Here is a 52,881-nt window from a genome sequence, read left to right on the forward strand (position 1 = left end):
ATTCCTACAAAACCACACCGGATTAACGATTGTTTGGGAACATTAAAGAGAATTCCAAATGCTGCTGATGCGATAAAACTAGTAAAAAGCTGTGCGATCATTTTTTACCTCGCTCATAATTAAAATGAAAAAACTACGGCAATTCCGGTTCCGATAGCAAAAGCAGTAAGAAAAGCTTCCGCTCCTTTTGATATTCCTGACACAAGATGTCCTGCTATTAAATCACGGACTGCGTTCGTAATTAAAAGACCTGGTACAAGAGGCATGACTGAACCGATTATAATTTTATCTATTTCATGTCCTAACCCCGTATTAACAAATACCATAGCAAATATACCTATAAGCAATGAAGAAATAAATTCTGCAAAAAACTTTATTTCTAGCAGCTCATGCAAGTAAAGGAGACAAGCAAAACCGATTCCACCCGCGACACAGGCCGGAATAAAGTCATGCCAGTGTCCCTCGAACATGATTAAGAAACAGCCACTTGCGATGAACGCTGCAAAAATCTGCAGCCAAACCGGATAAGCGAGTGATTCTTTCTCGATCTTCCTTAATTCAAGAAGAGCTTGTTTCACTGTTAATTCACCACTGCTTATTTTTCGCGAGATACTATTTACATCCGTTACTTTTTTCAGATCTGTCGACCGTTTTGAGATCCGATATAATTTACTAGGGTCATCCCCATCAATCGAAAAGATGATTCCAGTGGGGGTAACAAAGCTATGGGAGTTATGAATCCCAAAGGAAGAAGCGATACGGGACATCGTATCTTCTACCCGGTATGTTTCCGCTCCGCTTTCCATCATAATTTTACCCGCTAGCATACAAACCTCTATCACTTCATAGGTTTTCGTTGCATTCTCCATCTCTATCTCTCCATAGGCGAAATAATGAGCCATTAAAAAAGAAATTAACTAGATTGCGAATTCCTTTTATGATTAGATTATTATTATTTCTCTTATGTGTCCACTGCAGTATGAAGTACATGTTGTAATCCATGTCCTTTTTAAGATAGTCATTCCGACAAACTACATAATTGATTTCAAAACTGAACCGGTCCCCTTTATAATCAATAAAACATTCTGTTCCACATGAAACAATAAGTGCTTCCAATTCTTTCAACAGATTTTATCTCATTAACTTCCTTATAAAGACTACTTTTAAATAGTTGGCTTCAGGGAAATCCTTACTGAATTTGAAGTCCTTAGGGAGTGAATATTCTTCTAAAATCTTGTATTTTGCACCACTTTCTTTGAAGGCAGCATCGATGAAACCTTTGAATTTTTTCATATCAAAAGCACTACTATTGGTTGAAGCTACTATGACGCCATTGTCCTCCGTAATTGCAATACTGTCTATCAATAGATTTTTATAATCCTTTGCCGCACTGAACGTAAATTTCTTTGACTTCGCAAAGCTCGGAGGGTCGAGTATCACCAAATCGTAGGTTAATTGTTTCTTCACTGCATATTTGAAGTATTTAAACACATCCTCAACAATAATATTCTGAGCTTCGGGTTCTAATCTATTAATACGGAATTGCTCCTCCGTTTTGGGCCGGCTTCGATTGGCAAGATCGACACTTGTCGTTTTCCTAGCCCCTCCTAAAGCAGCAAAGACTGAAAATGCCCCGGTGTATGAAAACATATTTAAAACGCTCTTTCCTTTTGCATATCTATCGCGTATCGCCTTCCGAACCTCCCGCTGGTCTAGAAACACTCCAACCATTGCCCCATCATTCAAATACACAGCGAAATTTACGCCATTCTCTTTGACAATCAGAGGAAAGGAGGGCTCTTGTCCCATCACAAAATCATCTTCCTCTATGTATTGTCCCTTCGTATCAAACCGTTTTTTTTGGTAAACGGCTTTCACCTCTACAGTGTTCAGCAATGCAGCTATTATATATTTCTTGAATTCATATAAGCCTTTACTGTACCAGCTAATCACATAATATCCGTCATAATAGTCAATAATCAGGCCGCCGATCCCGTCCCCTTCCCCATTAAAGAAACGGAAAGCAGTGGTATCCTGATCATGGAAAAAGTTCTGCCTATGAGTATATGCGCTCTTCATTTTCCGATTAAAAAATTCCTGGTCGATTCCTTCGTTCTCTTTACGCGTCAACACCCAGCCGAAGCCTTTGTTTTGCCTTCCATAATAGCCTTTTGCAATAAAACGGTTCTTCTCGTCTAAAAGCTTGATGATGGTACCTTCCTTCAGGAATTGGTTTTCATTCAGCAAGATTTCCCTGCTGATGAGCGGAAAACCCTTACTTATTTTACCGGCATGTTTTTGTTTTATTTTTACTATTGCTTCGTTATCCATGATTTCATCCTATCTTCCAGATACTATCTGCCTCTGGTTAGTTTTTCGTGCTATTTCCCATTATAACCATGTTCAGCAGCTACATAAAAGTTAACAGCCAAGGTATAAAAAAAGAGCACAGCCGCTAGGGTGTGCTCTTCTCTCTATTCTATTATCATTGGACTTCCATGTGCAGGTCGCCTGTTTTAGCCCAACCGACCATCTTAATAACCTGGTAAAGCCCTAATGTTATGGCAATCGGAAGAATGACCCCAACCGCGATATAAATCAAGAATCCGATTATGCCTTGATTCGCTAAGATGCTAAGCGGGGCAATGAAGGAATTAAGGCCAAGCCCTGCCAGTTCATATGACGACTGGAAGTCAAACCCGACTGTCGCAATCGGGGCACAGACGATCGCCGCCACAAAAGGAGGGATAACCAGCCTTGGATTTTTAACCAGGTTCGGAAACTGTACTTTTGGTGTAATGGCAACCTGGGCCAGGAAACCGCCCAGATCATTCTGGCGAAGCGACATAGCAGTAAATCCGACAAATTGGACTGTACAGCCGATTAGCGCAGCTCCACTTGAAACAGGGTCCATTTGTAAAGCAATGGCAATCGCTGCAGATGATGCGGGACTCATCAAAAGGATGCTCCATACCAATGCAATAACCATGGAAGCAATTACAGGAGAACCTTGTACGGAAGAAGTGATTTGCCCGCTCAACCATTGAAGTAAAGGTGTCGTTACAGCCGCTAAACCAATTCCTGCAACTCCCCCTGCCAAAATGGCACCGAAGGGAATCGCCATCATATCTAGAATTGTCTTTCCAGTTATCCGTTTTCCTACATATGTTGCAACAGCGGCGGCGAGCACTGCACTTATTGGCTGGCCAGGTACAATCGTAAACAATCCCTCGGCTGTCGGATGAATTGCTGCTCCTCCAACTGCCGCGGAAGCCATTGCACTAAAGATGACCAAGGTATTGCCGCCCAGCTGATAGGCAATACCTGCCCCAATTGCTGGAGCCAGCAAAACCTTTGCTGCAGATCCAATTCCAATAAAAGCTTCCCATCCGATAAATTTCCCAATGGTTTCAAACAAAATCCCGAGTCCCAGTGTAACCAAAACGGCATTTGCAATTCCAGTTGATGCTTTATGCATTCGATCGACTACATATTCTTTCCTCATGTTCATTTACACCTCTCTGTATGTCATAAGTTGTGGTTTCTACAAATAAAAAACCCTTCCTAATGGATGGGCGCTGTACTTGTTTGAGCGCCTTTTTCGTAGAAGCATTACGAATTGGACTCAAACATTCCCTATCAAAAATGATGGCATGTTCCAGTCCGTTACGTGTTTATGATAATAATATCTGTTTGTACCCCCAGTGTTTTTGCCATTTCCTGTTGCTCCATTCTTCTTTTTTGATATCCTATCACAAGTTTTCTGAATATGTAAACAACTTTTTCTATTCTGAAAAAATAAAAACGCTTACATACTAAATAACTATCATCTGATTGGCAATGTTCAGCGGTGTAATAATATTATTTTTCAATACTACTGGGTCATTTCAAAAATGGATTCATTCAAAAGCCAACATTATATAATAGACGGTCCACTTTTACTTTGCCAGTGCTTTTGAGGTATCAAGATAGATGTTATATAGTTTAGTCAAACATTAATAAACCAAATATGGAAGGACTAATGTCAAGAAGCTAGTTTAAAGATTGCGACCAGCCCGTACTTATCCTGAATGCGCCTAAAGCCTACGACGAAGTAATTGCTTCTTTCAGTGGAGAAGTATATGCAGAGCAAATAAACGAAGCGTACGATTTTGCTCAGGTTTTTTGGCACCTCGAATGCGGAGCTGCAATATTTCGCTCGTGTAGGCCTAACAGTGTTAGGAGATAATGATTGCTCTGGCCTTGCTATCCAAAGAAATCTTCCGGAGGCTTTTAAAGGTTCAGACTGCAGCCGCGATACAGTGGCTGGACTGAGGATGGTTATTGAGCCGGTGAGACAGGTCGGCATGGATGAAGACTGGTCTGCTTTAAGCTTGGCGTAAACCTGAAAAAATCAAAAAGATGGTGCACGACTTCGCTGTGACGGAGGCTGGAAAAGAACGAATCCAGCAAAAGTAAGCTAAATTAGTGTATGTAATAGAACCGTACAAAACAAAGGAGCGGTATAAGTGGAACAAAAATTAGCCTTAGTCATCGGAGCAAGCGGCCTGGTAGGTTCGGCGCTCCTTCAAATTTTGCTGAATGAAGGGGCATATCAGAAAGTAACTGCCCTCGTGCGAAAGCCGCTTGGCATCCAGCATCCTAAACTGGAGGAAAAAATTGTCGAATTTGATCATCTTGATTATTATCGTGATTATCTTATCGCCGATGATGTATTTTGTTGTTTAGGCACTACGATTAAGAAAGCTGGCAGTAGAGACGAAATGACGAAGGTTGACGTTGGCTATCCATTGGCGGCTGCTAAGCTGTCCCTTGAACATGGAGCGAAGCAGTTCCTGGTAATAAGTTCAATGGGTGCTGACGCACAATCATCCATTGCTTATTCAAAGATGAAAGGCAGATTGGAGGAAGAATTAAGCCATATCGGCTTTCCAGCCTTGCATATTTTTAGGCCGTCCCTTTTATTGGGAAGCAGAAAAGAATTTCGCCTTGGAGAAGCCCTGGCAAGCCTTCTTGTTCCTCCCCTTTCATTTTTGCTTGTTGGGCCATTAAAAAAATATCGACCCATTAAAGCCAGTTCAGTGGCATTGACGATGTATCGTGCTGCACAGAGAGGAAAGCAAGGAAAGACGGTCTATATGTCAGATGAGATTCTGGATATGGCACACTAAAATTCAAAGATGGCCCTTTCTATATACGGGGCCATCTAATAGTTCTTCTATAAAATCTCTAATTCCACAATAACTTTAAACAAATCACCATCTACCTCAACCTCCATGCTACCGTCATGAAGGTCGACAATGGATTTGGCAATCGCAAGGCCGAGCCCCGAACCTTCCGTATGCCGAGAAGTATCCCCGCGTTTAAAGCGTTCCATCAGTTCGTCAATATTTCCTCCCAGCTCGTATTTCGTGACGTTTTTAAACGTGATTTTTACGTGGCTGTTCTCTTGCTCCAGCTGAATATATACCCTTGTATGTTCTAATGAATACTTCAAGATATTGCCTATCAGGTTATCAAAGACCCTCCATAGTTTTTGTCCATCCACAAATGCATGCACAGGCTTTTCTGGAGTGGAAACCCTGAATAAAAGTGTTGATTCTTGGATCCGTTCATCATGTTCGGCCAGTGCTTGCTGCAAAAGCTGGACGATATCCACCCTCTCCTTGGAGAGTTCTATATTACCGCTCGCCATCTTGGAAGCCTCGAACAAATCTTCAATTAGAACCTTCAGCCGCTTCGATTTGCGGTCGATAATCTGGATATAGGCATCCCGATCTTCTGATGTCAAATCAGGTGTTTTTAAGAGTTCTGTGTATGATATGATGGACGTTAACGGAGTTCTAAGGTCATGGCTGACATTTGTAATCAGTTCGGTCTTCAGCCGCTCGCTTTTGGCTTGGGCTTTTTGCGAAGATTTCACACCATGTTTAATCATGTTGATATTCCCTGCCAGCCTGGCAAATACAGAACGTCCTTTTACAGGCAGGTCTGGCTCGAAATTCCCCATTGCCAGCTCATCGGAATTATGGAAGATCATATTGAAATAAGCCAGGCGTTTAACAAGAAGCAGAAGGCTAGGGATGGTGACCAAAATGAATAGAATCATATACACTAAGATTAAATTTGAATTGTAAACGAGAAACCCGACACCAAAGCCGGAAGCAAAGATCACAATTAACAGCAGGAGCATTTGCACGGCAACACTTTTATTTAAAAATAATTGGGTAAAGATGCGGTACCCTTTATAAACAAGGCTTCCCCTCCATTGTTCTTTCGATATGCCATTTCTTTGGAAGTCCGGAATCAATAAGCATGCCTGCAGGATCGTGATAGCCATTAAGGCACTTGCCATTAATAAGGAGTAACCCAAATCAATGAAAGAATTATAGAAGTCATAATAATAAATATTGGTAAAAAACCCTACTGGTAGTGTCGTGAATAATAAACTCATTAAGAACACGATAATTCTGATATCTATGGGAATCCGCTTATAATGATCTCGCCAATTTAAGGAGGAAACCAGACGAAGCGGCTTCGTTTTTCTATACATAAATACACTTATCAGCAAAGCAACAATTCCAACGCTTGAGAATACATAGAAAAATATTTTTCTTGTTTCATAATCCTGAAATCGAATCATCATCTGGTTGTCACGGGACAAAGATTTCGGCACAGCGATAGCTCCTTCAAACGTTTGTCCATTCCCAGCGATCAGCTGTTGCAACTCATCCACAGCAAGCCCCATAAAAGTGGAACGCCCTTCTATTGACAGGTAACCTTCAGATTGGGAGTAATGCTGGATAAACAACATTTCCTTATTATTCATGACCTTATTTATTGATTCCTCGTCCACAGCATTAAGGTTTGTATATTCCTTCCCTGTTTTTGTATTTTGCAGATAATATTTAAATGACGATTTATATCCCTCAAACTCTGCATTGTATTGATTCCTGTCCCGGAAAAATTCATCAATTTTCTTTTGCTTTTCTTCTAGCACTTTTTTGCGCACATGTTCATCATCTTTGAAATTGTTGGTGATGTCTTGAATTTTTTTATCTCTTTCGGCTATATACAGATTGGCCACATTTTTATTGCCTGCCGTCACTGCGTCCTGGATCATTGGATCATATTGTCCGTTAATGCTCGCAACTTGTTCAGGTAGACTGCCGTAACGGCTACGGTGCTCCTCGATTTCTTCCTGGGATATAGTTATTCCTTGTCTTAATTCTTCCTTTGTCATATCATGAAGCTCAAAAAGGCTTAGAAGATCAATGAATTGGTTTAATTCCGCATCAAATTGATCCGATTGGAAAAAGTCCTTCCCAATAAATTGGCTCCCTTTCGAAAAGACCATCCATAAACCACTGATTCCAACTGTGAGTAAAAACACCCAGACAGCACTGATTATTCTATTTTTCCATTTTGTATCCAATTCCCCATACCACCTTTAAATGCCTTGGATTTTTTGGATCAATTTCGATTTTCTCCCGGATCTTCCGAATATGGACAGCCACCGTATTCTCGGCGTTATAACAAGGCTCCCTCCACACCCGTTCATAAATCTCACTGATTGAGAAGACTCTTCCAGCATGAGACATGAGCAGCTCCACTATTTTGTATTCAATCGGGGTTAACTTAACTGCCTCTCCATGGATCGCCACTTCTTTGGCTTCTTTATCAAGGGTCAGGCCGTTTAGGTCAATCTTAGTATCTTTCCCCTCGTATGTACCAAGCGTCACATAACGTCTGAGCTGTGATTTTACCCGGGCAATCAATTCTAAGGGGTTGAATGGCTTTGTAACATAATCATCAGCGCCGACCTGCAGGCCAAGAATCTTGTCTGTATCTTCACTTTTAGCGCTTAAAATAATAATCGGAATATTTTTTTGTTCTCGAATTTTAAATGTGGTCGAAATTCCATCCAAGCGGGGCATCATGACATCCAGGATAATTAGATGCACCGTATTTTCTTCTAGTTTTTCCAAAGCTTCGATACCATCATGCGCTTTCATTACGGTTATGCCTTCATTCTTTAGGTATATCTCAATGGCGTCCCGGATCTCTTTTTCATCATCCACAACCAGCACATTAAATTGACTCATATTCTCACTCTCCTTTCGAAATTATATCATGTTCCTTAATTTGGAATTATCTTTATTCTAGCCTGCAAATCTTAACATTCCCTTAGTGAATTTCTTAATAGTTTCTTAAGAAAACCGTTCAAATTTTTGAACAAAAAAACCGCCCTATGATATGAGCGGCAGCTTGACGTGGTTTACTACGCAAACATTGGTAAAGAATGTTACATGAAATGCGTCATCAAGTTAAAAAGAATCTGTCCTTACAACATTTTTCATTCCTTCATGAATTGCTAACCTTTTACCAGTTTGATATATTGGTTGAATATAACATATTGAAATTATTTTCAGATAATTAGAAAGAGGCGCAGGTTAAATGAAAAAACATTATGTCCTCACATTCCTTATTCTTGCGAATCTGTTTTGGGCAGGCAACTATGTATTTGGCCAATATGTGGTGACGGAATTGTCCCCGCTTCAAATGACGTTTTTACGTTGGCTGATCGCCTTCTGTCTTTTGTTCCCTATCGCGCATGTTATCGAGCGCCCAAATTGGAGGATGGTATGGAAACAGTGGAAGATTCTTATTGTCATGGCTCTATTGGGAATAGTCGGATATAACTTCTTGCTTTATGAAGCCCTTCGTTTTACAACGGCTATGAATGCTTCGCTTGTGAATTCAATCAATCCAGCTATCATTGTCCTTTTTTCTTCTTTGCTTCTGAAAGAGAGGATTTCCCTAATCAATGGAATTGGCCTGATGGTTTCCCTGTTCGGTGTCCTTCTTGTTTTAACTAACGGGCACCTTGAACAAATCTTTCATCTCCATTTTAATAGGGGTGACCTCCTAATGCTGGTAGCAATATTGGTATGGACGTTTTATTCCATTATAGGGAGAACCATTAAAGAGGTTCCTCCGATTTCTGCAACGGCGGCTTCTGTATTGATTGGGCTATTATTCCTGTTGCCCTTTATCAGCTCTTCAGGTTTTCAATTTCCAGAAAGCAAGAAAGCCATCTTGGGGATGCTCTATATCGGGATTTTCCCTTCAGTTGGATCCTTTGTATTCTGGAATGTGGCCGTTCGCCAGATTGGGCCGAGTCGTGCGGGAATATTCTTAAATTTAATTGCGGTGTTTACAGCAATCTTAAGTCTGCTATTAGGAAAAAACATCACTTTCGTCCAGATTCTTGGAGGCATTTTTGTCTTCATTGGCGTATATCTAACGAGCCAGATTAAAAAAGCAGAAACGACCGTTCATTCAGAAGTAAAGGCTGCAAATCACTAAAGGGTATTCTGGTACTTTTTAACAAGTAAAAAAATAAAACCTTCTTAATTTAAATAAAGAAGTAGAACAGACTAGGTCCGCTACATCCAGGTGGCAATCCCTTTGGGACCTTCATTCTGCCAACCCAAGTTACACCAAGGCTCGCCAAACGGTTTCGGAAATGAAATCGCCTATATACTGAAAAACATTTTACTTCTACCATTATTTTTGTTACATTCTAAATATTTAAGAAAACAAGAGGAGAATTCATTATGGAGAAAACCATCGATTCATTGCAACGCAAAACAGCTCCCTTTCGAGCCGACCAGGTTGGCAGTCTATTAAGGACGGACCGAATTAAACAAGCACGCTTGCAAAAAGCTTCCGGAGAGATTACAGCAGAACAGCTTAGAAATATTGAAGATGAAGAAATCACTCGAATTGTAGGTAAACAAAAAGAAACAGGTCTCGAGGTCGTAACGGATGGAGAATTCCGCCGTGGCTGGTGGCATTTCGATTTTCTGGAAGACCTTGATGGCGTGGAACGTTTTGAAGCAGACCAAGGGATTCAATTCCATCAGAAGCAAACGAAATCCCGCGGCATTAAGGTAACAGGCAAGCTGGATTTCACTGACCACCCTATGCTTGCGGATTATAAATTCCTTCATAGCATCGCAGGGGACCACACCGCTAAAATGACGATTCCAAGCCCAAGCATGCTGCATTTCAGAGGCGACATTGAGAAGAGTGCTTACAGCAATCAAGAGGAGTTTTTCCATGACTTGGGACAGACATATAAAAAGGCCATTCAAGCCTTCTATGACGCTGGATGCCGCTATCTGCAAATGGATGATACTTCCTGGGCCTACCTTTGCTCTGAAGAACAAAAGGAGCAAATTAGAGCAAAGGGATGGAATCCGGAAGAATTGAGCAGTTTATATGCTAAAACTATTAACGAAGCGGTGGCAGGCCGTCCAGATGACATGAAAATTACCATGCATATCTGCCGTGGAAATTTCCGTTCAACCTGGATTTCATCCGGAGGGTACGAGCCAGTTGCGGAAGTGCTTTTTGATAACCTTAACATCGATGGATTTTTCCTCGAATATGACAGTGAACGTGCAGGAGGATTCGAACCTCTTCGATTCGTAAAAAGGCCTGACCTGCAAATTGTACTCGGATTGATCACATCCAAATTCGGTGAACTGGAGAATCCTGATGATATCAAACGCCGCATCGATGAAGCATCCCGTTTTGTGGATCTAAGCCAACTATGCCTTAGCCCTCAGTGCGGCTTTGCCTCAACGGAAGAAGGGAACCTACTAACCGAAGAACAGCAATGGGCGAAACTTGCACATGTAGTCAATATTGCAAACGACGTATGGAAATAATGGGGTAATCCCCCTCTACTTTACCACATCACCGCGCCGGGGGTCTGACCCCCGGCGCTTTAAATTAACAAAGCCTCATGATTTTCATTCTTTCGTCTGGTTTTGATATGATAGAACTAAGATGGAAAAAGGAGATGAATGGAAAATGGTTGAAAAGAAGCGTCTCGGAAAAACTGATTTATTTGTGAATCCTATTGGGCTTGGTACAAATGCTGTTGGCGGGCATAATATTTACCCGAACCTGAGTGATGAAACAGGGAAAGATATTGTCCGCACAGCGATTGAAAGTGGTATAAATTTCTTTGACACTGCTTATTTCTATGGCCCAGAACGCTCAGAGGAGCTAATTGGGGAGGTTATCAAAGAAAGAGGCAATCGTTCAGAAGCCGTGATTGCTACGAAGGGTGCGCATAAATTTGTCAATGGTGCGATTGTCTTTGATAATTCACCTTCATTTTTAAGGGAAGCAGTTGAGAGCAGCTTAAAGAGGCTCCAAACCGATTACCTCGATTTGTTCTACATTCATTTCCCTGATGAAGAGACACCAAAGGATGAAGCTGTAGGAGCTTTACAAGAATTAAAAGATGCCGGAAAAATTAGAGCGATTGGTGTATCGAATTTCTCTATCGAACAGCTAAAAGAAGCAAACAAAGACGGCTATGTAGATGTTTTGCAATCAGAATATAATCTTTTTAACCGCGAAGTGGAGAAGGAAATATTGCCATATACGACTGAACATAAGATTTCTTTTGTTCCTTATTTTCCTCTTGCCGCCGGATTATTAGGCGGAAAGTACACGAAGGAAACGACATTTGATGATGGGCGTGCCAAGAACCCGCTTTTTCAGGGAGAGGCGTTTATCCGTAACCTGGAAAAGGTGGAACAGGTGCGTGAAATAGCCAACGCGAAAAATGCAGAAGTAGCACATGTGGTTCTCGCGTGGTACTTGACTCGCGACTCAATCGATGCGTTAATTCCAGGTGCAAAACGCCCAGAACAGGTAGCAAATAATCTTAAAACGCTAGATGTCCAATTAACGGATGAAGAGATTAAAAAAATCAGTGATATTTTTCAGGCTTAACATCCATCAAAGATAAAAGTTGGGGTCAGTCCCCCGTCGCTGTACTGCGGTACAGTACTGGGGGACTGACCCCAGATACATCAAGGTTTTTTCACTCTGAATACCCGGTATCCTAGTTTTTCTCCATACGTCATGAGCAGATGATGGTGGGTTTCGATTATAGCTTCTATCTGTGGGTCAATATTGTTTATCAAAAGCATTTCCGGGGGCGGTTCATTCTCCTCAACTATATATTCTTCCAGTTCTTCCATAATCGAGTTGGCCTTAAGGATGTCAACTTCTTCAAATCCAGCATGATCAAAAGCATCTAACCACTCATCCTCAGTCAATATATCCTTCATTTCATAAAAACCCATAATTTCTGATTTTTCTTGGCTTTTCAAGCTTTGTTCCGCAGTCATATCCACGTTGATCAATATACCGCCAGATTTCAGCACGTGAAAATATTCGGCCAATGTTGTCTCAATATCGGTAAAAGCCGTCGAAGACTCCGCAATAATATAGTCAAAACTATTTTCAGGAAAAGGAAGTTCTTCCAAACTGCCCTCCGAAAGGGTTACCAGAAGCTTTTCTTTCGTAAACCTTCCTGTTGCCGCCTTGATCATTTCAGAATGGGCATCGATGGCAAAGACGTTGCAACCAAAGGTTTTTACCAAGTATGCCGATGTTTGGCCAGTCCCGCATCCTGCATCCAGGATTTGTGTCTGACAACCGATATCCTCCCTTTCGAGAATCAGTTTTGTAAGAGCAAATCCCCCTGGGTGCGCACCCTCTATTTGATAAAAAGCCAAAGCATCTTGGTATGAATATTTCACAGTATCTACTCCTCCAGATTAGTTTCAAATTTGGTCTATTTTATGAAAGGCCGCCGCTAATTGATATTGGTGGGGCTTGTATTCTATCTATTTTTCCACGTTCGCCTTGTGTGTATATCTAGTCCAAATTGATACATTGAACATAACCTATTTATGAATATAAAAATTGGAGGTGTAGAATTTTGTCTAGAAATGATATTTATCATCAGTGCAATCGGGGTATTGGCAGATGTGTACAGTTAACTATGAAAGATGGCAGTGTTCATAGGGGAATCATTGACCGAGTCACACGGAACAGAGTATATCTCCGGCCTATTGGCGGGCGACGAAACTTTGGCGGGTTTGGTTCCGGCTGGGGTGGCTACGGTGGATATGGTGGATATGGTGGATATGACGGCTGGGGCTGGGGCTTAGGAGCAGCAGCACTCGGATTTTCTATCGGGGCGATTGCAGCGTTAGCGTTCATTCCGTTTTTCTGGTAAAAAAATAGCTGGCTGCCGGGCACTCACGGCAGCCTATTTCCTATTAAATCAAATTATCAGGATCTTCATCCATATAAAATCCTCCTGGATTAAATTGATATAAAACTAAATCTATGTGACCTGCTTTAATTTCGATTCCCTCTTTCTCCAACAAAAATTTTTGCAAGGCATTTGATTCATTATCCTTTATGGCCACCTGCCCTTTTGAATTAACAATTCTATGCCACGGCAGACTATATTTATCGCTCATGGAATGAAGGATCCGAACGATCTGCCTTGCACCGCGGGGACTGCCAGCAAGCCTCGCAACCTGGCCATATGTCATAACTTTTCCTTCCGGGACCGACTGTATAATTTCTATTGCTCTCATTGTAAATGGTATTGCCATGCTGCCTCTCACTCACTCCTCCATGAAGATCCATACTTTATTATCCGACAAGAAATAAAAGATTAAAACATTTATACACAAAAAGGGACAGCCTAAGCTATCCCATATTGATACACATTCTATTGATTTATTGTGGCTGTGCAACTGGTTGGTCAACTGCGGGAGCTGTCGGTTGTTCGACAGCAGGCAATATTTCAAAGTTTATTTCTTTGATAGAATTTGTTTGCTTTGAAAGCTTGTGTCTGGCTTCGACCCTGATGGTATATTTTCCAACGGTTGTCGGTGTCCAAGTGATTTGAGAACTGGACTTATTATATCCGTTTATTACTGTCCATGTTTTCCGATCGGTCGTTATGGAAAATTGAAATAAATTATCACTATTTTGATTAGATACAGCAGTCAGTATTATGTCGGTATTCACAGGCTGTGGACCCTGTTTATTCGTCTTAACAGAATTTAGTACTGCAGGTTCATAAATCGCATACGAAATGGTTTTTACAGAAGATGCTGTTTTCGCCCATTTGTGTTTTGCCTCTACCTTAATTGTGTATTGGCCTGGTTTAACAGGCTTCCAGTTGATCCATGTTGTCGGTGAATATTTTTTAATGGTTGACCATTTTTTTGTAGTTCCATCATAAACAGAGTATTGGAAATGGTTGTTTGCATTATGGTTGGAAGCCGCAGTGATCCGCACCGTAGTTCCCTTTGGCTGCGGTCCTGTCTTATCGCCAGTTACTGACTTTAATGTTGCCGGTTCATAAATATTATAGGTGACAACTCTTTCATCATCCGCTTGTTTCTTTGAATTCTTGCTCTTTACTGAAAACTTGATTTTATAAGATCCTGGTTTCGCCGGTTTCCAGCTCGCAGTTTTATTGGCTGAATAATCCCTGACCGTTGTCCATTTTGCACCGTCATAAATGGAGAATTTGTAAAGCGGCGAAGCACCTTGTGATACGCTTGTTGTTAAAGTAACCGCAGTATTTTTCGGTTGTGGGCTGTTCTTGCTGACAGTTACTTTACTAATCTTGGTTTCTAGCACATAGCCATCTGAAGCAGCTATCTCCTCGAAGCTTTTTGTTGTATAAGTAATGATTACCATGGTATGTAATTTGACCTGATCATACAGCCAGCGAACATCATTATCATACATTCTGACGCAGCCTGAACTTGCATAGGTTCCTATTGAACTAGGCTTATTATTACCATGTATGGCGTAAGTTGTCCCGTACGTTCCCCTTGCATTCAGGCCCAGCCATCTATCACCTAAAGGGTTATTTGGATGGCCACCGGGAATTCCGCCGTTATAGTAAGGTCGATTTTTTATTTTTTTAACGATTGGAAACTTTCCTTCCGGAGTGTACGATCTTTCTCTGCCTGTTGCCACTTTAAAGGTTTTGACCAGCTTGCCATTATTAAAAAAGGCTAGTTGATTGGTCTTTTTATTGATGATAATTAACTGTCCGGTACTTGTTGCTTGTGCTTCCGGAATTGTAAAAAATATAAAACTAACCAAAATAATAAGTACTGCAGTGAATTTTTTCATAGAAATCTCCCCAAACTTTGTATCTATTATTACAATATCATTACAATAACATAAAAATATTGGGTATATTGTAAAAACATGGAGTTTTTCTATAAAAATAGTTCGACTTTTCTCAAAATAATAGATTCAATTAGAATCAGCCTATATTTTAAACAAAAAAAAATCCCCCCTGCATTTGCAGGAGAGACACCTAATCCTTCAAAAAAGATTATTTTTGAGATTCTGTCCTATGCTCTGTAATGTAGTCAATCATAGCAGTAATTCCTTTCTTATCTTCAGCACTCATCAGTTGTTTCGGATAGTGCTTAATTCGGTCACTCAGCTTCTCAAGATTTTTATATACTATATCTTCCGAATCGTTTTGTTTCTTTTCAAGCGTGCGGCCGGCAGTTTGTAAATGGCCAATGATCGACTTCTTGATTCCTGCTACTGCATCTGCAGCGAGTACCATCTTTTCCGTATTTTTCAGGGTTGCAGATTTCACGTTCACTTCAACTGCTTTGGTTTCAGACACGTTATGGACTTTGTCAACAGCCCGGTATATGATCTTTCTGTTACCGTCTTGATTTATGGTGATTCCATCTGTATACCGTGTCCAGGTTGCACCGTTATCAACGGCTATACTCAATACGAGATACAGAATATTAATAGTTTGTAAATAACAGTAAAATAATCACATTCACCTAGCCGCAGATGAGGAAAAAGACTCAAAAAGGGTCAGTCCCCCACCGCTTTAATGCAGTGGGGGACTGACCCTTTTTCATTATTGAACTTTTTGTATACGTCCTTCAGACTTATATTCAAATGGTTTATTTGAAGATTTTACATAATCAACGGTTGCATGCAGGTCTTCAGGGCCAACCTCTAGATCGGTTGAAAGCTCCCCAATTCCATACTTTGCATTTCCATACATGTAGTTATTTACAACAACTGTATATTCCTTCGTTTTATCAATCTTGCTTCCATCCGGCAATAAAATGTCTACAACTTTACCGGTTTTAGCTGCGCTATCATAAGTGTACGTGTACTATGAAGCCAGCAGCATGGAAATCGAGTACGCCTGCAGTAATTTGATTGTTTAAAACTTGTTCCAATCATATAAATTATATTAATATATTAAAAAATATGGTAAAGCAATAAAAAAGAGAGGATTTTCATCCCCTCTTAAAAAATAATATTTTATACAATTTGACGGTCCCAATGCCGATGGGTGGCAATCGCTTGAACAAATGTTTGTATGAAATCCTGAATCTCTTCTCCTAACACTATACCTGGACTGCCTGCCATACCGCCCTTTTCCAAAAGATTCATTCCCATATGAGATGCTCCTATTGGCTTAAAGTGCGAGAAAGCTTCTTTAATAAAGTACATTGTATGATTATCGAACTGTTTGCTTTCCCCGCTTCCCCCAACGACGTATAACGCATCAAACAGGACCGGGTCAGCCGTCAAAAAGGTGTGGTCGATTGCAAGCTCAGTACCATCGGACCCAGTAACTGTCCCTAGCTTCTCACTGACCACTTCAGGCTGAATGCCCTCCGCTTGCAATCCTGTTAATATAGACATTACTTCTGCACTGTTAAATCCATTGTCTATAATTACACCGACTTTGCGTGTCATTGGAGTTTTCTTAGTGTTTTCCTGGCTCAGTGCAGGTGAAGATTTAGTTATATTTGAGCCTCCCGCTTGTGGAGGGGTAGCTCCAATTTGTACAGCAAAGGCAGCTGCCAGCTCTAAGTTAACATTTGCAAACATATCGACTATCTGTTGCCGGATTGATTGGTTCTTCACTTTTCCTAGTTCAAAACTGAATGCCTGGATTATATGTTCTTTTTCAACCTGGCTCATGCTGTTCCAAAACAAGGCGGCTTGCGAAAAATGGTCTTTAAAGCTTTCGCTTCGGCTGCGTACTTTTCGGCCTTCCACCTTTTCCTGGTAATGCACGTATCCTCCCTCTGCCTCGCTTGCAGGAGAAGGTGTATTACCAGCCAAAGAATTCTTATGATAACTTACCTGCCCTACATTAATGGTTTGGCGGCCATATCCATCACGTTGGTTGTTATGGAACGGGCACACAGGCCGGTTGATCGGCAGCTCATGGAAATTTGGACCGCCAAGTCGGATTAATTGGGTGTCTGTGTAGGAAAATAAGCGTCCCTGCAGCAGCGGATCATTTGAAAAATCAATTCCAGGCACAACATGGCCCGGGTGGAAGGCTACCTGTTCTGTTTCCGCAAACACATTATCTACATTGCGGTTCAACGTCATTTTTCCGATAATTTTTACCGGTATATCCTCTTCAGGCCATATTTTTGTAGGGTCAAGAATATCAAAATCGAATTTAAATTCGTCTTCTTCTTTAAGCAGCTGGACCCCTAATTCGTATTCAGGGAAGTTCCCCATTTCAATCGATTCCCATAAATCACGGCGAAGGAAGTCAGGATCCTTTCCAGAAATTTTTTGCGCTTCATCCCATACAAGGGAATGGACACCCAGTACAGGCTTCCAGTGGAACTTCACAAAATGCGCTTTTCCTTGGTCGTTGACAAACCGGAATGTATGGACACCGAACCCTTCCATCATACGGAAGCTGCGGGGAATCGCCCTGTCCGATAAATGCCACATGATCATATGGGCTGATTCCTGGTTGTTCGCTATGAAATCCCAAAATGTATCATGGGCGGATGCTGCCTGAGGCATTTCATTATGTGGTTCCGGTTTTACCGCATGAATTAAATCTGGAAATTTGATAGCATCTTGAATAAAAAACACCGGAATATTATTGCCGACTAAATCATAGTTTCCTTCTTCGGTGTAAAATTTTGTGGCAAAACCCCGGACATCCCGGACCGTCTCTGCAGATCCACGCGATCCAGCGACAGTGGAGAATCGCACAAAAACAGGCGTTTTCACTGATGGATCCTGTAAAAATTTTGCTTTTGTATATTCTTTCATAGATTCATAGACTTGAAATTCGCCATGCGCCGCGAAACCTCGGGCATGCACAACCCGCTCGGGAATTCGCTCATGGTCAAAATGAGTCATTTTTTCCCGAAAGTGAAAATCCTCCATAAGTGTCGGGCCGCGTTCACCTGCTTTTAGGGAAAATTCATCCTCGGAAACCTTTAAGCCCTGATTGGTTGTCATTTTCTGTCCTGTATCATTGCTGCGAAACTGCTCTAGCTGTTGGTTCTTGCTATTTTCATTTACTCTTTGCTCTTTGCCCATTTCGCTTATTCCTCCTTAAGGATATGTAAAACATTCCATTGTTTTGTACCCATGTCATAGCACAAACAAACACTGCTTGTTTCATTTCCCCTCCAATCCAGGGGTTAACTTTGAAGGACCAAGGAATCGCGATGAATCTTTCGTTGCATTTCCTTTGTTAGTATCAACTCCTAAAAAGGTTTTCAGAAAGTTTTCACAGGACTTTTGAACCATTTTTACCACTTCACCAAAAACTAATAAAACCTAAACAAACTCTTTATTTTCGTCTGTTACCGTATTGGTAGATAAACTTCGATGATTCCCATCCTTAAAAAACATTTAGGAGGACTCTCTTTTGGATATGATGAATCGGCGCAATTTTTTAAAGGTTGGCGGAATGGGCACAATGGCGTTGGCGTTAAGTGCTGCTTGACGGGGCTACGAACGCATTGGCGGCTTCAAATAACACCAAAAGCAGCCGGCCCACCTTCTCAACGGATGGACATACATTCTTTGTAAATATACAAAGTCCCGGACTTACCTTTGCGATTTGGGGGCCATTCGCCCGAAAGAATGCAGCCCTCCAAAGACAAATGGGCCATGCCGCCCCTCCGAAGTATTTTGCACCGCTTGTTTCCGACAAGCTGATTGCGTTTTCGAAAAAAACAGGGAATCTCCCAGCTAGAAGCAGCCGTTTATCACCGGCATGGGTTGCCAATTGTATAATTAAGGGGTCAGTCCCTCGGCACGCTACCGCGTTAAAGCTCCGGGGGACTGACCCCTTTTTCTCCATGATATAAGGGGAAATCAGGTTTCCATCAATTTGCTGCCAGCAGAACAATAATAAATATTATGATAATGCCATAACCGATCCGGAAATATTTTGTGTTCGGCAATTGGTCACCTCTTTTTTAGAACGTTGTAGAAGGAAACGAACCTTCTTAACTCCTTCCCAGCAAAAATCATACCTACCAAACCAAAATCAGCGATATTAACACTTTTAGTAAGCAACCATTTAAATATGGATTAAAAAAACAGAAAAAACCAACTAACGTGTGATGCGTAGTTAGTTGGTTCGCAATCGAATCTTATACTTTTTTTGATAGAGAATATTACACCATCACTTTACAAATATCATTCGTAAACTCAACCGGATCGTTGATTGGCAGTCCTTCGATCAGAAGTGCCTGATTATATAGCAGGTTTGTATATAAATTCAATTTTTCTTTATCTTTTTCGAACGCATCTTTTAATGATTGGAAAACCTCATGATTTGTATTGATTTCCAGCACTTTTTCCGCTTCCACGTTTTGGTTATTCGGCATTGCTCTCAGGATTTTTTCCATTTCAATCGTGACTTCTCCGTCAGTAGAAAAACAAACTGGATGGCTCCTTAAGCGTTTTGATGCTCTTACGTCCTTTACCTTACCTGCTAAAGTCTCTTTCATGTATTCAAATAGTTCTTTGTTTTCACTGTCTGCCGAGTCCGTCTTATTTTCGCTTTCTTCTGCTTCAATACCTAAATCAGCACTGGATACAGATTTAAATTCTTTCTCTTTGTAGGTCATCAGCATTTTGATGGCAAACTCATCGACCTCATCGGTGAAGTATAAAATCTCATACCCTTTTTCCGAAACTAATTCAGTCTGAGGAAGCTTATCAATTCGTTCAATGGATTCTCCGGATGCATAATAGATATATTTTTGATCCTCCGGCATTCTTTCTATATATTCATCCATGGTTACCAACTTCTTCTCTTTGGAAGAATAGAACATCAGTAGGTCCTGCAATACATCTTTATTAGCCCCGAAATCATTATAAACTCCAAATTTTAGCTGGCGCCCAAAGGATTTATAAAATTCTTCATACTTTTCTCTTTCATTTTTTAATAGGCTTTGCAGTTCACTTTTGATTTTTTTATTAATGTTCTTCGCAATTAGCTTTAATTGGCGGTCGTGCTGTAGAATTTCTCTCGAAATGTTAAGGGATAAATCTTCGGAATCAACCATCCCTTTCACGAAACTGAAATAGTCAGGAAGCAGGTCTGCGCATTTATCCATAATCAAAACGCCATTCGAATAGAGCTCAAGGCCCTTTTCATATTCCTTGGAATAATAGTCAAAAGGAATGTTCTCCGGAATAAATAAAATAGCATTATATCGTATCGTTCCATCAACGCTGATATGGATATGTTTAAGCGGCTTATCAAATCCGTAATGCTTTTCCTTATAAAAATTCTCATAGTCCAGAGGAGTCAGCTCGCTTTTATTCTTCCTCCAAATCGGAACCATGCTATTGATGATTTGTTCTTCCTGGTGGTCCTCGTATTCGTTTTCGCTGCCTTCCTTAAGCCTTCTTGATGTCACATCCATTTTGATCGGATAGCGGATAAAGTCAGAGTATTTTTTAATGATTGCTTTTAACCGGTACTCTTCTAAATACTCATCATAATTTTCCTCTTCGGTATTTTCTTTGATTTTCAGAAAAATTTCTGTACCGACAGCATCTTTTTCAAATGGCTCAATGGTATATCCATCTGTACCGGTAGATTCCCATTTATAAGCAGTCTCGCTTCCCAAAGCCTTAGTGATAACCGTGACCACATCAGCCACCATAAAAGCAGAGTAAAACCCGACACCAAATTGCCCGATGATATCATGCCCATCCTTCAGTTCATTTTCATTTTTAAATGCCAAAGAACCGCTTTTCGCAATGATGCCAAGATTGTTTTCAAGCTCTTCTTTCGTCATTCCAATCCCGGTATCGGTGATGTTCAATGTCCTGTTTTCCTTATCAGCAGCCACTTTTATGTAATAACTATCTTTGTCAAAGCTTAAAGCCTCATCCGTTAATGCTTTGTAATAGATTTTATCAATCGCATCACTGGCATTGGAAATTAACTCCCTTAAAAAGATCTCTTTTTGAGAATAGATGGAGTTAATCATCATTTCCAAAAGCCGTTTGGATTCTGCTTGAAATTGCTTTTTATCCATATAAAATCTCCTCCCGTCAAAATTAAATGAAAATATACGAAGCGATTCTGCAATTCAATGTATGTTAAGTTTTTTTAGCACTCTAACGTCACGAGTGCTAATCACTAATTAAATAACATATATCGAAAGGACGTGTCAATAGTAATATGGTGACCTTTATTCAAGGTTGAACATATGTTATAATTATAGTTACCTTAACTAACTATTACCCAAGGTAACTTTTTTGATTAAAAAAGAGGTGTTTCATATAAAGACGTTTCAAAAATTCTTTCATCAATTTCTAATGCTGTACCGGCCGTTTGAAAACAGGCTGAATATGGAACTAAGCAAGCATGATTTATACCGCGCACAATGGTCCATATTGTATTACTTAGCCAATTTCGGCTCGGCGACACTTGTAGAACTGTCCAATTATCTGAGTGTCGAGAAACCTACGGTTACCAGAACGATTACCCGCTTGGAGGAGCTGGGATATGTGCAACATGTTCCAGGCAAAGACAGGCGAGAAAAAAGAATGGAGCTTACAGAGGTTGGAAAAAAAATCCATCAAGAAGTCCGTGTAACGATTGACGAGTTTGAACAGGACATTTTAAAAGGCATTTCTGAAGAGGAGCAGCTTGAGGCAATCCGAATCATGAAAGAAATCCGGAACAATATTCTAAAGTAAGGAGATAAAAAAATTGAATCAAACGGAACCTAAATTGTGTACGAAGAATTTTATCATTGTATCCTCCGTGAACTTTTTCCTAACATTAGTGTTTTATCTATTAGTTGTTACCATGGCTGTCTATGCAGTGGATGAATTTCATGCTTCGGCCAGCGAAGCCGGGCTTGTAACCGGGATTTTTATTATCGGTGCTTTAATTGGACGGCTATTTACTGGACGCATTATTGATTCGATCAGCCGCAAAAAAATGTTGTTCATAGGACTAATCTTTTTCACTTTGACGACGTCTTTATACTTTGCCAATTTCGGCCTGGCCTTCCTGCTTATTAACCGTTTAATCCATGGCATTGCGCTGGGTATGGCAAGTACAGCAACAGGGACCATTGTTGCCCAGATAATCCCGCCAACCCGCAGAGGGGAAGGAATCGGCTATTACAGCATGAGTGCGACACTGGCTACAGCAATCGGGCCATTCATTGGATTATATATGAGCCAGCACACAAGCTTTGAAATGATTTTCAGTTTCTGCCTTGCTTTAGGGATCATTAGTTTACTAACAGCAATTTTCCTCACTGTACCAGTATTGAAGAATGGCTCAACAAAACCAGTTGAAAAAAAAGGTTTCCAGCTTTCCGGCTTTGTTGAGCCAAGGGCATTGCCAATTGCGGTCATCACTCTGGCTGTGGCATTCTGTTACTCCAGCGTTCTTTCTTTTATCAATTTCTATGCCCTTGAAATCGGCCTGGTCGATGCAGCAAGCTTTTTCTTTATCGTATATGCAGCAGCTGTCTTGGTATCACGTCCATTTACTGGCCGGTTAATGGATAGAAAAGGCGCCAACTTTATTATGTATCCGGCCTTTATAATCCTCGGTGCCGGAATGCTGCTTTTAAGCTCAGCAAGCCATGGAGCAACACTTTTAGTGGCCGGTATCCTAATTGGCCTTGGGTTTGGCAATATGCAGTCAATCACCCAGGCAGTAGCCGTAAAATTAACTCCGCCTCACCGTATGGGGTTAGCCACATCAACGTTCTTTATATTTCTTGATGCAGGCCTTGGATTCGGCCCTTATCTGCTTGGATTCATCATTCCACTGACTGGATACAGCACCCTGTATGTGATTATGGGCATAGCCGTCCTTGCAACTACCGCGCTATACTACTTTTTGCACGGGAGGAAAGAAAGGGCTGCTTGGTCGGCAGTTGATGCTTCGCATTCCGTTTAATAGACTAGTAAGGGACATCCTTCATGTGGATGTCCCTTACTTTGTTGCCTATTATCATCCTTGCGATGCAAAAATTTTTGCTTTGTAGTCTTCTCCAAGAAACATATATATTGCCTATCTAAACCAGCCAATGTTGGGGAACATGCAAAGAAGGCGGTAATTTCGTATTTCGGTCGCCGTTTGCAGAATTTATTTGTGCTTGAGTAAGAAAAATACTCCCTACCAGGATAGCTCCACTTAAATCAGCATCTCTCAAATCTGCACCAATAAAGTCAGCCATTCTTAAGTCCGATTCACCCAGAAAGGGATTAAACCAAATAGTAGATTTTAACTGATATTTTCAGTAAGCTTATTTTACATGTATTTATCTTGACAAAATAGTTAGTTTTATATGAAAATAAGTATTGAATTAGAATTATTATAATAAAGTCTTGTCCTGAACAAGCTTTATAAAATTCTCATAAATCACATCTAGGAGGAATTTGACTATGTCACTTATTGGTAAAGAAGTAAAACCATTTACAGCTAAAGCCTTCCATAACGGCGAATTTATTGATGTATCTGATGCAAACCTTAGAGGAAAATGGAGTGTAGTTTGCTTTTACCCAGCAGATTTCACATTCGTATGCCCTACTGAATTGGAAGACTTGCAGAACGAATATGCAACCCTAAAAGAACTTGGCGTAGAAGTATATTCTGTTTCTACAGATACTCATTTCACACATAAGGCTTGGCATGATCACTCAGAAGCGATCAGCAAAATTGAATATATTATGATTGGCGACCCTTCACAAAGAATTTCTCGCAACTTCGACGTACTAAACGAAGAAGAGGGCCTTGCTGACCGCGGAACTTTCATTATCGATCCAGATGGCGTTATCCAAACTGTTGAAATCAATGCTGGCGGAATCGGCCGTGATGCAAGCACTCTTGTAAACAAGGTTAAGGCAGCTCAATATGTACGCAACAACCCAGGTGAAGTTTGCCCGGCTAAATGGCAAGAAGGCGCTGAAACACTTAAACCAAGCCTTGATCTTGTAGGAAAGATTTAAGGAGTACGATCAATAATGGTATTAGATGCAGATATCAAAGCACAATTAGCCCAATATCTTCAAATGATGGAGGGCGATGTACTGCTTAAAGTTAGCGCAGGATCCGATGACGTATCACGCGACATGCTTGCGTTAGTGGATGAATTAGCCACTATGTCATCTCGCATTAAGGTTGAAAAAACAGAATTACAGAGAACACCAAGCTTTAGTGTAAATCGTATCGGCGAAGACACGGGTGTAACTTTTGCCGGTATCCCGCTGGGCCACGAATTTACTTCATTAGTGTTAGCTCTCTTGCAGGTTAGCGGAAGAGCCCCAAAAGTTGATCAAAAAGTAATTGATCAAGTGAAAAACATTAAAGGCGACTATCATTTTGAATCTTACATCAGCCTAAGCTGCCACAACTGCCCGGATGTTGTACAGGCACTGAACTTGATGAGCATCCTTAACCCTGGTATTTCGCATACTATGATCGATGGTGCAGCATTCAAGGAAGAAGTGGAAAACAAGGGCGTCATGGCAGTGCCAACGGTGTTCCTAAACGGGGAATCATTTGGCAGCGGCCGTATGTCGCTTGAAGAAATTCTTGCTAAAATGGGAAGTACTGCGGACGCATCAGAGTTTACTGACAAAGATCCATTCGATGTACTTGTTGTCGGAGGCGGACCAGCCGGTGCAAGTTCGGCTATCTATGCAGCACGTAAAGGCATTCGTACAGGCATTGTCGCTGAACGTTTTGGCGGTCAAATTATGGACACCTTAGGTATTGAGAATTTCATCTCTACGAAATATACAGAAGGTCCTAAACTTGCAGCGAGCCTTGAAGAGCATGTTAAAGAGTATGACATCGATGTCATGAATTTACAGCGTGCTACGCGCCTAGAAAAGAAAGACCTAATCGAAGTTGAACTTGAAAATGGTGCAGTTTTGAAGAGTAAAACTGTTATTCTTTCAACAGGTGCCCGCTGGCGCAATGTTGGTGTGCCTGGTGAAGCAGAGTTCAAGAACAAAGGTGTAGCGTACTGCCCTCATTGTGATGGCCCACTATTTGAAGGAAAACACGTAGCCGTAATCGGCGGAGGCAATTCTGGCATTGAAGCAGCAATAGACCTGGCAGGTATTGTAAAGCATGTAACCGTTCTTGAATTTATGCCAGAACTGAAAGCGGATGGTGTACTGCAAGAACGTCTTTACAGCCTACCTAACGTAACGGTACTAAAGAACGTCCAAACAAAAGAAATTACCGGTACTGACAAAGTGAACGGTATTAGTTATATCGATCGTGAGACAGAAGAAGTTCATCACATTGAACTGGAGGGCGTTTTCGTTCAAATCGGTCTTGTACCAAATACAGACTGGCTTGGTGATACGGTTGAACGTACTCGTATGGGAGAAATCGTAGTCGATAAACACGGCGCAACAAACCTCCCTGGTGTATTTGCGGCAGGCGACTGTACAGATAGCGCATATAAGCAAATCATCATTTCTATGGGATCAGGTGCAACTGCAGCCTTAGGTGCATTCGATTATCTAATCCGAAATTAATAATATTTTTTGAAAGTCGCTTCGCTATCCAACCGATAGTAAAGCGACTTTTTTTGTTTCTGGGACATAGCTAATTTTCAAATAATGTGACTTTTATGCAGGTTTGTAAAGAAATCTTCCGATCACTTCGGATTTTGTCGAATCCTATTGCTTATATTTTGGCAGTGTACATGAACATCTGTAGAATTTTGAAATAAAGCGCTTGCATAAAGGGAAATTTGCGTTATAATACTTGTATACAAGTATACTTAAATGCAAAGAGGTAGAAATATGGAGAATCCTGGAGAATTTTTATATCCCGAAAAATGGCTTTCAAAAGCTTCTGCCGGTGATAAAGTTGCAAGTGAACTGAGGATGCGCATTATTTCGGGGTTGATTGAAAGCGGTACCACCCTTTCGGAAAATAAAATAGCCACCGACTTTTCGGTAAGCCGGTCTCCCGTTCGTGAAGCTTTAAAAATTCTTTCAAATGAAAACCTCATCCGGCTCGAAAGAATGGGTGCAGTTGCGCTTGGGTTAACCGAAAAAGAAGTAGAAGAAATTTACGATGTACGTTTACTTATAGAGACCTTTGTATTTGAAAGGCTTGTCAGGATCGACACACATGATCTAGTAAAGGAACTAAGCAAGATCTTTGAAATGATGAAAGTGGCGATCAAATATCGGGATGCTGATGAATTCTCTTATCAAGATGTCCTATTTCACGAAACAATTATTCGTGCTATAGATCATTCTTACATGCTCATGATCTGGAACAATTTAAAACCCGTCATGGAAAGCTTCATCCTTTTGTCCATGCGCGTACGATTTAAGGAAAATTACGAAGACTTTACAAGGATTATGGAAAATCATCAGTTGTATATTGAAGCAATAAAAACCAAAGATAGGTCCCTTATGATTAAGTCCTTACATCTAAATTTTGATGATGTCCAAGGAAAAGTAGAACACCTATGGATGTCCCAGCAACTGTTATCGAAAGGGGTTGAAGAAGAAAATGACTAACTACATGTTAGGTGTGGATATTGGTACAACCAGTACCAAAGCCGTTCTTTTCAGTGAAAAAGGTGATGTAATCCAACAGGAGAATATCGGGTACCCTCTCTATACACCTGATATATCCACTGCTGAACAAGATCCGGAAGAGATTTTTCAAACTGTTACAACTGCCATTTCAAATATCATGACACAACACTCACAAAAAAAGTTATCGTTTATCTCTTTCAGTAGCGCCATGCACAGTGTTATTGCCATAGATGAGAATGACCGTCCGCTCACACGATGTATCACCTGGGCAGATAATCGCAGTGAGGCTTGGTCGCATAAAATAAAGGATGAATGGAATGGGCATGAAATCTATAAACGCACAGGTACACCCATTCATCCCATGTCACCTTTAAGCAAAATTGTATGGATTGTGAACGAACGTTCTGAAATCGCTACCAAAACAAAAAAATATATTGGGATTAAAGAGTATATCTTTAAAAAGCTCTTCAATCGCTATGTTGTCGACCATTCCTTGGCTTCAGCCATGGGCATGATGAATCTTAAGAACCTGGATTGGGATGCAGAAGCTCTAAAGATTGCAGGTATAACGCCGGATCAATTGTCTGATCTTGTTCCAACAACCCAGATATTTACTGACTGTCATCCTGAGCTGGCAAGACAGATGGGAATTGATCCAAGCACACCCTTTGTGATTGGTGCGAGTGATGGAGTGCTTTCTAATTTAGGTGTAAATGCGATCGGAAAAGGTGAGATCGCGGTTACGATCGGGACAAGCGGTGCCATTCGAACTATTATCGATCAGCCGCAAACCGATGAAAAAGGACGGATATTCTGCTATGCCTTAACGGAAAAGCATTGGGTGATTGGCGGGCCGGTAAACAATGGCGGAATGGTCCTTCGCTGGATCAGGGATGAATTTGCCTCTTCCGAGATGGAAACAGCGAAAAGACTGGGTATCGATCCGTACGACGTATTAACAAAGATTGCTGAACGTGTAAGGCCAGGTGCCGATGGATTGCTATTTCACCCATATCTTGCAGGCGAACGGGCACCATTATGGAATCCGGATGTGCGTGGTTCCTTTTTTGGACTAACTATGTCACATAAAAAAGAGCATATGATCCGGGCTGCACTCGAAGGAGTTATTTACAATTTATATACTGTATTTTTAGCCTTAAATGAATGTATGGATGGGCCTGTGACCCGAATCCAGGCAACCGGAGGTTTCGCTAGGTCGGATGTTTGGCGTCAAATGATGTCTGATATATTTGATTCTGAAGTAGTAGTTCCGGAAAGCTACGAAAGTTCATGTCTCGGTGCATGTATTTTAGGACTATACGCGGTTGGAAAAATCGATTCATTTGAGATAGTTTCTGAAATGATTGGCAGCACGCACAAACACGCACCAAAAGAGGATGCTGTGAAAGAATATAAGCAATTACTGCCGATTTTTATTAACTTATCCAGAATATTGACAGACGATTACTCACGAATTGCCAATTATCAAAGAAACATAATAAAACACAACTAGTAAACTACATGGGGGAATTAAAATGCCATTAATCATTGTTGCAATTGGGATTGTAGCATTACTGCTTTTAATTATGGGCTTAAAACTAAACACCTTTATTTCGCTTATTATTGTATCATTCGGTGTCGCTCTAGCACTTGGAATTCCTTTAGATCAAATCGTGAAAACAATCGAAGCAGGATTAGGCGGAACACTTGGCCACTTAGCATTAATTTTTGGCCTTGGCGCAATGTTGGGTAAATTGATAGCGGATTCAGGGGGAGCTCAGCGTATTGCGATGACCCTCGTAAACAAATTCGGTGAAAAAAATATCCAATGGGCGGTTGTAGCTGCTTCTTTCATTATCGGGGTTGCACTGTTTTTTGAAGTAGGTTTAGTTCTATTAATTCCAATTGTATTTGCAATCTCAAGACAATTAAAGGTTTCAATCCTGTATCTCGGTATTCCGATGACAGCAGCTTTATCCGTTACACATGGTTTCTTGCCGCCACACCCAGGACCAACTGTTATTGCTGGTGAATATGGCGCTAACATTGGGGAAGTTTTGCTTTATGGTTTTATTATCGCAATTCCAACGGTTATTTTAGCTGGACCTGTATTTACGAAAATTGCTAAAAAGCTAGTACCTCAATCATTCACAAAAACAGGTAATATTGCCTCTTTAGGTGAACAAAAAGAATTCAAACTTGAAGACACGCCTGGTTTTGGAATCAGTGTTTTCACAGCTTTACTTCCTGTTATTTTAATGTCCATCGCAACAATTATTACTCTAGTTCAAAAAACGATAGGATTTGAAGATAATAGTTTCCTAGCTGCAATCCGTTTTATTGGTGAAGCTGGTACTTCGATGTTGATATCTCTATTAGTTGCCGTCTATACAATGGGAATCGCAAGAAAAATCCCAATCAAAAATGTGATGGAATCCTGTACAACAGCCATTTCACATATTGGTATGATGCTCTTGATCATCGGGGGCGGCGGTGCTTTCAAACAAGTATTGATTGATGGCGGTGTTGGCGACTATGTAGCTGAATTGTTCAAAGGGACTTCTTTATCACCTATCCTGCTGGCGTGGGTAATTGCAGCCATCTTACGTATTTCCTTGGGATCTGCTACTGTAGCTGCATTAACAACGGCTGGATTAGTGATTCCATTGTTGGGCCAAACTGACGTTAACCTCGCTCTAGTCGTTCTGGCAACTGGCGCTGGTAGTTTAATAGCATCCCATGTTAATGATGCTGGTTTCTGGATGTTCAAAGAGTACTTCGGTCTCAGCATGAAAGAAACTTTTGCTACATGGACTTTACTTGAGACAATCATATCGGTAGCCGGACTTGGATTTATCCTGTTACTAAGCTTATTCGTATAATAGAAAAAGTGTCTGTAACTTCCCAGATTTTGTCGATACCTATTCGATATATTTCGGGTTGTGACAGGCACTATTTTTTATCAATAGGACATTTTACTTACTTTATTCATAAAAAGATAGGAGCGCCGTCACTCTCTGAACGGCACTCCTATCTTTTATGGTTTCATTGTCATCCAACTGCCAACATGGTGAACGGCGATTCCACTATACCCAGGTGTACCGGCATAAAAATCTTTAACCTTATCCAGTTCCTGATTCATATAGGCTTGTCCTTCTTCAAAGAAGGTCAGCATTCCACCTTCACTCGTCTGTCCAGTTTCTACACCGATAACCAGCTGTTTATTATATTTCCCTGCAAGGGCCATTTCTTTTGTGACTAATTCAATAATCATTGATGCTGAATCCCTATAAGCCATAATTGTAACACTGTTAGTATTCGCTATCATCCATTCAGCAAGAATCCCTTTTCCGTATGTGTTTTTATACGAAATTTCATCAAACCAGAATGGTATGTCAGCTTCCAGTGGAAGAGCTAAAGCCGCTGTACTGCTTTTTGCCTTCGTCAATAATGCTTGATATGTTTTGACAGTAGATGCTTGATTAGTGGACCATCCACTATATAAGTAAGGCTCTACGTCTAAATGTACACCAGCAAACTTTTGGAAAGAAGAAGATCCATCTTGGTAAGTTTTTAACCAATTCATTAATAGATCCAAGCTTTTGTAGCCATCTGGAGCGACCCACTGAGGTGCGCCATCCAGTGCATAAACCTTCATCCCCTTGGAAGAGGCTTTCTCAATAAAGCTTTGGTAAACAGTTATAGGAATGTCGCGGTCAATTTGCAAATAAACCTTGTTCAGATTCTTCTCTTCCAAAAAAGCAATAGTCCCTGATTCATCGTTAACAATCATCCATGGATTCCAAAGCCATGTAGCATGTGTCTCGGTAACCGCTGCTTTCGCACTCCCTCCAAAACCCCCAGCAAGAGACAGGAACAATACAATAGCTGCCATTACTACCTTTTTCATTTTTTGCCCTCCATTCTGTCAGCCAAGGCTCACAGAATGGAACCTGGCAACCTGACGACCATACACAACAACATGTGCTTAGGCTCATGGCTTTGCGTCCTTCCCTTTCGAAGAAGTTTGCCTTTTTCAGAAAATTATTTTCTTTATTATACCCCATCCTCTTTGTAAAGTAATGATAATATTTGTCATTTTATAGAAAAACATTTTACCGATTGTTAAAAAAACATTTCATATTATTAAGTATACACAGCAGTAGACAAAGTTTACTCCACGGCTTCCCAAGCTGCAATTTCTTTTCGTACAATCGGGGCCACTTCTTTCCCTAAAAGCTCGATGGCTTTCATCACATCCGCATGTGGCATGCTCCCAACTGGGACATGCAGCATAAACCTTGTGATCCCTACTTTTTTTCGAAGGTGAATGATTTTTTGTGCCACGGTTTGCGGGTCTCCGACATACAGTGCTCCTTCAAAGCTGCGTGCCGCATCAAATGCTGCCCGGTCATAATAACCCCAGCCCCGTTCTCTTCCAAGTACATTCATGACTTGTTGAGTCGGAGGAAAAAATTTATCTGCCGCCGTTTCGTTATCTTCCCATATAAAACCATGTGAATGGGACGCAACCGGCAGTTTGGAAATATCATGGCCAGCCTGGGCAGCTGCTTGTTTATACAGCTGGACAAGTGGAGCAAACTGGACAGGTCGTCCTCCTATGATTGCCAGAACCAGTGGTAGTCCCAACATGCCTGCTCGAATGACTGATTCACTGTTGCCCCCACTCCCTATCCATATAGGTAAAGGGTCTTGCACTGGACGAGGATATATACCACGATTGTTTATGGCTGGGCGGTATTTACCAGACCAGGAGACTACTTCAGATTTTTGTAACGTTAGCAGCAGATCCAGCTTTTCTTCAAAGAGCTCATTATAGTCTTTTAACTCATACCCAAATAGTGGAAACGATTCAATAAAAGAACCTCGGCCCGCCATGATTTCCGCCCGACCATTCGAGATTCCATCAAGTGTAGCAAAATCCTGGAACACCCGAACAGGATCTGCGGAGGAAAGTACAGTAACCGCACTCGTCAACCGGATACGCTTCGTTTGTGAAGCCGCAGCAGCCAACACAACAGCTGGAGAGGATGCTGCAAAATCTTCACGATGGTGCTCGCCTACACCAAATACATCCAGCCCTACTTGATCAGCAAGTACAATTTCCTCAACGACTTCACGCAATCGTTGGGCATGGCTAATTACGTCCCCCGTTCGAACGTCAGGTGTTGTTTCTACAAACGTGCTGATCCCTATCTCCAATTACATTCCCTCCAAAATCGAGTTATTTTTACAACAGAAAAGTATTTTTACGCTTCTTATTTCATATTTATCTCAATACTTTTAATATACTGGAAAGTCGAGGTTTCTTCATTAAGAAGGATTGGTTAATTCTATTTTATCCAGCAATTACCCAAGCTTTAAGATATTGATTATTGACGATGGCTCAAAGGGATGACTTTAAACGAAGATAATAAAGAGAATCGGTAAAACTATTAAAACACCACCCCATTATCTCAAATCGATTAAAGTTACTGGATACTTAGCAAAAGAAAACGAAAAAAGCATAGAACATATTATTTATTCATAGTTAACAAGTGAAGGAAGGAGGTGTCCCTAGACATCACGGCCGTGGTTTTCCCTTTTTATAGAGACATGAGTATTTTTATTGAAAAAAAAGCAACAACTATGATAGGGTGTACGTAATGCTTTCTATAATCAGCATGATTTAACCAATGAATATTTCCACTTACAGTTATGCCTTAAAAATCCAAAAATAATTTGGATTTTATCATTGCCATATATCTTGAATGTGGTAATATAGAAAGTGCGTAAATTGGAAAGCTGCTATTCGATATATTGGGATCTTTCCAAGCAGATAATTTTTGACCACTTCCCTCCGAGGATGTTAAGGCCATACGGACAGCCGGGTCAAATGCCGATCGGCAACTTTAGTTGCCTTATTGATTGAGTTAAAAGCTCAAATTTTATAAGTTGGTTACTTTACAACCAGTGCAGATGCACATCAACTTGTGAAACGGTCAATAAGAGTGGAAAAAGTAATTATTTGCTATTAGACTCTGATCCTAAGATATATTCTGAATTTTAAAGAGCTTTCTTACAAAAGACGCAATTTTTATGTGCAAATTGCTTCTGTTATGGAGTTTCCATGCTTTTTAAATAGGATGATTATATCTAAAGCAAGTGTGATGCGCGATTATGCGTTTTTTGCACTTGCTTTTTATTTTGCCGAGTTATTCACATTCACCCGTTTCCGGCAAATCTTGCAAGAGGCAAATGCTACGCAGTTAGGTTGTTATGGAATTTCTCTTCGCTTTAAAAATCTATTTAGTTAGGAGATAACAGAATGGGAAAAGCGCTTATCATTGGCGCTGGTGGAGTAGCATCAGTAGCCATCCATAAATGTGTACAAAACAGTGATGTATTTGAAGAGATTTGTATTGCGAGCCGTACTAAGTCTAAATGTGACGAATTAAAAGCAAAACTGGACGGCGGCAAAACAAAAATTACGACTGCCCAGGTTGACGCAAACAATGTTGACGAACTGATTGCTTTAATTGAAGAAGTAAAACCTGATATCGTCATGAACTTGGCTTTGCCTTACCAGGATCTAACGATTATGGATGCTTGTCTTGCAACAAAGACACACTATATGGATACAGCAAACTATGAACCTGAAGATACAGCAAAATTTGAATACAAATGGCAGTGGGAATACCGCGAGCGCTTTGAAAAAGCCGGGATTACAGCTCTTTTAGGCAGTGGATTTGATCCAGGTGTAACCGGTGTATTCTCTGCTTATGCACTAAAGCATTATTTTGATGAAATTGAATATATCGACATTCTTGACTGCAATGGCGGGGATCACGGCTATCCCTTTGCAACGAATTTCAACCCTGAAATCAATATCCGTGAAGTTTCCGCAAACGGTCGTTATTGGGAAGACGGTGTATGGATTGAAACGGAACCAATGGAAATCAAACGCGTTTATAACTTCCCTGAAGTTGGCAAGAAAGACATGTACCTTCTTTACCACGAAGAGCTCGAATCTCTTGCTAAAAACATCCCAGGGCTTAAGCGTATCCGTTTCTTCATGACATTTGGCGAAAGCTACCTAACTCACCTAAAGGCCCTTGAAAATGTAGGAATGACTTCCATTGAGCCGATCGAATTTGAAGGAAAACAAATCATTCCTCTTCAGTTCCTGAAGGCTGTTTTACCAGACCCTGCTACACTTGGACCGCGTACAGTTGGAAAAACTAACATCGGTTGTATCATCCAAGGGAAAAAGGACGGCAAAGAGAAAACGTATTACGTATATAATGTTTGTGATCACCAAGCGTGCTACGAAGAAGTTGGTTCTCAAGCAATCTCCTATACAACAGGTGTTCCTGCGATGATCGGTGCAGCGATGATCATGACCGGAAAGTGGAACAAACCAGGCGTATACAATATTGAAGAATTTGATCCAGATCCATTCATGGAAGAATTGAATAAATGGGGACTTCCATGGGTAGAAGACTTTAATCCAGTGCTTGTTGATGAGCCTGTAAAAAAAAGTGAATCGGAGCTAGTCCGTTAAAATGCGGTTTGAAGAATTACCGACTCCGTGCTATGTCGTCGATGAAGGTCTTGTTGAAAAAAACCTAAAAATCCTAAACGGAGTCATGGAACGGACAGGAGCTAAAATTGTTTTAGCACAAAAAGCATTTTCGATGACAACAATGTATCCCCTCATTGGAAAATATTTATCTGGTACAACAGCAAGCGGGTTGTACGAGGCGCGGTTAGGTTACGAAGAAATGGGCAAAGAGAATCATGTCTTTGCCCCTGCCTACCGTGATGATGAAATCGATGAAATTATCTCATTATGTGACCATATTATTTTTAATTCCTTCTCACAGTTGGAAAAATTCAAGGAAAAGGCGCTTAAAGCCGGGAGAAAAGTCGGCTTGCGCATTAATCCTGAACATTCAACACAAATTGGCCATGCCATTTATGATCCATGTTCACCAGGTTCTAGATTTGGTGTGACCAGCGAACACTTTCGTCCAGAGCTGCTTGAGGGTGTTTCAGGACTGCACTTCCATACACTTTGCCAGCAAAACTCTGACGATTTGGAAACTACTCTAAATGCGGTGGAAGAAAAGTTTGGCCAGTGGCTCCCGCAAATGGAATGGATTAACTTTGGCGGCGGCCATCATATTACAAGAGAAGATTATGATATTCCAAGATTAGAAGCGTGTATTAAAAGAATGCAGGATACATACGGTTTAGAAGTATATCTAGAGCCTGGAGAAGCCATTGCTCTTAATGCGGGTTATCTCATCACCTCCGTATTAGATTTACATGAAAACGGTATGGATATTGCTATTCTTGACACGTCTGCTACATGCCATATGCCTGATGTTTTAGAAATGCCTTATCGTCCTCCTCTTTTTGGCTCAGGGGAAGCTGGCGAGAAGCCATTCACTTATAGGCTTGGGGGCCAAACGTGCCTTACAGGAGATATCATTGGAGATTATTCTTTTGACCAGCCATTAAAGAGCGGCGATCGTTTAGTTTTCGGAGATATGGCAATTTATACCATGGTTAAGAATACCACCTTTAATGGTATGCCATTACCAGCGATTGCAGTGAAAGGCAAAGATGGAGATTGTAAAGTCGTACGCGAGTTTGGCTATCAGGATTTTAAGATGAGACTCGCATAAAAGGCATTTGTAACCGGACGGGTGTCCTTCAATATAGATGTGCAACAAAAAATGAACCAGACTCCTATTTTTAGAGTCTGGTTTTTTCTTAACAAATAGGCACGCAATGAGTGGCAGTTCCTTTCGTGAGCTTTCGTAAATGGTTGCAACAAGCGGACTTGAACCATAAAATATCGTGTTCTGGTTAGGCTTCTCTCACACCGTGAACTGGAATTCTAATTGTAAAAACTGTTCCCTTATGCGGAGTACTACAAACAGACAGAGTCCCTCCATGTAGCTCAATAATTTTCTTTGAAAGGGACAATCCTAAGCCCGTTCCGGTATCCTTTGTAGAGAAAAAAGGATCAAAAATATACTTTAAATGTTGGTTTTCGATTCCTCTCCCATTATCTTTGATTTGGAAGATGATATCATTCTTTTCTTTCGTACATACTAATTGAATCTGCAGGTCTTTGGTTCCTTTTGATTCTACTGCGTTATTAAATAAATTTATAAATACCTGAATGAGTTCACTTTGATTTACTAAAATGAGAATGTCTTCTAAAGACTCACTAATGTTCACAACTAGATCTACTTTTTTCAGAATGGCTTCACTGTACAACAGACCCTCAAAATGGGCTACTAAATCACTGACCCGCTCAGGTACCTTCGTCATTGGCGATGACTTTGAGACCATTAAGAAGTCACTTATAATTTTATTTGCCCGGTCTAGCTCTGGTATTAACAGTGTACGAAACAAGGTTGAATCTGCCTCTAGCTGTCCTTCCCCTATAAGCTGCAAATATCCGCGTACCGTTGTTAACGGATTTCTGACTTCGTGAGCGATACTTGCTGATATTTGCCCGATCATATTCATTTTTTCCGCTTCTTTTAAATAATTTAAGAAATGGAAGAGACCAACCACCCTCAATACATTGCCGTTATCATCATATATGATTCTAGTATTGATAATTCCGTAGTTTGAATCTAGAACTTCTTCATTATAAATTTCTTTCCCAGTCCTTAGCGTTTCTAGCAATTTAATTTGTGTCTCATCTATTTTTAATAAGTTAGAAATATGATTGCCCATTACATGTTCTTTGGTCTCATTCAAATCTATTAACGTTTGTTTGTTACAAAGAGTAATCATCCCATCCTTATCAATAAACACAATATGATGAGGTACTACATCGAGCATTGATTGTAAAAACGTTTCGAGTTGCTCAAACTTATATCCAGTAGACAGAAACTTTAATTGGCTATTTTGCGTATCTTCTCCCTTAACCTCTTCCATAAGAATAGCTCTTTCATTTTTCTTTTTCCTAATTCTTATATTGGTTTTCGCATCCATATAATCTATATCTATAGGAAGTTCTTCGATTAATCGTTTATACACCTCTAATTCCTCTTGAGATGAATCCGATCTTTGGAGGTTTTCTTTATACGTAGACATAGCTTTCACCCCAATTCTTTTCCCTTCAGGCTGGATCACGGAGAATTTAATTTATTATTTCTTTAATTAAAAAGTACTATTACTAAACAAAAATACTATATTATAAAGTAATTAGCCAAAGAAATAGTTTATTTAAAAACAGTTCAACTTTATAAGCTAAGCTGTTTACTGGAGCTATATGTTACGGTTTACCCTATCCTCTCTAACCGGTTTATACTAAAAAAAGAACCTTCAATCCAAAGAAAGATCAAAGGCTCTATGTTTTATTTTCAACCATACTGTATGTTACTCAATTCTTTAATTTTATTTATCTCTAACTTTGAATCTCTTTTTTAATAGAAACGATTGTCTATTGTTGAACATTGTTTTTTAGATGGTTTCGTGAGTTTTCTATTCTATAGATTAACGATCGACCGTTCTTTTTCACTTAAACCAAGCACCGTCGCTGTTGAAGTATGAATTTCATTCAGAAGCTCTGGGTTTTTCAATAGTGACAGGCCATAAGAAGGAATCATTTCTTTGAGTTTTGGTTCCCACTCTTTCATTTGTTGCGGGAAGCATTTTTTGATTACTTCTAGCATAACATGAACAGCCGTAGAAGCACCTGGAGAAGCACCTAGCAATGCAGCAATCGAGCCATCAGCAGCAGTAATTACTTCCGTGCCAAATTGAAGTGTTCCTTTGCCGCCTGACTCCGTATCTTTGATAACCTGCACACGTTGGCCTGCTACTACTAAGTCCCAGTCCTCGCTTTTCGCATTCGGGATGAACTCGCGTAACTCTTCCATACGCTGTTCTTTCGATAACATAACTTGCTGGATGAGGTATTTTGTCAATGCCATCTCTTTTGCGCCTGCCGCCAACATCGTTAAGACATTATTCGGTTTTACGGAAGTGACTAAATCAAACATTGAACCCGTTTTTAAGAACTTGGGCGAGAAACCGGCAAACGGTCCAAACAATAACGATTTTTTGTTGTCAATATATCGTGTGTCAAGATGCGGAACAGACATTGGTGGAGCGCCCACCCTCGCTTTGCCGTACACTTTTGCATGATGCTGTGCTACAACTTCCGGGTTATTACATACCATAAAAATTCCGCTTACAGGGAATCCGCCAATATGTTTTCCTTCAGGAATACCGGACTTTTGCAGTAAATGTAGGCTTCCGCCCCCGCCTCCGATAAAGACGAATTTTGCTGTATGGCGCTGAACACTGCCGCTATTGACATTACGCACTTTTAATTCCCACGATCCATTGCTAGCACGTTTAATATTATCAACACTATGTTCGTATTTAATATCCACGTTTTTAGTCTTTAAGTGGTCAAATAACATGCGTGTTAAAGCACCAAAGTTAACATCTGTTCCGGTGTCAATTTTTGTTGCCGCAATCGGTTCATTTGATGTCCGGCCTTCCATGATGAGTGGAATCCATTCTTTCAGTTTTTCAGGATCTTCGGCAAATTCCATCCCTTTGAACAGGGGATTGTTTGACAGCGCTTTAAAGCGTTTCTTTAGAAAAGTTACATTTTCTTCCCCTTGTACCATACTCATATGAGGCAAAGGCATGATAAAGTCATGTGGATTTTTGATCAGCCCGCCTTTTACAAGGTAAGACCAAAACTGCATAGAAACCTGGAACTGTTCATTAATGTTAATTGCTTTACTAATATCTATAGATCCGTCTGGTTTTTCGACAGTGTAGTTAAGTTCGCACAGTGCTGCATGGCCTGTTCCCGCATTATTCCACTCGTTAGAGCTTTCCTCTCCTGCTTTTTCTAACTTCTCAAACACTTTAATATTCCAATCCGGCCTTAATTCTTTCAAGATTGTCCCTAACGTCGCACTCATAATTCCGGCACCAATTAAGATAACGTCTGTGTTCTTCTGTACGTTGCTCATTATACCCTTCCTTATCCTCTATATTTGCAATAAAGAGTAGGCGCACTTGCTTAGGTGTTATAAAAAGCAAGGCGTCACCTAGGACACACCTTTTTTTCTGTTTCAAATATAACCATATCATATCTATTATAATGATATATAGACGAAAATATCTACTATTTATAATAATTTATATATTAAAATAACTAATGCTTTTTCATAATTTTAACTTATTACCTGTTGGCAAAAAAGCGTAAATTCCGCCCATAAGTCCCTTAAACTACATAAAACTAAGACCTGAACTCTACTTTTGGTAAGAGTTAAAGCCTTAGTTTGCTGATACTAGTAAATTAGCACTCTATGTTTTTTCATTACTTGTGGGATGTTTGTTCCTTACCTATGAAGTACCTTGTCAAGCAACAATATAAATTTTCCATTTAGTATCTCCACAAGAACGCTTTTATATTATATACATTATGGAACATTTGGTTTGTATGCATGCAAAAACAAAGGTTGGAAATTTTTATTAGCTGGAGGATGAAAATGAACTTACAATCTGGAACCCTTTATTAGCCAACTACTTTTCCCGACGCTCCCTCATACGCTCCACTGGAAGAAGACTTATATTATGATGCATTAATTATTGGGGGTGGGAGTTCCGGGGCCAAGTATGCTTTTATCTTGCTGACACTGATTTAGATGAAAAGGTATAATTTTAATGAGCCATAAAAACGAACTATATATAGATGAGGTGTGATTAATGAAAGTTGGCATTATTGGATTAGGAGATATCGCTAAGAAGGCATACCTGCCAGTCCTTTCAGAAAAAGAAGGAATCGAACTCGTACTATGCACAAGAAATACCGACACTCTTGTCAGCTTATCCAATAAATACAGGATTCCTAAAATTGCCGACAATGTGGATGATCTTATAAGCAAAAAAGTTGATGCTGCCATTATCAGCACGGCAACTGAGTCACATTTTGAAATCGGGGAAAAATTGCTAAAAAACGGGATACATGTGTACATAGACAAGCCCCTCTCATTGAATTATGAAGAATCTGAAAGACTTGTTTCCCTGGCAAAAGAAAAAGGCAAGATTGCAATGGTTGGCTTCAACAGGCGTTTCATTCCTAGAGTACGAGAGCTTAAGGAAAGTGGAAAAGCAAGCCTCATCTTGATACAAAAAAACCGATATGCCGCGCCAGATCATGTAAGGAGATTTATTGTAGAGGATTTCATCCATGTTGTAGATACACTTAGATTTCTTATGAATACAGATGTTCAAGACATAAAAGTAGAGTTTCTTAAGGAGAAAGAGCTCCTCAACCATGTCATCATACAGCTGACTGGAGAGGGATGTACCGCTATCGGAATCATGAATAGAAACGGCGGCGTGACAGAAGAAATCATAGAATACCATGCCGGTCATCACAAATATGTAGTGGATAATCTTGTCGAAACCACTCATTATCATAGTAAAGATTCCAATGTTGTTAAATTCGGCGATTGGGTACCGACACTGCAAAAAAGAGGCTTTTATCAGATCATCAATCACTTTATACAATGCGTGCAAAACAACGAAACTCCTGACCCATCCATAGACGATTCATTGATTACCCATAAGATTTGTGAGAGGATTGTTAAGACTATAAATTCTGAAGCTTAATAGATGAAAAAACCAATGTAGGTTTAACATTGGTTTTTTCATTATCGTTCTTTAGTAAACAAAACCAATTTTATTTATAATAAGGTTCCCCGTAATAAGTAAACAACATTCGATGCATCGCCATCATAGAAGAATACCCAACACGTTAGTTCTTTCTTAAATTCAACCGGAATACTTGCCTAGCTCCCCGTTCCTTATGTCGTCCGCTGATATGGCTTTAACATCTACATTCCAGTCTTTATATGCCAAATGTGGATGCTGTTCCTCCATATAATGTCTAAATACTTTAATCACGCTCATGTTATTGCTCGCTCCCCTTATAGGTTGATAAAAATGGAAAAAGGAGAAGATAAATCATCGTCACTGGATGATTTATCTTCTCCCTGCTTTGTAAAGTGCCTAACCACTTCATTATTCATTTGAATTTGTATCGATTCATTTTACGGTCATTAGCTATCGTAATTTTATTGATTAGCAAATGCAAAAGCTGTTTTCTCTGTTCGTCTGTAAAAAGCCTGCGGAATTAGTTCCGTAGGCTTTCGATTATATGAAAATTCAGCGATGAGACTGTAGAATTAGCTTAATGCTTTTACTAAAGCTTCTCCAAATTCTTTAGCGCCATCTGGACCATCACCAGTGATAATATCATCATGAGCAATAACATGTTTTTCAACATATGTTACTTTATTCGCTTTTAATTGGTCTTTTTGTACATCTACTGGATAGCAAGTTGCTTCTCTTCCAGTAAGTAAACCCGTTTTAGCTACAGTAACCGCACCTGCACAAATTCCTGTTACAAGAACTTTATTAGTATACGCTTGTTTCAAGTAGTCTTGTAATTCTTGATTTTCCCATAGATGATCGTTCGTACCAGATCCACCAATAACAGATACAACATCATAGTCAGAAGCAAAAACGTCTGAGAAAATTACCTCAGCAGTTGCTTTACCTTCATAATCCCCTATGATTTCACCTGTTTTTGTACTTGCAATTGTCACATCAATTCCGTTGCTTTCCAATTCCGCTTTTGGTTGAAATAATTCGTCTTCATTGAAACGTTCTGGTGGTATAATTAAAAGTGCTTTTTTACTCATTTGTAGTTCCTCCTCATTAATGAAAAAGATTTGCCGGTAAGACGACCATTTCATTCTACTGCTTGTTTTCTTCACTGTGAAGAATGCACTTTTTTGTAAGGAGGTTACCGACAGGTTACAATTGATACAAATAAGGAGGTAAGAATTTATGCCAGATACATTTAGAGATGAAGTTAAAGAAAAGATCATAAATGGTGATTATAATTGCGAAAAAGAACTTACCTTATCAATTATAAGTGGGAAATGGAAAATTGTTATTTTATGGCATTTAGGGGTAGAAGGACCACATCGATTCAGTGATCTCCAAAGGCTTTTTCCAAAAATTTCTCATAAAATATTAATGAATCAATTAAGAGAACTGATGGAAGATGGAATAGTTCATCGCGAAGTTTATCCAGAAGTTCCACCGAAAGTAGAATATTCCATGACTGAATTGGGGATGACTTTACTTCCTATCGTTGAAATGATGTACGAATGGGGAAAAAATCGGATAGCAGAAATCATAAAAGAAATGGATATTTCGGAATTAAACAATTAAGCATAAGCTTACTGGTACATCGGTACTTATCGATGGTGGAGCTCATTTAATCTAATCCCGCGATATCAAATTCGACTGATTAATTGATTTAGAATAGAACTGATAGGGATGACTCAAAGTGCAGATACTTTGAGTCATCCCTGTCTTTTTGTTTTTAAGGCTTCAGGACGAATTTAATGCATTCGTCCGCATGGTTGTAAAAGGTGTTGTACGCGTTATGCGCCTGATCGAGCGGCACTTTATGCGTGATGATCTCCGTCGGATCGAACTCGCCTGCCATAATTTTTTGATACAGCATCGGCATGTAATGAATCACGGGCGCCTGTCCCATGGTCAGCTTCACGTTTCGTTCCCAAATGTTTCCGAACATGAACTGGTTGTATTTAGAACCGTATACCCCCGTAATCTGAATCGTGCCGAATTTCCGCACCGCATTCATCGCGATGTTGATCGGGCTGAGCGTTCCGCCAACCAGCTTGGCCTTCTGCTCTTCCTCCTCCAATGGCGTCTTCTTGCCGTCCATTCCGACGCAATCGATGACGATATCCGCACCCCCGCCCGTTATTTCTTTTATATGCAGCCCCATGTCTTGGAAATCTTCAAAGTTGAAGATTTCGACGTTATTCATTTTTTTGGCATGGTTCAGCCGGTACGGGAGATTGTCGATCGCGATGACCCGTTTGGCCCCTTTCATCCAGGCGAATTTTTGCGCCATCAAGCCGACAGGGCCGCATCCGAGCACCACCACCGTATCCCCCTGCTTCACGCCGCCATTGTCCACGCTCCAATAGGCCGTCGGCAGCACGTCGGACAGGAACAGGAGCTTCTCATCCTCCAATTCGCATGACTCCGGAATAACGAAAGGCATGAAATTGCCGTACGGCACGTAAAGCAATTCGGCTTGTCCGCCCGGATAATTCCCGTAACGTTCGGTAAACCCAAAGTAAGCTCCCGTATCCACTTGGGGATTGGGGTTGGAGTTGTCGCATTGGCTCTCCATTTCATGCTGGCAGTAATGACAGCTGCCGCACGAGATATTGAACGGGAGCACGACCCGGTCCCCTTTTTTGACCTTTGTAACCTCAGGGCCCACTTCTTCGACGATGCCCATCGGTTCATGTCCGACCACGTATCCGGTTTGGGCTTGAATCGCCCCCTGGTATATATGGAGATCGGAACCGCATATGGCGGTCGAGGTGATCCTGACGATAATCCCGTCTTTTTTCTGAATCGTAGGATCCGCGACCTGCGTCACTTGCATGTTCTTCACGCCATTGAAAGTTACAGCCTTCATAATCAACCTCCTGTTATGGCATGCCTTGAATATGCATGCTGCTTCTATTATGGAAGTGGAGAGTGAGGATTATACATTCGATGTACGGTATTTTCGACAGCCGCGGAGCGCCTAAGAACAAGAAAGGAGACGGAAGACGAAGCGTTAATGAATACCGCATGGAGTCACTTTCGTCTGTTTGAAGCCGCTCACCGAAATAGCATATGGCAGGGCGATGTGCAGCACACGCTTTATCACCCGGATCCGGAAAAACCAGGCAAGAAGGCGATGGCCTATCTGGTTATTTTCATTGACGATGCCTTATGTAAAGATTTACATAAGGCATCATCGATAAAGGCGACAAGATACACTTGTTTCTTCATTCCGTTTGGATTATGAGGAAAGAATCACCATATGTTCCTAATTGGTTAATACTTGACCAACCAAGCAGACCTTATTTTGGTGAAGAAGATAAAAAAGAAAAAAAGAATGGAATGATGTAATCCATACAGATAGGGCTAATATTAAAATAGCAATGAAACTATTGGACAATTTTATTACTTATATAAATAAAGACCTGCATAAAGATTTTCAGATTATTGTTTTAGAGCATATCCCAAAGTCAATTTGGCAAGAGTCAAAACTGAAAAACTTCCATCTTGTTGATAAAGAATTTAAGGATGGCAATGCTCTTATTAGATTCGATGATACGGGTAATCCATATTAAAAAAGTTTTAACATTTAATTTTAAAAAGGCATAAATAAAATTTATCTGCCTTTTTAACGATTAATTAGATATTTAAGCTTCATTTTTTTATAAGGTTTGCAGTTACTTATGGTACGGTTCCCCCCGATTAATCCGAAACGCCCGGTAAACCTGCTCCACCAAAATTAACCGCATCAGCTGGTGTGGAAAGGTCATTCTAGAAAATGAGAGAGCTTCATCCGCCCGCTGCATGACAGACTTGCTTAATCCCAATGAACCGCCAATGACAAATACCACTTTGCTTTTTCCGTAAGTCGCAAGCTTGTCCAAGGTATCAGCCAGTTCCTCCGATGATTTCATTTTCCCTTCAATCGCCAGAGCGATCACATGGGCATCAGCACTGATCTTGCTGAGAATTCTCTCGCCTTCTTTTTCTTTAATTTGCAACATTTCCACGTCACTTAACGTTTCAGGTGCCTTTTCATCGGCAAGTTCTATGATATCGACCTTTGCATAAGACGATAACCTTTTCAAATATTCATCAATTCCTTGTTTCAAGTATTTTTCTTTTAGTTTACCAACCGTTACAATTGTGATATTCACATTTCATCCCCACTTTACAAACAACTTATCCACATAACTTATCCACATATCCACATTTTCTATCCACATGTTGTATGCGAATATTAGTTCCCTACCATATATACCGCCATGTTTCGACAATATTCACAGCTTGTTGATAATTGCTTTTCCTTTGGAACTTCATTTAAAGTAGGATAGGTTTCATGCTCATCAACTATTGTATCCAAGGCTACTTCCACATGTTCCTGGCAGCAATAAATCATCTAAAATCTACTCCTTTGGTTTATTAATAGCTTTTTCATCGGTTTATCCACATTAACAGTTTTCAACGTTTTCTTTCCGTTTATCCACAATGTATCGTAACAAAACCCCGAAAAGGCAGCAACCCAAAGTCAAACCTCAAATCAAAAAAACAGGAAGCCGAAGCCTCCTGTTTTTTTACATGCTCTCTCCCGATAGCCGGAGCGTAGTATTGTGTTTTTTTCCGTCCCTATAATAAGTAACCTTGACATCATCACCGATTTTCTTATCGTTGTATAGGTATTTTCTCAAGGCAACCACATCATCAATTTTCTTTCCATCCAACTCGACAATAACATCAAATTCCTTTAAACCTGCTTTGGATGCCGGTGAACCAATTTGTACGCCTGTAACGGCCACACCACTTGTAACATTGCTAGGCAGATTCAAAGTGTTCTGCTGATGGTAGTGGGAAATTTCCTCTACAGACGCCAGATTCACACCCATGTATGGGCGTTTTACTTCACCATATTTCTCAATATCTGAGATAATAGGGATGACTGAATCGATTGGAATCGAAAGGCCAATTCCTTCAACCGCTTCCTGCGCAATTTTCATGGAATTGATTCCAATCACCTGTCCATTTAGATTGACCAAGGCACCTCCGCTGTTCCCTGGGTTGATTGCCGCGTCTGTTTGGATTACCTCAGCGTTCCAGTCCACTTCCCCATCCTGGTTAATATCAATTTCGATCGTACGCTCTAAACCTGAAATGATCCCCTGGGTAATCGATCCAGAAAATTGAAGTCCAAGTGGGTTCCCTATGGCAAGAACCGGTTCGCCAGGCTTCAATGCTGCGGACTTTCCAAATTCAGCAACTGTTTTAACCTTATCGCTATCTGTTTCAACTACTGCAAGGTCAGTCCAAGGATCGCTTCCTCTTATTTTTGCAGGAATTTTAGTTCCATCTTGCAATGTCACTTCAAGCTCATTTGCACCTTCGATTACATGGTGGTTTGTTACAATCCATGCCTTTCCGTCTGCTTTTTTATAAACAACCCCGGAACCGGTACCGGCTTCATTTGCATCCTGTCCTCCACCCTGGCTCCAAAAGTCCGAACGCTGTATATTCGTAATGCCCACCACAGCCCCGCTTGCTTTATCAACAGCTTTCGTAACCGCTGTATTAACGTCAACAGTTACATTCTGTTTAATTCCATTTGTGTCCGTTTCACGCCCGGCTGCATCCTCGGTAGCAGTGCTTTCGTCATCTCCAGCTAAATTGCCGATCCCAAGCCTAGGAAAGGCGACCATCACCAAAAGAGCACCAATAATGATCCCCGCCAAAGCAGCAAGGAAATAGCCTTTACGACTCCCTCTGTTTCGTTGGCTTCGATTTTCATAGTCCTGATCATAATATCCCAAGCTTGATCAACCCTCTCCATTCAAAATCAAACAATAATAATCCCTAGTGATTATTTATACCCCTAATTATACTCATTGAACGGAAAATTTCTAAAAAAAAGAACCGTGAGAAGCTGCCCAATTCTCATAAAAAAAGGAATGAAGAGCATAAGCTCCCATTCCTTTTTATCACACACTTACCAGTTCCGTTGGCTTTTTAGGATCGGTATCGTACAGTGAGAATTGCTCACCAATGGCAATGCCCCTCGACTGGAGAGTCTGTTCCACTGACATCCTTGCTAAATCCTTCATATTGTTATCAAGGCTTAAATGCGCCAAATAAATTCGTTTTGTTTTGTCCCCTGCAACTTCACTCATGGCAATGGCCGCGTCCTCATTGCATACATGCCCTACATCACTTAAGATTCTCCTTTTTACACTCCAAGGGTATTTTCCCATTCGCAGCATTCCCACGTCGTGATTACTCTCAAAAATATACACATCAGCATTGGAGATCATACCTTTCATCCGGTCGCTCACATAGCCTGTATCCGTAATCAGCGCAATCTTCTTATCGCCCTGGTGGAAAATATAAAACATCGGTTCAGCGGCATCATGAGAAACACCGAAAGATTCAATCTCCAGGCTTCCGAACGTCTTCACCTGCTCCATCCCAAATGTGAACTTTTGTTCTAGCGGGATTTCACCAATGGACCGTTCCATCGCTTGCCATGTGTTATCATTCGCATAAATTGGAAGATTGTATCTTCTTGCCACAACGCCTAAGCCTTTAATGTGATCACTATGTTCATGGGTGACAAGAATGCCTGACAGCTTAGACATATCTCGCCCAATCTCTGAAAAAAGAGCTTCCATTTGTTTGCCGCTTAGACCTGCATCCACAAGAAATGAATGGTCCTCTGTCTCCACATAAAAGGCATTTCCTGTGCTCCCGCTGGCGAGTACACTAAAATGCATGGTCATGAAATTCACTCCAGTTGTATTTTTTCTTCTGTATCCAATTCAATGACTTCCCCATCAAATGCCTTCACAAACATATCCTTGCCGTTTACGGAAATACGCCAGGTTGGTGTTAACAAATAAGAAGAGGAGGAAGATTTAAGAAGACTATAATAGCCAAGCTCCACGTCCTCATTCGTTATTTCTGTATTTTCTGGTAGAGCACCTTTACTGTATAGCGCTACTATCGCTTTGTTTACCGGCAAGATTTCTTCCTTTTTGTTCATCGGTTTGATATTTTCCAGATACGTTTGTTCATAGCTGACGATTTCCCGTTTCTCATTCAGTCTCAATACCAATTTTGCATTTGTATTATTATAGAATGTTTTGTTGCCGTAGCTTTGATAATAAATAATCGTATTGTTACTCCTATCAAACTCCCAGAACTTATAGCTTTGTCCTTCGTAAATATTCTCTTTCAGGAATTCAGCAAGTTGATTAGGGTCAAAGTCTTTGCCTACAATAGTCGTTTTCTTTAAAGTGGCAATTAGCCTTGTTTTGTTATCAAAAAACCATTCCTGATTTTTATCATCCTTGATATCTTCCTTTGAAAACTCTTTTCTTTTTGCCATTAGGATACTTTCTTTTACCGGTTCGTTCTGCACATCGGGAATAGTAATCTGCTCTTGCTTCATTTGCTCTTCCGTTGAAGTTACCGTTAAATAATCCATTTGGTTTGTTTTCTTCTTTTCAAGAAATTGATAGAGAAGAAAAATATCAAGAACAAGGAATACCATGATAAAAATTGTCTTTGTTTTACTCCAGTCCAACTTTTCCACCTACCGGTTCTTTTATCGGCAAAACAGTCCATGCACCGCCATGCAGGTAGAACCAGGAAGGTTCCAGCACTATTAATTTTGGCTCCTGCGGATCCCTTGATAATTGATAACCAATGCGTATATCTTCCAAGTCCAACAATTCAATATTGCTATTTTCCGTGAATTGCTGCAGGACCTGTTTTCCGGAAGGAAGGTTGGTTTTACGCGAATTTTCCGTTTCAATCGGAAAGTCAATAGTAAAGTAGGGCCTACGGAAACGATAAATTTCCTCACCGCCCCATGTCTGTTCAATTTCAGACATTCCTTGTTCATTAAAGACCGGGTATCCACTCTTAAATAACCGGAATACTACCTTCTGCTGTTCCTCACTAAGGGCAGAATAGCGGAATTCAATATTGGATTTCCCGTCATTATTGTAATGATCTTCCCATCCACCATGATTGCTTACATAATCGATGCTTTTTTGGAGAAGATCATCCACCGGGGCCACCTCATTCAAATAATTCCTTTGGGCTGGGTTCACAAATTCAATCGTTGAGAAATCTTGGAATTCCGAGAGAAGCTTTGAACCATCTGTATATTCCTTTCCCCGTGTAACAGGTTCCTGCACAACTTTATCCGGGTTCGTAAAAAGGGTATCTATAAAGCTTTCATCAATATCCATATAGTCGATGTAATATTTGAACTGATTTAATTGAGTAGGTTCCTTTGGCAAGAAAATCATGCGGTTTGCAATCTCTTGAGAGATGTATTCCGGATACTCATTCGCCCGGCTTGCAAATGTAGTGTTAAAGTTTTTCAAATGGGCGGTACTTACCTGTGATTGATACACTTTTTTTAACTCATAGTCGATGAAATAAACCTTTCCTTCAATCAAGCCTGGCTCTGTTTTAAAAATGATCCGGTCGAACAACATGTTAGGAAATTCCTTGTCATCAATATTCAAAAGCGATTGATACACATTCAAGGGAACATGATCGGGAAAAACCACTTCCGTATTTCCCTCTGCATGAACAAAAGAGAGGAATTTCTTCTTCCCCACAAACTGTGAGACATCTTTAAAATTATATAGAGACCATTTGCCAATTGCTGATTGTATGCTGTTTATTTCGCCCAAATCACTGGTTTGAAAGTGTTTTCCACCTTTATGGAAGATTATGCGGTCAGGTTTTACCACTTCTGAGATTTCTTGTTTTTCACTATCGTCTTTTACAAATTCATTCTGGTCAATTTTCTTTAATTCGGGCTGGTAGGTCCATATATTCCAAGTCAATAACGCACTGGCAGCTACTAAACCAGTTAAAATGATATTTTTTGCCCCCTCAAAGCTCATGACCACTCATCCTCTTGTTCTTGCTCATAAGGAAGGGTAAAGAAGATGGTTGTACCTTTTCCTTCCTTACTTTCTGCCCATATTTCCCCATCATGGGCCTCTACCATTTCCTTGGCGATCGCTAATCCCAACCCGGTTCCCCCGAGATTCCTGGCACGTGCCTTATCAACCCGGTAGAACCTTTCAAATATTTTACTAAGATTGTTCTTTGGTATTCCTACTCCCTGGTCGCTAATGCTGACTACGATTTTTTCCGATTCCTCTTTAATCCGGAACGTAATTTTACCGCCTTCTGGTGAGTATTTAATCGCATTAGAAATGATATTGTAGAGCACTTGGGTGATTTTATCTTCATCAATATCTACAAAGTAGGAATGAGACGGTATCTCCCGGTGAAACGTTATATGCTCCTCTATCGTCATTTCAAAACGGTCAATGATATGGTCAAAGAACTTGGTGAAATTTATCCAGTCCTTGGAAAGCTTGTAATCCTTACTGTCCATTTTCGACAACTGCAGCAAATCATTTACAAGCCGGATCATCCGCTCTGTTTCATTTTGGGTGACACTCAAAAAAGAGGGTGCAAGCGATTCATCCTTCCAAGCGCCATCCGCCAGTGCCTCCAGGTAGCTTCTCATCGTTGTAAGCGGCGTCCGCAACTCATGGGAAACATTCGCGACAAATTCACGTCGTTCATCCTCAATTTTTTCCTGTTCCGTTATATCATGAAGGACCGTAATCAACCCATTTACAAAACCCGTTTCTTTTTGAATCACAGAGAAATTGGCGCGTAAAATATATGGTTCTACATGAGTACTGTAATCCAGGATCACTGATTCTCTTTCTTCTAATAGCTCATCAAAGGTGTACCTTTCCTCTAGGCCAAGGAGTGTGATAATTGGCTGGGATAACACTGTTTCACGTGAAACATCCAGCAATTTTGCCGCAGGTTCATTAATGAGGATCACTCTTCCTCTCCGGTCTGTGGCAATTACTCCATCAGTCATATACGCGAGCACCGAGGAAAGCTTCCGCCTCTCACCTTCTGTAGTTGAATTGGCATCCTGCAATTTCCTGGTCAGGTTATTAAAAGTGATGGCTAACTGCCCGATTTCGTCATTGCCGTATACTTTTACTTTCCTTGAATAATTTCCTTTGGCGAGCGCCAGTGCTTGTTTACGCATATCAGACATCGGCCTGGTAATAGTCCGGGCCAACAAGATACCAAGAATCGCAGTAATTCCAAGAGCAATAGCCGTTCCGGTAATGAAAATTTGATTGATTTGTTTCATTAATTCGTACACGGTCTCCATGTCAGCAATCGAATAAACGATCCCGATAACCTTATCATCCTTATCCTTTATCGGGGTGGCAAGAATCCACATACGATTGCCCGTTTTTGGATCACGCTTCGTTTCATCTTCAGCATTTCCCAAGGCATGTGCTCTTTTCACCAAGGTCTCGGTAGTTTTCTTGCCTACGATGCCTTGATTATCATTTTTCGAAGTACCAATAACCCTGCCGCTGCTGTCAATGACTCGCACTTCATCGAGATCAGAAGAAGGATTATCCTCTAGAATCGTCCGGATATTTTCCCTATATCTAGCTTCTTCAGCCTCATCTGGTACCCCGGTTTGCAAATAGGTTCTCATTTCTTCCCCAAGGCTGTATGTGAGAAGGTTAATATTATCAGAAGTCGAACTTTTAAAATTATTAACCAATTTGTTTTCGAGGCCTTGCACAAAATATACACCGATGATTTGCATCGCAACCAGAATAAGCAACACATAGATGAGTACAAATTTTAAGTGTATAGAACGGAAAAAGCTTACCTTTCTCATCTGGCTACTCCTGTTCAGGATTGCGGAGGTAATATCCTACCCCTCTTCTTGTCACGATCCAGCCGGGATGACTTGGATTATCCTCGATTTTTTCTCGAAGCCGGCGCACGGTAACATCCACTGTCCGCACATCCCCGAAATAATCATACCCCCATACCGTTTGAAGCAAATGTTCTCGGGTCATTACCTGTCCAATATGTTTTGCCAAATAATGAAGTAACTCAAACTCACGATGGGTCAATTCAATCGTTTCGCCCCTTTTAGACACGACGTAAGCATCAGGATGGATTACTAGAGTGCCAATTGCAATCTCCTTTGGTTCTTCCTCAGATTCAGGAGCGGGAACCGATGCCTGGCGTCGCAGGTTTGCCTTCACACGGGCAATGATTTCACGGGTACTGAACGGTTTTGTCACATAATCATCCGCCCCAAGCTCTAGCCCAAGTACCTTATCAATTTCAGAGTCCTTTGCTGTAAGCATGATAATTGGTATTTCATATTTCTTCCGGACTTCACGGCAGACTTCCATGCCATCGCGCCCCGGCAGCATGATATCTAGTAAGATAAGGTCCGGTTGAATCTCATCCACCAGCCGGATTGCGTCATTTCCGTCATGCGCACATGTAACCTCATAGCCTTCCTTCTTTAGGTTAAACTGCAAGATATCCGCAATTGGTTTTTCATCATCTACAACAAGAATTTTCTTTTCCATGGATTTTCCCCTTTAAATAGATTCTGCAATATAGAAAGATGGCCCATACCTTTAACAGGGCCGCTGGTAAATTTCAGTTAAACGTCTTCATCTTTTATAAAAGACAAAGACGCATGTTCTCTATTCTACTTTATCATTTTATACGTGTGAAATCATCTTTAAGGAAGGTGATTTATCCAAAATAGAATATTTACCAGTTTTATAAATTTCAGTTCTTCTCTGAAAACTTCCAATACACTTTGGGGGCCTGATTATTCCTTTATTGGGGGGCAATGAGAAAAGAGGCAAAATAAAAAACGCCGAATGGGCGTTTTATTTAAAAGATGGCTCAGGACGGAATCGAACCGCCGACACAAGGATTTTCAGTCCTTTGCTCTACCAACTGAGCTACTGAGCCAATATAAGATTTTTGTTTATCTAAATGAAGCTTGATTTTTTTCCTTTGTCCCCAACTCAGAAAGTTATGCAAGAAGCAGTTCGTTGGGTACAACTCAAAGGGTAATCAAGATGCTTATGCTAGTTGTTCTACCAACTATGTGCTCCATTTACCTCTTTCCAAGAAGTAAATTCCGCAACTCGTAGAATTTTCATAAACGCTTTTCTCGTAGCTACTGAGCCATATATAAGAGTTTTTTTGGTAAGCTTATATAACATATATTCTCTTTTGGAAAAATAAATGGCGGTCCCGACGGGAATCGAACCCGCGATCTCCTGCGTGACAGGCAGGCATGTTAACCGCTACACCACGGGACCAAACTTTTTATATAATGATGTCTAGCTAAAGTGCCTAGCCCTTCGAGGTCATAAGCCTTGCAGAGGATGTGCTGACGTCGACGTTGCCACAGGACGTGGCAGAAGTTAGTCGACGTTCCTTAATTTGAGGCACTTCCGCTTTTTTAGTGACCCCTACGGGATTCGA

Annotated in this window: 48 protein-coding genes, 2 tRNA genes, 2 pseudogenes and 1 riboswitch (1 of these 53 running past the window's edge); of the genes and pseudogenes, 21 read left to right on the forward strand and 31 right to left on the reverse strand. The window is 40.6% G+C overall.

Annotated elements, in window-relative coordinates; translation table 11 throughout:
• The 4 genes from CUU64_RS01525 to CUU64_RS01540 all read right to left on the reverse strand — a co-directional run.
• A protein-coding gene (locus CUU64_RS01525; protein WP_101631508.1) for a threonine/serine exporter family protein crosses the window boundary here: on the reverse strand, positions 1-101 show its beginning. 328 nt of this gene lie to the left of the window's left edge; 101 of the gene's 429 nt are visible here — the first part of the coding sequence; the start codon lies at positions 99-101; its stop codon lies beyond the left edge, outside the window.
• An 18-nt stretch (positions 102-119) separates the two neighbouring features.
• Positions 120-869, reverse strand: coding sequence for a threonine/serine exporter family protein (locus tag CUU64_RS01530; protein ID WP_101631509.1), 750 nt, complete (start codon positions 867-869; stop codon positions 120-122).
• A gap of 262 nt (positions 870-1,131) precedes the next feature.
• Positions 1,132-2,331, reverse strand: coding sequence for a class I SAM-dependent rRNA methyltransferase (locus CUU64_RS01535; protein ID WP_101631510.1), 1,200 nt, complete (start codon positions 2,329-2,331; stop codon positions 1,132-1,134).
• Between the two features lie 154 nt (positions 2,332-2,485).
• On the reverse strand, positions 2,486-3,505 hold the full coding sequence (locus tag CUU64_RS01540) for a PTS sugar transporter subunit IIC (protein WP_101631511.1): 1,020 nt from the start codon (positions 3,503-3,505) through the stop codon (positions 2,486-2,488).
• Between the two features lie 646 nt (positions 3,506-4,151).
• On the opposite strand from CUU64_RS01540, the gene CUU64_RS22425 reads away from it, so the two are divergent.
• Complete coding sequence (locus CUU64_RS22425; protein WP_257985354.1) at positions 4,152-4,382, forward strand: hypothetical protein; 231 nt, start codon at positions 4,152-4,154, stop codon at positions 4,380-4,382.
• 126 nt (positions 4,383-4,508) lie between these two features.
• Entirely contained in the window at positions 4,509-5,171 is a 663-nt protein-coding gene (locus CUU64_RS01550; RefSeq protein ID WP_101631512.1) for an oxidoreductase, read from the forward strand.
• Positions 5,172-5,218: 47 nt separating this feature from the next.
• Here CUU64_RS01550 and CUU64_RS01555 read toward each other — a convergent pair whose 3' ends face one another.
• A complete protein-coding gene (locus CUU64_RS01555; protein ID WP_101631513.1) occupies positions 5,219-7,435 on the reverse strand; it encodes an MFS domain-containing histidine kinase in 2,217 nt (738 codons plus the stop codon).
• Positions 7,413-8,105: a response regulator transcription factor gene (locus tag CUU64_RS01560; protein ID WP_101631514.1), complete on the reverse strand. Its 693-nt coding sequence runs from the start codon at positions 8,103-8,105 to the stop codon at positions 7,413-7,415. The genes CUU64_RS01555 and CUU64_RS01560 overlap by 23 nt, the downstream gene beginning before the upstream one ends.
• 352 nt (positions 8,106-8,457) lie before the next feature.
• Between CUU64_RS01560 and CUU64_RS01565 the strand changes: the two genes are divergently transcribed.
• The 3 genes from CUU64_RS01565 (at position 8,458) to CUU64_RS01575 (ending at position 11,820) form a co-directional block, all read left to right on the forward strand.
• Positions 8,458-9,369: a DMT family transporter gene (locus tag CUU64_RS01565; RefSeq protein ID WP_101631515.1), complete on the forward strand. Its 912-nt coding sequence runs from the start codon at positions 8,458-8,460 to the stop codon at positions 9,367-9,369.
• A 251-nt stretch (positions 9,370-9,620) separates the two neighbouring features.
• Complete coding sequence (locus tag CUU64_RS01570) at positions 9,621-10,739, forward strand: cobalamin-independent methionine synthase II family protein (protein ID WP_101631516.1); 1,119 nt, start codon at positions 9,621-9,623, stop codon at positions 10,737-10,739.
• A gap of 145 nt (positions 10,740-10,884) precedes the next feature.
• Entirely contained in the window at positions 10,885-11,820 is a 936-nt protein-coding gene (locus CUU64_RS01575; RefSeq protein WP_101631517.1) for an aldo/keto reductase, read from the forward strand.
• An 80-nt stretch (positions 11,821-11,900) separates the two neighbouring features.
• Here CUU64_RS01575 and CUU64_RS01580 read toward each other — a convergent pair whose 3' ends face one another.
• Positions 11,901-12,635: a class I SAM-dependent methyltransferase gene (locus CUU64_RS01580; RefSeq protein ID WP_101631518.1), complete on the reverse strand. Its 735-nt coding sequence runs from the start codon at positions 12,633-12,635 to the stop codon at positions 11,901-11,903.
• Between the two features lie 182 nt (positions 12,636-12,817).
• Between CUU64_RS01580 and CUU64_RS01585 the strand changes: the two genes are divergently transcribed.
• Entirely contained in the window at positions 12,818-13,117 is a 300-nt protein-coding gene (locus tag CUU64_RS01585; RefSeq protein ID WP_101631519.1) for a hypothetical protein, read from the forward strand.
• 43 nt (positions 13,118-13,160) lie between these two features.
• Here CUU64_RS01585 and CUU64_RS01590 read toward each other — a convergent pair whose 3' ends face one another.
• The 5 genes from CUU64_RS01590 to CUU64_RS01610 all read right to left on the reverse strand — a co-directional run bounded on the left by CUU64_RS01590 (position 13,161) and on the right by CUU64_RS01610 (position 18,279).
• Positions 13,161-13,505, reverse strand: coding sequence for an MGMT family protein (locus CUU64_RS01590; RefSeq protein ID WP_101631572.1), 345 nt, complete (start codon positions 13,503-13,505; stop codon positions 13,161-13,163).
• 127 nt (positions 13,506-13,632) lie between these two features.
• Positions 13,633-15,051: a L,D-transpeptidase family protein gene (locus tag CUU64_RS22880; RefSeq protein ID WP_101631520.1), complete on the reverse strand. Its 1,419-nt coding sequence runs from the start codon at positions 15,049-15,051 to the stop codon at positions 13,633-13,635.
• A 208-nt stretch (positions 15,052-15,259) separates the two neighbouring features.
• Positions 15,260-15,679 carry an OmpL47-type beta-barrel domain-containing protein gene (locus CUU64_RS01600; RefSeq protein WP_180954421.1) on the reverse strand — a complete coding sequence of 140 codons (420 nt, stop codon included), beginning with the start codon at positions 15,677-15,679 and terminating at the stop codon, positions 15,260-15,262.
• 135 nt (positions 15,680-15,814) lie between these two features.
• Positions 15,815-16,024 (reverse strand): hypothetical protein, encoded by a 210-nt coding sequence (locus tag CUU64_RS22440; RefSeq protein WP_257985357.1) that lies wholly within the window; start codon positions 16,022-16,024, stop codon positions 15,815-15,817.
• 206 nt (positions 16,025-16,230) lie between these two features.
• Positions 16,231-18,279, reverse strand: a complete 2,049-nt coding sequence (locus CUU64_RS01610) for a catalase (RefSeq protein ID WP_101631522.1) — start codon at positions 18,277-18,279, stop codon at positions 16,231-16,233.
• A 343-nt stretch (positions 18,280-18,622) separates the two neighbouring features.
• On the opposite strand from CUU64_RS01610, the gene CUU64_RS23030 reads away from it, so the two are divergent.
• Together CUU64_RS23030 and CUU64_RS22300 are read left to right on the forward strand one after the other, a co-directional pair.
• Positions 18,623-18,691, forward strand: a complete 69-nt coding sequence (locus tag CUU64_RS23030; protein WP_374702692.1) for a twin-arginine translocation signal domain-containing protein — start codon at positions 18,623-18,625, stop codon at positions 18,689-18,691.
• The gene (locus CUU64_RS22300; protein WP_219621850.1) at positions 18,681-19,058 is read left to right on the forward strand and encodes a hypothetical protein; all 378 of its coding nucleotides are present in this window, start codon (positions 18,681-18,683) and stop codon (positions 19,056-19,058) included. The genes CUU64_RS23030 and CUU64_RS22300 overlap by 11 nt, the downstream gene beginning before the upstream one ends.
• A gap of 312 nt (positions 19,059-19,370) precedes the next feature.
• Here CUU64_RS22300 and htpG read toward each other — a convergent pair whose 3' ends face one another.
• Positions 19,371-21,251: a molecular chaperone HtpG gene (gene htpG, locus CUU64_RS01625; RefSeq protein WP_101631523.1), complete on the reverse strand. Its 1,881-nt coding sequence runs from the start codon at positions 21,249-21,251 to the stop codon at positions 19,371-19,373.
• A 283-nt stretch (positions 21,252-21,534) separates the two neighbouring features.
• Between htpG and CUU64_RS01630 the strand changes: the two genes are divergently transcribed.
• Entirely contained in the window at positions 21,535-21,918 is a 384-nt protein-coding gene (locus tag CUU64_RS01630) for a MarR family winged helix-turn-helix transcriptional regulator (protein ID WP_101631574.1), read from the forward strand.
• Positions 21,919-21,931: 13 nt separating this feature from the next.
• The gene (locus tag CUU64_RS01635) at positions 21,932-23,143 is read left to right on the forward strand and encodes an MFS transporter (protein ID WP_101631524.1); all 1,212 of its coding nucleotides are present in this window, start codon (positions 21,932-21,934) and stop codon (positions 23,141-23,143) included.
• A gap of 118 nt (positions 23,144-23,261) precedes the next feature.
• Here the strand turns inward: CUU64_RS01635 and CUU64_RS01640 are convergent.
• A pseudogene (locus CUU64_RS01640) lies at positions 23,262-23,444 on the reverse strand (pentapeptide repeat-containing protein); the annotation flags it as partial.
• Between the two features lie 187 nt (positions 23,445-23,631).
• On the opposite strand from CUU64_RS01640, the gene ahpC reads away from it, so the two are divergent.
• The 5 genes from ahpC to CUU64_RS01665 all read left to right on the forward strand — a co-directional run bounded on the left by ahpC (position 23,632) and on the right by CUU64_RS01665 (position 29,645).
• Positions 23,632-24,195 (forward strand): alkyl hydroperoxide reductase subunit C, encoded by a 564-nt coding sequence (gene ahpC / locus CUU64_RS01645; protein WP_101631525.1) that lies wholly within the window; start codon positions 23,632-23,634, stop codon positions 24,193-24,195.
• Between the two features lie 15 nt (positions 24,196-24,210).
• Entirely contained in the window at positions 24,211-25,740 is a 1,530-nt protein-coding gene (ahpF, locus tag CUU64_RS01650; RefSeq protein WP_101631526.1) for an alkyl hydroperoxide reductase subunit F, read from the forward strand.
• 270 nt (positions 25,741-26,010) lie between these two features.
• Entirely contained in the window at positions 26,011-26,742 is a 732-nt protein-coding gene (locus CUU64_RS01655) for a GntR family transcriptional regulator (protein ID WP_101631527.1), read from the forward strand.
• Positions 26,735-28,276: a gluconokinase gene (gene gntK / locus CUU64_RS01660; RefSeq protein WP_101631528.1), complete on the forward strand. Its 1,542-nt coding sequence runs from the start codon at positions 26,735-26,737 to the stop codon at positions 28,274-28,276. The genes CUU64_RS01655 and gntK overlap by 8 nt, the downstream gene beginning before the upstream one ends.
• Before the next feature lie 22 nt (positions 28,277-28,298).
• A complete protein-coding gene (locus tag CUU64_RS01665; protein WP_101631529.1) occupies positions 28,299-29,645 on the forward strand; it encodes a GntP family permease in 1,347 nt (448 codons plus the stop codon).
• Between the two features lie 155 nt (positions 29,646-29,800).
• On the opposite strand, the gene CUU64_RS01670 is transcribed toward CUU64_RS01665, so the two are convergent.
• Together CUU64_RS01670 and CUU64_RS01675 are read right to left on the reverse strand one after the other, a co-directional pair.
• Positions 29,801-30,673 (reverse strand): amidase, encoded by an 873-nt coding sequence (locus CUU64_RS01670; RefSeq protein WP_101631530.1) that lies wholly within the window; start codon positions 30,671-30,673, stop codon positions 29,801-29,803.
• Between the two features lie 42 nt (positions 30,674-30,715).
• Positions 30,716-30,805, reverse strand: a riboswitch (cyclic di-GMP riboswitch).
• Positions 30,806-30,936: 131 nt separating this feature from the next.
• The gene (locus tag CUU64_RS01675; protein ID WP_101631531.1) at positions 30,937-31,986 is read right to left on the reverse strand and encodes an LLM class flavin-dependent oxidoreductase; all 1,050 of its coding nucleotides are present in this window, start codon (positions 31,984-31,986) and stop codon (positions 30,937-30,939) included.
• 1,105 nt (positions 31,987-33,091) lie between these two features.
• Between CUU64_RS01675 and CUU64_RS01680 the strand changes: the two genes are divergently transcribed.
• Positions 33,092-34,327: a saccharopine dehydrogenase family protein gene (locus tag CUU64_RS01680; RefSeq protein WP_101631532.1), complete on the forward strand. Its 1,236-nt coding sequence runs from the start codon at positions 33,092-33,094 to the stop codon at positions 34,325-34,327.
• Between the two features lies 1 nt (position 34,328).
• The gene (nspC, locus tag CUU64_RS01685; RefSeq protein ID WP_101631533.1) at positions 34,329-35,456 is read left to right on the forward strand and encodes a carboxynorspermidine decarboxylase; all 1,128 of its coding nucleotides are present in this window, start codon (positions 34,329-34,331) and stop codon (positions 35,454-35,456) included.
• Positions 35,457-35,640: 184 nt separating this feature from the next.
• Here the strand turns inward: nspC and CUU64_RS01690 are convergent, their stop codons facing one another.
• Complete coding sequence (locus CUU64_RS01690) at positions 35,641-36,888, reverse strand: ATP-binding protein (protein ID WP_101631534.1); 1,248 nt, start codon at positions 36,886-36,888, stop codon at positions 35,641-35,643.
• Between the two features lie 395 nt (positions 36,889-37,283).
• Entirely contained in the window at positions 37,284-38,792 is a 1,509-nt protein-coding gene (locus tag CUU64_RS01695; RefSeq protein ID WP_101631535.1) for a malate:quinone oxidoreductase, read from the reverse strand.
• Between the two features lie 739 nt (positions 38,793-39,531).
• On the opposite strand from CUU64_RS01695, the gene CUU64_RS01700 reads away from it, so the two are divergent.
• Positions 39,532-40,440, forward strand: coding sequence for a Gfo/Idh/MocA family protein (locus CUU64_RS01700; RefSeq protein ID WP_101631536.1), 909 nt, complete (start codon positions 39,532-39,534; stop codon positions 40,438-40,440).
• Between the two features lie 162 nt (positions 40,441-40,602).
• Here the strand turns inward: CUU64_RS01700 and CUU64_RS01705 are convergent, their stop codons facing one another.
• Positions 40,603-40,740 (reverse strand): hypothetical protein, encoded by a 138-nt coding sequence (locus CUU64_RS01705; RefSeq protein ID WP_180954422.1) that lies wholly within the window; start codon positions 40,738-40,740, stop codon positions 40,603-40,605.
• 275 nt (positions 40,741-41,015) lie between these two features.
• Positions 41,016-41,534 (reverse strand): DJ-1/PfpI family protein, encoded by a 519-nt coding sequence (locus tag CUU64_RS01710; protein ID WP_101631537.1) that lies wholly within the window; start codon positions 41,532-41,534, stop codon positions 41,016-41,018.
• A gap of 148 nt (positions 41,535-41,682) precedes the next feature.
• Here CUU64_RS01710 and CUU64_RS01715 point away from each other — a divergent pair, with 148 nt between their 5' ends.
• On the forward strand, positions 41,683-42,072 hold the full coding sequence (locus tag CUU64_RS01715; protein WP_101631538.1) for a winged helix-turn-helix transcriptional regulator: 390 nt from the start codon (positions 41,683-41,685) through the stop codon (positions 42,070-42,072).
• A 154-nt stretch (positions 42,073-42,226) separates the two neighbouring features.
• On the opposite strand, the gene CUU64_RS01720 is transcribed toward CUU64_RS01715, so the two are convergent.
• On the reverse strand, positions 42,227-43,366 hold the full coding sequence (locus CUU64_RS01720; protein WP_101631539.1) for a zinc-dependent alcohol dehydrogenase: 1,140 nt from the start codon (positions 43,364-43,366) through the stop codon (positions 42,227-42,229).
• A 147-nt stretch (positions 43,367-43,513) separates the two neighbouring features.
• Between CUU64_RS01720 and CUU64_RS01725 the strand changes: the two genes are divergently transcribed.
• Complete coding sequence (locus CUU64_RS01725; protein ID WP_101631540.1) at positions 43,514-43,744, forward strand: hypothetical protein; 231 nt, start codon at positions 43,514-43,516, stop codon at positions 43,742-43,744.
• Positions 43,741-44,072: pseudogene (locus CUU64_RS23035) on the forward strand (DUF3732 domain-containing protein). The gene CUU64_RS01725 and the pseudogene CUU64_RS23035 overlap by 4 nt, the downstream one beginning before the upstream one ends.
• Positions 44,073-44,174: 102 nt before the next feature.
• Here CUU64_RS23035 and rlmH read toward each other — a convergent pair.
• The 10 genes from rlmH to CUU64_RS01785 all read right to left on the reverse strand — a co-directional run bounded on the left by rlmH (position 44,175) and on the right by CUU64_RS01785 (position 52,715).
• Positions 44,175-44,654 carry a 23S rRNA (pseudouridine(1915)-N(3))-methyltransferase RlmH gene (gene rlmH / locus CUU64_RS01740; protein ID WP_101631543.1) on the reverse strand — a complete coding sequence of 160 codons (480 nt, stop codon included), beginning with the start codon at positions 44,652-44,654 and terminating at the stop codon, positions 44,175-44,177.
• Positions 44,655-44,737: 83 nt separating this feature from the next.
• Positions 44,738-44,896: a CxxH/CxxC protein gene (locus CUU64_RS01745; RefSeq protein WP_101631544.1), complete on the reverse strand. Its 159-nt coding sequence runs from the start codon at positions 44,894-44,896 to the stop codon at positions 44,738-44,740.
• Between the two features lie 175 nt (positions 44,897-45,071).
• The gene (locus CUU64_RS01750; RefSeq protein WP_101631545.1) at positions 45,072-46,298 is read right to left on the reverse strand and encodes a S1C family serine protease; all 1,227 of its coding nucleotides are present in this window, start codon (positions 46,296-46,298) and stop codon (positions 45,072-45,074) included.
• Positions 46,299-46,466: 168 nt separating this feature from the next.
• Positions 46,467-47,261, reverse strand: coding sequence for an MBL fold metallo-hydrolase (locus tag CUU64_RS01755; protein ID WP_101631546.1), 795 nt, complete (start codon positions 47,259-47,261; stop codon positions 46,467-46,469).
• Between the two features lie 5 nt (positions 47,262-47,266).
• Positions 47,267-48,067: a two-component system regulatory protein YycI gene (locus CUU64_RS01760; protein WP_101631547.1), complete on the reverse strand. Its 801-nt coding sequence runs from the start codon at positions 48,065-48,067 to the stop codon at positions 47,267-47,269.
• Positions 48,054-49,409, reverse strand: coding sequence for a YycH family regulatory protein (locus tag CUU64_RS01765; RefSeq protein WP_101631548.1), 1,356 nt, complete (start codon positions 49,407-49,409; stop codon positions 48,054-48,056). Before CUU64_RS01765 ends, CUU64_RS01760 begins: the two co-directional genes overlap by 14 nt.
• Positions 49,406-51,250, reverse strand: coding sequence for a cell wall metabolism sensor histidine kinase WalK (gene walK, locus CUU64_RS01770; RefSeq protein WP_101631549.1), 1,845 nt, complete (start codon positions 51,248-51,250; stop codon positions 49,406-49,408). Before walK ends, CUU64_RS01765 begins: the two co-directional genes overlap by 4 nt.
• Positions 51,251-51,254: 4 nt before the next feature.
• A complete protein-coding gene (gene yycF, locus CUU64_RS01775; RefSeq protein WP_101631550.1) occupies positions 51,255-51,962 on the reverse strand; it encodes a response regulator YycF in 708 nt (235 codons plus the stop codon).
• Positions 51,963-52,286: 324 nt separating this feature from the next.
• A tRNA-Phe gene (locus tag CUU64_RS01780) sits at positions 52,287-52,359 on the reverse strand.
• Between the two features lie 280 nt (positions 52,360-52,639).
• A tRNA-Asp gene (locus CUU64_RS01785) sits at positions 52,640-52,715 on the reverse strand.
• Positions 52,716-52,881: the final 166 nt, after the last annotated feature.

The organism is Bacillus sp. V5-8f (genome assembly GCF_002863565.1).
Classification (GTDB): domain Bacteria; phylum Bacillota; class Bacilli; order Bacillales; family DSM-1321; genus Peribacillus.

Excerpts from the sequence above, each read along its gene's own strand:
- CUU64_RS01530 (WP_101631509.1), bottom strand. The coding sequence starts at position 869 with ATGGAGAATGCAACGAAAACCTATGAAGTGATAGAGGTTTGTATGCTA.
- CUU64_RS01535 (WP_101631510.1), bottom strand. The coding sequence starts at position 2,331 with ATGGATAACGAAGCAATAGTAAAAATAAAACAAAAACATGCCGGTAAA.
- CUU64_RS01540 (WP_101631511.1), bottom strand. The coding sequence starts at position 3,505 with ATGAGGAAAGAATATGTAGTCGATCGAATGCATAAAGCATCAACTGGA.
- CUU64_RS01560 (WP_101631514.1), bottom strand. The coding sequence starts at position 8,105 with ATGAGTCAATTTAATGTGCTGGTTGTGGATGATGAAAAAGAGATCCGG.
- CUU64_RS01565 (WP_101631515.1), top strand. The coding sequence starts at position 8,458 with ATGAAAAAACATTATGTCCTCACATTCCTTATTCTTGCGAATCTGTTT.
- CUU64_RS01570 (WP_101631516.1), top strand. The coding sequence starts at position 9,621 with ATGGAGAAAACCATCGATTCATTGCAACGCAAAACAGCTCCCTTTCGA.
- CUU64_RS01575 (WP_101631517.1), top strand. The coding sequence starts at position 10,885 with ATGGTTGAAAAGAAGCGTCTCGGAAAAACTGATTTATTTGTGAATCCT.
- CUU64_RS01590 (WP_101631572.1), bottom strand. The coding sequence starts at position 13,505 with ATGGCAATACCATTTACAATGAGAGCAATAGAAATTATACAGTCGGTC.
- CUU64_RS22880 (WP_101631520.1), bottom strand. The coding sequence starts at position 15,051 with ATGAAAAAATTCACTGCAGTACTTATTATTTTGGTTAGTTTTATATTT.
- CUU64_RS01610 (WP_101631522.1), bottom strand. The coding sequence starts at position 18,279 with ATGGGCAAAGAGCAAAGAGTAAATGAAAATAGCAAGAACCAACAGCTA.
- htpG (WP_101631523.1), bottom strand. The coding sequence starts at position 21,251 with ATGGATAAAAAGCAATTTCAAGCAGAATCCAAACGGCTTTTGGAAATG.
- CUU64_RS01630 (WP_101631574.1), top strand. The coding sequence starts at position 21,535 with ATGCTGTACCGGCCGTTTGAAAACAGGCTGAATATGGAACTAAGCAAG.
- ahpC (WP_101631525.1), top strand. The coding sequence starts at position 23,632 with ATGTCACTTATTGGTAAAGAAGTAAAACCATTTACAGCTAAAGCCTTC.
- ahpF (WP_101631526.1), top strand. The coding sequence starts at position 24,211 with ATGGTATTAGATGCAGATATCAAAGCACAATTAGCCCAATATCTTCAA.
- CUU64_RS01655 (WP_101631527.1), top strand. The coding sequence starts at position 26,011 with ATGGAGAATCCTGGAGAATTTTTATATCCCGAAAAATGGCTTTCAAAA.
- gntK (WP_101631528.1), top strand. The coding sequence starts at position 26,735 with ATGACTAACTACATGTTAGGTGTGGATATTGGTACAACCAGTACCAAA.
- CUU64_RS01665 (WP_101631529.1), top strand. The coding sequence starts at position 28,299 with ATGCCATTAATCATTGTTGCAATTGGGATTGTAGCATTACTGCTTTTA.
- CUU64_RS01670 (WP_101631530.1), bottom strand. The coding sequence starts at position 30,673 with ATGAAAAAGGTAGTAATGGCAGCTATTGTATTGTTCCTGTCTCTTGCT.
- CUU64_RS01680 (WP_101631532.1), top strand. The coding sequence starts at position 33,092 with ATGGGAAAAGCGCTTATCATTGGCGCTGGTGGAGTAGCATCAGTAGCC.
- nspC (WP_101631533.1), top strand. The coding sequence starts at position 34,329 with ATGCGGTTTGAAGAATTACCGACTCCGTGCTATGTCGTCGATGAAGGT.
- CUU64_RS01690 (WP_101631534.1), bottom strand. The coding sequence starts at position 36,888 with ATGTCTACGTATAAAGAAAACCTCCAAAGATCGGATTCATCTCAAGAG.
- CUU64_RS01695 (WP_101631535.1), bottom strand. The coding sequence starts at position 38,792 with ATGAGCAACGTACAGAAGAACACAGACGTTATCTTAATTGGTGCCGGA.
- CUU64_RS01700 (WP_101631536.1), top strand. The coding sequence starts at position 39,532 with ATGAAAGTTGGCATTATTGGATTAGGAGATATCGCTAAGAAGGCATAC.
- CUU64_RS01705 (WP_180954422.1), bottom strand. The coding sequence starts at position 40,740 with ATGAGCGTGATTAAAGTATTTAGACATTATATGGAGGAACAGCATCCA.
- CUU64_RS01710 (WP_101631537.1), bottom strand. The coding sequence starts at position 41,534 with ATGAGTAAAAAAGCACTTTTAATTATACCACCAGAACGTTTCAATGAA.
- CUU64_RS01715 (WP_101631538.1), top strand. The coding sequence starts at position 41,683 with ATGCCAGATACATTTAGAGATGAAGTTAAAGAAAAGATCATAAATGGT.
- CUU64_RS01720 (WP_101631539.1), bottom strand. The coding sequence starts at position 43,366 with ATGAAGGCTGTAACTTTCAATGGCGTGAAGAACATGCAAGTGACGCAG.
- CUU64_RS01725 (WP_101631540.1), top strand. The coding sequence starts at position 43,514 with ATGAATACCGCATGGAGTCACTTTCGTCTGTTTGAAGCCGCTCACCGA.
- CUU64_RS01745 (WP_101631544.1), bottom strand. The coding sequence starts at position 44,896 with ATGATTTATTGCTGCCAGGAACATGTGGAAGTAGCCTTGGATACAATA.
- CUU64_RS01755 (WP_101631546.1), bottom strand. The coding sequence starts at position 47,261 with ATGACCATGCATTTTAGTGTACTCGCCAGCGGGAGCACAGGAAATGCC.
- CUU64_RS01765 (WP_101631548.1), bottom strand. The coding sequence starts at position 49,409 with ATGAGCTTTGAGGGGGCAAAAAATATCATTTTAACTGGTTTAGTAGCT.
- walK (WP_101631549.1), bottom strand. The coding sequence starts at position 51,250 with ATGAGAAAGGTAAGCTTTTTCCGTTCTATACACTTAAAATTTGTACTC.
- yycF (WP_101631550.1), bottom strand. The coding sequence starts at position 51,962 with ATGGAAAAGAAAATTCTTGTTGTAGATGATGAAAAACCAATTGCGGAT.